This window comes from Aeromonas enteropelogenes (assembly GCF_000819845.1).
Lineage (GTDB): Bacteria > Pseudomonadota > Gammaproteobacteria > Enterobacterales > Aeromonadaceae > Aeromonas > Aeromonas enteropelogenes.
In genome coordinates this window covers 84,426-140,002 of sequence record NZ_CDCG01000026.1, presented here as the reverse complement: position 1 = coordinate 140,002, position 55,577 = coordinate 84,426, and the positions used below count along the sequence as shown (strand labels likewise).

Here is a 55,577-nt window from a genome sequence, read left to right as displayed (position 1 = left end):
CCGGCTGGGGGTGGATCTCGTCGCTGGGGGCCGGGGTCATGGAGGTGGTGAAGTCACCCACAATCTCTTCCAGGATGTCGTCCAGGGTGATCAGACCCTGGATATCGCCATATTCATCGACGATGAGGCCGATCCGCTCCTTGTTGCGCTGGAACTTGGCCAGCTGCACGTTGAGGGGCGTCCCTTCCGGAATGAAATAGATCTCGTCCACTTCCCGCAGCAGGCTCGACTTGTTGAACTGATCCTTGGCCATCAGTCGCAGGGCGTCGCGAGCGTGCAGGAAGCCCACCACGTCGTCGATGTTGTCGCGATAGAGCAGGATCTTGGTGTGGGCGCAGTGGGCCAGCTGGCGCAATATGGTCTTCCAGTCGTCGTTGATGTCGATGGCGTAGATATCGCTTCTGGGCACCATGATGTCCTCGACCAGCATCTTGTCGAGATCCAGGATGCTGAGCAGCATCTCCTGGTGGCGCTGGGGGATCAGGTTGCCCGCCTCGTTGACGATAGTGCGCAGCTCCTCGGTATTGAGGGAGTCATCCTTGTTCGGATTGATCTTCAGCATCTTGAGCAGGCCGCTGGTGATGCCGTTGATCATCCAGACGAAGGGCGAGAGGGGCACCATCAATCCCTTGAGCACCCAGGAGGCGGGATAGGCGATCTTCTCAGGGAACATGGCCGCCAGGGTCTTGGGGGTGACCTCGCCGAAGACCAGTACCACCAGGGTCAGGCCGAAGGTGGCGACGGCTACTCCGAGATCGCCAAACAGGCGGATACAGACGATGGTGGCGATGGCGGAGGCGAGAATATTGACCAGGTTGTTGCCGATCAGGATCAGCCCCAGCAGGCGATCGGGTCGGGACAGCAGTTGCTCGACACGGCGTGCTGCCTTGTGTTTGGTCTGTGCCAGATGCCGCAGCTTGTAGCGGTTGATGGACATCAGACCGGTTTCGGAACTGGAGAAGAAGGCGGATAGAAGGATCAAGAAAACGAGAACAATCAGCAATGTGCTCGTTGAGATGCTGTCCAAGAAGGGCTCCTGTGGATGGTGTCGCTAAAGGGGAAAACGGGTCAGCTCAACAGCACTTCTTTGACGAAGCGGCTGCCGAAGTAGGCCAGGGTCAGGATGACGCTGCCAATCAGGCTCAGGGTGATCACCTTGCGGCCGCGCCAGCCATAGGTGTGATGGCCCCACAGCAGCAGTACATAGACGCACCAGGCCAGGATGGAGAGCACGGCCTTGTGGGACTTGCCTTGGGCGAACATGTCCTCAAGGAAGAAGAGGCCGGAGGCGATGGAAAGAGTGAGCAGCAACACACCCGCAGAGATGAGCTGGAACAGGCGCTTCTCGACCGTCATCAGGGGCGGCATGGCCGGCAGCTGGCTGATTTTTCTCGATTTCAGCTGCTTGTCCAGACAGGCGAGCTGCAGTGCAAACAGGCAGGCGATCATCAATACCGAATAGGCCATCAGGGCGAGGCCGATGTGCAGCAACAGCTGGGGATGGGCCTCCAGATGGGTGATGTAGCGACCGGGAATGAGGGCGCTGGCGGCCAGCAGCAGGGCCGAGAAGCTGTAGACCACCGGCAGCAGGATCCAGCCGTTGAAGCGGCGGGTGACGCAGGTCATGAAGCAGCTGATGATGAGACTGACCAGCGAGGCCACGTTGAGCATGCTCAGGTTCTGGCCGGAACTCAGTAGCACTTCCGAGCCGAGAGCGCTAGCGTGAGTCATCAGGGCCAGTCCGATGCAGGCGAACAGGGGGCGCTGTCCCACCGGCTTGGCGCTCAGTAACAGATGCAGGGAGGCGACGATGGCCAGCAGATAGAACGCCAGGGCCAGAACAGAGATCACGATCATAACCAGGTCGTTGTTGCACAAGCATTTAGGGATATAAGAGGGGCAGTATACCTTGCACAAGATATGCTCGCCAGTTGTGCTGCCGCCGATCTGCCCATATATAAAGAGGAAGGCGCTTACTGCGACAGTGCGGTGAATAATCGTTCTCGCGCCAGCTCTGGGTTATAATGCCCCCCATTTGTTACGCCAAGAACCGGAATGCGTCATGTTTGAGAATTTGACAGAACGACTCTCGCGCACCTTGCGCAATGTCAGTGGCCGTGGTCGCCTGACCGAAGAGAACATCAAGGATACCCTGCGCGAAGTCCGCATGGCGCTGCTCGAGGCGGACGTCGCCCTGCCGGTGGTGCGTGATTTCGTCGCCCGCGTCAAGGAGCGTGCGGTTGGCCAGGAAGTGGCCAAGTCCCTGAGTCCGGGCCAGGCCTTCATCAAGATTGTCCACGGCGAACTGGTCACCGTGATGGGGGAGGCCAACGAACAGCTCAACCTGGCTGCTCAGCCACCGGCCATCATCCTGATGGCGGGTCTGCAGGGTGCCGGTAAGACCACCACGGTTGGCAAACTGGCCAAGCTGCTCAAGGAACGCAACAAGAAGAAGGTGCTGGTAGTCAGTGCCGACGTCTACCGTCCCGCGGCCATCAAGCAGCTGGAAACACTGGCCGGCGACATCGGCGTCGACTTCTTCCCGAGCGATGCCAGCCAGAAGCCGGTCGATATCGCCAACGCGGCCATCGATCAGGCGCGCAAGAAGTTCTATGACGTGGTGATCGTCGATACTGCCGGTCGTTTGCACGTCGATGGCGAGATGATGGAGGAGATCAAGCACCTCCACGCCACCATCAAGCCGGTAGAGACTCTGTTCGTGGTCGACGCCATGACAGGTCAGGATGCCGCCAACACCGCCAAGGCGTTCAACGAGGCGCTGCCGCTGACCGGCGTGATCCTCACCAAGGCGGACGGTGACGCCCGTGGTGGTGCCGCCCTGTCGGTGCGCCACATCACCGGCAAGCCGGTCAAGTTCATCGGTATGGGCGAGAAGACCGACGCGCTGGAGCCGTTCCACCCGGATCGCCTCGCCTCCCGCATCCTCGGCATGGGTGACGTGCTGTCACTCATCGAAGAGGTGGAGCGCAACGTCGACAAGGAGAAGGCCGCCAAGCTGGCCAGCAAGGTCAAGAGTGGCAAGGGCTTCGATCTGGAAGACTTCCGCGAGCAGCTGGCCCAGATGCGCAACATGGGTGGCATGATGGGGATGCTCGACAAGCTGCCCGGCATGTCCGGCCTGCCTGATAACGTCAAGGATCAGATGGATGACAAGCTGACCGTGCGGATGGAAGCCATCATCAGCTCCATGACCCCCAAGGAGCGCGCCCATCCCGATCTCATCAAGGGCTCCCGCAAGCGCCGCATTGCCGCGGGTTCCGGCATGCAGGTGCAGGACGTGAACAAGCTGCTCAAGCAATTCACCGAGATGCAGCGCATGATGAAGAAGATGTCCGGCAAGGGCGGCATGCGCAAGATGATGAGCCAGATGAAGAATATGCTGCCTCCGGGCTTCGGTGGCGGCCGCGGCCCGTTTTGATCATCCATGCCGTATTGAGAGAGGGTCTGCCAGCGGCAGGCCTTTTTCATTACTGCCCTGCGCAAAAAATGGCTGGCTTGGTTGCAATTATTACGAATCCAAGTAGAATTATGCGGCTTATTTTAAGCTAGGGTCCGCGTGTTTGCGGGCCTTGTTCATTAGATGTTAATGAGGACGATATGGTAACCATTCGTTTACAACGTGGTGGCGCGAAAAAGCGTCCGTTCTACCAGGTAGTAGTTGCTGACAGCCGTAACGCCCGCGACGGTCGTTTCATCGAGCGCGTTGGTTTCTTCAACCCGGTTGCTTCTGGTAACGCTGAAAAGCTGAACCTGGACCTGGCTCGTATCGAGCATTGGGTTGCTACTGGTGCCGCTGTTTCTGAGCGCGTTGCCAAGCTGATCAAAGACGCTGCCAAAGCTGCTTAATCAGCCAGACGGTAAGGAGTTAAGGTGGAAAAACCTGTAGTTCTGGGCACCCTGGGTACCGTTTACGGCATCAAGGGTTGGCTTAAAGTGAACTCCTTCACCGATGTTGCCGAAGCGATTTTCGATTACAACCCCTGGCTGATCAATCAGAACGGGGCGTGGCGTGAAATTCGGGTTTCGTCCTGGAAACGTCACAACAAGGGTCTGATCTGCAAACTCGATGGTATCGACGTGCGCGAGGAAGCCCTGGCATTGACCAATGTTGAGATTGGCGTACCCGCCGATCTGTTGCCTGCGTTGCCCGAGGGCGAGTTCTACTGGCGTGACCTGATTGGTTGCTCCGTAGTGACCACCAAGGGATACGACATGGGCAAGGTGACCGAATTGATGGAAACCGGCTCCAACGATGTGTTGGTGGTTGAGGCCAATGTAAAAGATGCCTTTGGTGCAAAGGAGCGGTTGATTCCGTTCCTGGAAGAGCAGGTGATCAAGAATATTGATCTGACTGCTCGAACAATCGAAGTTGATTGGGATCCTGGTTTCTAGTTTCCCGCGGTAACACGAGTGCCGGAGGTTTCTTATGTGGATTGGGGTGATTAGCCTCTTCCCTGAAATGTTCCGAGCCATTACCGAGCACGGGGTAACGGGTCGGGCCGTCAAGAGTGGCCTGCTGCAGATTGAGTGCTGGAACCCCCGGGACTTTACCCACGACAAGCACCGTACGGTCGATGATCGTCCTTATGGTGGTGGGCCCGGCATGTTAATGATGGTTCAGCCGCTGCGTGACGCGATTCATGCAGCCAAGCAAGCGGCGGGAGACGGGGCGAAAGTCATCTATCTCTCTCCTCAGGGACGCAAGCTGACTCAAGCGGGCGTAACCGAGTTGGCGACGAATCAGAAACTGATTCTGGTAGCCGGTCGATACGAAGGTATCGATGAACGCGTGATACAAACCGAAGTCGACGAAGAGTGGTCTATCGGGGATTACGTGTTAAGTGGTGGCGAGTTGCCTGCCATGACCCTGATCGATGCGGTTTCGCGTCTGGTCCCTGGGGTTTTGGGTGATCAGGCCAGTGCCGAGCAGGACTCCTTTACGGATGGCTTGCTGGATCATCCCCACTATACTCGGCCGGAGGTGTTGGATGGGCTGGCGGTGCCCGAGGCGCTGACAAGCGGCAATCACGAAGTGATTCGGCGCTGGCGTCTCAAGCAATCGCTCGGACGAACCTGGCAAAGAAGGCCGGAACTTATTAACAACCTAGCTCTGACTGACGAGCAAGAATCACTTCTTGCCGAGTATGTCCGCGAAGTGCGTGACAGCGTTAAGTAGAGTTTTCAGTTTATCCTAGGTAAGGAAAGACAATGAGCAAGATTATTCAGCAGCTTGAACAAGAGCAAATGCGTACCGACATCCCGGCTTTTGCCCAGGGCGACACCGTACGTGTTCAAGTTCGTGTTAAAGAAGGTGGTAAAGAGCGTCTGCAGGCTTTCGAAGGCATCGTGATTGCCAAGCGTAACCGCGGTCTGCACTCTGCTTTCACCGTTCGCAAGATCTCCAACGGCGAAGGTGTTGAGCGTGTATTCCAGACTCACTCTCCGCTGATCCACAGTGTAGAACTGAAGCGTCGTGGTGATGTTCGCCGCGCCAAACTGTACTACCTGCGCAACCTGTCCGGTAAAGCTGCTCGTATCAAAGAGAAGCTCAACTAATTCGATTCGAATTGGTGTCGATATGTCGGCGAAAAGCTCGACAGGTAGTGAAAAGGCTCGCCAATGGCGAGCCTTTTTTGTTTCTGCGTCTGAACTGGCGAGGGAGCCTTACTGGTTCACCCGCACCACAGAGTTATCCCGCCCGAAGGGGCCTGGCACATAGCCATCGGCCTCCCAGTCGTTGTCATAGAGGGTCTCCCCCTCAGGGGTGATGAGCTGGTAGCAATATTCGAAATAACCGGGCCCGTCGGTGGGCAGGTTGAGGGTGGTCTTGAACTCGCCGCTCTTCATCTTTTTCAGATCGATAGGCTGCCACTGGGTGAACTCGCCCAGCAGGCGAACCTGCTCGGCGCCGGCGGCCGCCTCTTTCTCCACGGCAAAGGTGACTTTGACTTCGGGTTTTGATTTGAGGAATTGCTTGATGAGTGGCATGACGCCTCCTTGTCAGTGAGTATAAAAATTGGCTCCCGCCTATTTTTATACCAGCTTATGACAAGGATGTTGATACGGCAGGTTAAACCGGCAGGGCGAAATGGCGTTGCAGCAGGCCGTGGGTAAAGTTGATCTTGAGATAGAAGCCCCGTGGCAGCGTCATGATGGGCTGACCATCACGGCCGATGGCCCGGGTCAGCGCCTTGTTGTTGGCCGCCTTGGGTCGCAGTTGCATCACCTGGCCGTGGCGAGCACTGATCTGCTCCACTTCTCCCAGCACTATCATGTCCATCAGCTCTTCCCAATCCTGACGCAGCAGTCGATCTTCCTCTTCGTTCGGGCTCCACATCAGCGGCATACCGACTCTGCGCTCCCCGATAGGGATCTCCCTGCTACCTTCCACCGGGATCCAGAGTACCCGTGACAATTTGTTGCGCACGTTCGACTCCTCCCAGCGCTGGCCGGTGACACCGATCAACGGGGCAACGCAGATGAAGGTGGTTTCCAGCGGTTTGCCCTGAGGATCGATGGGGATCGTCTTGAGCTCGATCCCGAGATCCGGGAAGTCCTGCTCCGGCTTGCTGCCGGCACTGGCACCCAGCTGCCATTCGATCAGCTGGCCGACCCAGCCCTTGTCCCGGCGCAGATCCCCGGGAACGGCTATGCCCGCCTGTGCTGCCAGCTGGGCCAGCGTGAACCCTGCCATGGCATAGGCGCGGGCCAGCAACTCCTGCTCGGACTGGGGATTGGTCGGCATACTTGGTTCCATCTTGTTCGTTCTCTCCTCGCCAGCCTGGATCCAGAGAAGGATCGCTGTTTTTATAGCCGATCCTGCATGGAGACGGGCAAATGGGGATAATTTGGCTGTTATCAGCACATCTCAATGATTTTAAAGGGTTTTGGTTATTTTATCGAGGCCAGTAAAGAGTGGCTTTTTAGCTTGAAACAGTTGTCCAAGGGTTTGCGCCTGATGTTGCACACAGTTATCCACAGAAATCTTGGATAAGTGAATGTAACTGGGAAGAGTCGCCGAGATGTTACAAAAAAATGTGAATGCAGCCCCATTTTTACAGGGGAAAGCGGGCAGATAGTGTGCCACTCCTGTGGATAATTTGGTCGTGGTGGATCTTTGAACAGTTGGACTTGTTCACAATCCATGGCGTGGATCCTGCGGGGGCGCCATCGAGGATCCAGAACCACTATTTTACATTTAACTATATGTATAATAATGTTTTTACTTGTTAGCTACGGGATGGGGATATACCGTTGGCATTTTTACTCATCATCAAAAAGTACTGTATATACCCGTTTACTAACAGCTTTATGCACAGTCTGGGTGGGCAACTTGCCGTCGCAGATCCTGGGATTTGTTTATAAGTATGTTTGAAATTGAAAGTTATTCATGAAACGAGGGATTCACTCCTTGTTTGCTGCCACGGGGTGAATGTGGAACAATCTCTTTATAGATTCAGCCTTTATAAGGTGATCACGTGATTGATGGCGACGGATTTCGTCCCAATGTCGGTATCGTGATCTGTAACCGTGACGGACAAGTATTGTGGGCTAAGCGCTATGGGCAGCACTCCTGGCAGTTCCCGCAGGGGGGGGTTGATGATGGTGAATCGCCGGAACAGGCCATGTATCGAGAGCTATATGAGGAGATTGGCCTCAAGCCCGAAGATGTGACCATATTGGCCACCAGTCGTAACTGGCTAAAGTATCGTTTACCCAAGCGTCTCGTCCGTTGGGACAGTTCACCGGTCTGTATTGGCCAAAAACAAAAATGGTTCCTGTTGCAGCTGAATTCGGGCAGGGAGTCCCGGATCCAGTTTGGCTGTCATGGCCATCCCGAATTCGATGATTGGCGCTGGGTCAGCTTCTGGTACCCGGTGCGCCAGGTTGTCTCGTTCAAACGGGAGGTTTATCGTCGGGTCATGAAGGAATTTGCCCCGCTGGCGATGCCGGTCGCGGCAACCCAGGTCAACAAGAAGGATGGGCGGCGCCATCGCGCACGCTAAGGAGCACAGATTAGTTGTTAACGGAACTGAGACGTATCGTCGAGAGCATGGCCGAGGCCAATACCCTCGAGCAAGCCCTGCAGGCCCTGGTCAGCCAGACCCGGCATGCCATGAAGGTGGACTGCTGCTCCGTCTATGTCTCGGAACCCGACATGCGCCGCTACCGGCTGGCGGCCACCGATGGTCTGGCCCCCTCTGCCGTTGGCAAGGTCACTCTGCCCTTCGAGCAGGGCATCGTCGGTCTGGTGGGTCAGCGTGAAGAGCTGATCAACCTGGCCGATGCACCCGCACACCCCAGCTTCAAGTTTCTGCCCGATGTGGCCGAGGAGGCGTTTCGCTCTTTCCTCGGCGCCCCCATCATGCATCAGCGCCAGGTGGTCGGTATCCTGGTGGCCCAGCAAAAAGAGAGTCGCCGTTTCGATGAGGGGGAAGAGTCCTTCATGGTCACCCTGGCGGCCCAGCTGGCGGCGCGCATTGCCCAGGCCCAGGCCAAGGGGTGGTTGCAGAAGACCGACTGGAGCAAGCCCCTGCGCGGCATTGCCGGGGCCAGCGGCATCGCCATGGCCAAGGCCTGGGTGTGGCGGCCCCGCAAGGCGCTCAACTCCATCACCCCGCGCAAGGATGAGGAGCACGGCAAGCAGCTGGCTCGGCTGGAAGAAGCCGTGGAGGAGGTGCGCCACGATCTGGAGAGCCTGGCGCTGCGCTTTCGCGAGAGCTACAGCCAGGACTCGGTGGCGATCTTCGATATCTACCTGCACCTGCTGAACGATCCCGGCTACATCAAGCCGATCCGCAACAAGGTGAGCAAGGAGCACTGGACGGCGGTCTCGGCGGTCAAGATCATCAGCGATCGTCTGATCGAGCAGTTCAAGGGGATGAAGGATCCCTATCTGCAGGAGCGCGCCGCCGATGTGAAGGATATCGCCCTGCGCCTCATCAGCCGACTGGTGCAAAACGAACCGGAACATATCTCCATCGGTGAACCCGTGGTGCTGGTCGCCGATGAGGTGACCGCCACCATACTGGCCGAAGTCCCGCGCGAGTTTCTGAGCGGCGTGGTCTCCCTCAAGGGGGGCACCAACTCCCACGCGGCCATCTTGGCTCGTGCCATGGGGGTGGCGGCCATCATGGGGGTGGATCTGCCGCTCGGCGACATCGGTGGCCGCATGCTGGTGGTCGACGGCTACAGCGGCGATCTCTTCATTGAGCCCAACCAGGTGATCCTCACCGAGTATCGCCAACTGCTCAATGAGGAGCGGGCCCTCGATACCCTGGTGCGCAGTGTCGACAACCAGCCGTCGGAAACCGCCGATGGCACCCCCGTCTCCCTGCTGCTCAACGCCGGCCTCAGCGCCGATACCGAGATAGCCCTCAATCATCTGGCGGACGGGGTCGGTCTCTATCGCACCGAGATCCCCTTCATGCTGCAGGACAGCTTCCCGTCAGAGTGGGAGCAGACCGCCCGCTATCGCGGCATCCTGGAGACTTACCGTAATCGCCCCGTCTGCATGCGGACCCTGGACGTAGGGGGTGACAAGCAGCTGCCCTATTTCCCCATCGTCGAGGAGAACCCCTTCCTTGGCTGGCGAGGGATCCGGCTTACCCTGGATCACCCCGAGCTGTTCCTGGTGCAGCTCAAGGCGATGCTGCGGGCCAGCGAAGGGCTCGACAATCTGGCCATCATGCTGCCGATGATCAGCAGCGTGAACGAGATCAAGGCCTCCCGCCGCCTGCTGGATCAGGCCTGGCGGGAAGTGTCGGAAGAGGCTGCCGGCCGGGGAGCCGAGATCCGCTACCCCAGTCTCGGGGTGATGATAGAGGTGCCCTCCGCCCTCTATATCCTGCCGGAGATGGCCCCCCTCATCGACTTCTGGTCGGTGGGCAGCAACGACCTGACCCAGTACCTGCTGGCGGTGGATCGCAACAACGCCCGGGTTGCCAGCATCTATGACGCCTTCCATCCGGCGGTGATCCGCGCTCTGCAACTGCTGTCCGATGCCTCTCGCCGCTACCACAAGCCGGTCTCGGTCTGTGGCGAACTGGCCGGGGATCCGGTCGGCGTGCTCCTGCTGCTGGCCATGGGCTATCGCCGCTTCAGCATGAACACCCATAACATCGCCCGCATCAAGTACGTGCTGCGCCAGTCCCGGCTGGATGAGCTGATCACGCTGCTGGCAGACGGCCTCAAGCACGACAATCCCCACATGCTGCGCGGCCTGTTTGCCCGCTATCTGGAAGAACATGGGCTGGGCGGCTTGTTGCGGGCCGGCCACAAGGTCAAACAGACTGATTGATAATCATGCCTTGTCCCTGCTGACGAATGATCGGAAAATGCGGCTTTTCTTTTTGACTGGGGCCGCTTATGCAGCACGACGGATATTGGGTTTTCTCGCAGATTGATCCCGTAGCATTCAGTTTGGGACCACTATCGGTACGCTGGTATGGTCTCATGTACCTGTTTGGCTTCGCGTTTGCCATGTGGCTGGCGGGGCGCCGCGCCGCCCAACCGGGCAGTGGCTGGACCCGTGACGAGGTCTCCGATCTGCTGTTTTACGGCTTCCTCGGGGTGATCCTGGGTGGCCGAGTCGGCTATGTCCTGTTCTACAACTTCGATCTCTTCCTCGCGGATCCGACCTATCTGTTCAAGATCTGGACCGGTGGCATGTCGTTCCACGGCGGCCTCATCGGCGTCATCACCGCCATGATCTGGTTTGCCCACAAGACCAGGCGCCACTTCTTCACCGTGGCCGATTTCGTGGCGCCACTCATTCCGTTTGGTCTCGGGGTTGGCCGCATCGGCAACTTCCTCAATGGCGAGCTGTGGGGCCGGATCACCGATGTGCCCTGGGCCATCATCTTTCCCGAGGCGGGCCCGGAGCCGCGCCATCCGTCCCAGCTCTACCAGTTCGCCCTGGAAGGGGTGGTGCTGTTCATCATCCTCAACCTGTTCTGGCGCAAGCATCCGCCGCGCGGTGCCATCTCCGGCATGTTCCTGCTGTTCTACGGCCTGTTCCGCTTCCTGGTGGAGTTTGTGCGCCAACCGGACAGCCAGCTGGGTCTCTACTTCAACGAGATCAGCATGGGCCAGATCCTGTCCACCCCGATGATCCTCATCGGAGCCCTGATGATTTGGGCCGCCTACAAGCGCCCGCAGTTGTTTGGTAATGCCGTGAAGGAGGCAAAATAATGAGAGCGTATCTCGACCTGATGCAGAAGATCCTGGATGAGGGCACCGTCAAGTCCGACCGTACCGGCACCGGCACCGTCTCCCTGTTCGGCCATCAGATGCGCTTCAACCTGGCCGAAGGCTTCCCGCTGGTGACCACCAAGAAGTGCCACCTGCGCTCCATCATTCACGAGCTGCTCTGGTTCCTCAACGGCGACACCAATACCGCCTATCTGAAAGAAAATGGCGTCAGTATCTGGGACGAGTGGGCCGACGAGAACGGCGATCTGGGCCCGGTCTACGGCGCCCAGTGGCGCTCCTGGCCGACCGCCGACGGTGGCGTGGTGGATCAGATCCAGAAGGCGGTGGACGACATCAAGCACAATCCGGATTCCCGTCGCATCATCGTCTCCGCCTGGAACGTGGGCGAGCTGGACAAGATGGCGCTGGCTCCCTGTCATGCCTTCTTCCAGTTCTATGTGGCGGACGGCAAACTCTCCTGCCAGCTCTACCAGCGCAGCTGCGATGTCTTCCTCGGCCTGCCGTTCAACATCGCCAGCTACGCTCTGCTGACCCACATGATGGCCCAGCAGTGTGGTCTGGAAGTGGGCGACTTCGTCTGGACCGGCGGCGACGTGCACCTCTACTCCAATCACATGGAGCAGACCGCGCTGCAGCTCACCCGCGAGCCGCGCCCGCTGCCGACCCTGGTGATCAAGCGCAAGCCGGACTCCATCTTCGACTACCAGTTCGAGGACTTCGAGATCCAGGGTTACGATCCCCATCCAGGCATCAAGGCGCCCGTCGCCATCTGATCCCGGCCCGAACCTTGTCGATGCCAGTCAGTGAATGCTGACTGGCATTTTTCTTTGGCCGGACGGCCCTCTTTGCACCGTTTGGTCGCGCTATTCCTGCGCATGGTGGAAGGAGGCTCCGGCCTCAGTGGGTGTGGCCGTTGTTCTCCGGCTCGGGCTTGTGCTGCCAGATGGCCCCCAGCAGCAGCTTGAGCAGCAGCCCGGGCGGGTTGTCCAGCAGCTTGCCCGACTCCAGCAACAGCTGGCCATCGGCGCGAAAGCCGAGGCTGGCATCTATGGCCTCATCCTCAGTGACCACCTGGATCAGCCCATGCAGGGCGCCCCGCTCCCCCGGCTGACAATGCAGTCGCAGCTCGCGGGGCTCTCCCAGCAGGGTGAAGGCGCGACTCAGGGGAGGGGAATCTTCATAGTCCGGCCAGCTGAAGAACTGGTACTGCTCGGCGAGCGTGCCCGCCTGCTGGCAAAACTGGTCGAACAGCTGGGCAATGGCCTGGTACTCCTGATCAAGCTGTCTGGCTTGTTCCTCAATCCTTTTCATCCCTTGCTCCTTGTATATCCACTTGATCGGAAATGGTTTTTCTGACCCTGTGACAGGCATTTTCTAGATATGGAACCAAATGCCGGAAAGGTCTGTGAGCCGGATCCAAGTTTCAGTCTGAAAACGTTATCTTGTTGAAAATGGTCGTTTTTTTGCCCACCCGCTCACATTTGAAACGATTGTCGCTGATTAATATGGCACCGCCTGGCAACGACCGGGTGCTCGACTATCGAGACTAACTACAGCGGGAATTATAAAAATCATGGATATGAAAAAGACCAAGGTGGCGCTGGCAACAGCCTCACTGATCGTGCTTTTGTCTGGCTGTAATGACAACGGCTCTACCACCCCTGATGTGCCTATCAACCCCGAGATCCCTACCAACCCGGATGTGACCGTCCCTCCCGGCACCGAGGACGGACCTGTCGCCCGTCTGCCCAAGGTGCAGGCCCCCGCCGAATTGCTGATGGCGGGTGACAATCAGGTGGTCATCGCCCTGGTGGATACCCAGACCAGTGCCGCCCGCGGGGTGGATGGCCCCTTCGCCAGTCATAGTCTTCATCTCTGGAACAACGAAGCGTGTTCTGCCACTGCCGATAGTGGTCTGAATGGCGGTTGGGATGACAAGATCAATACGCCGACGGCAGCCGACAGCTTTGGCCCTGCCTGGGTGATCCCGCTGGCCAAGGTGGAAGGGTGTATCAACTTTATCGCCCGGGATGGTTCCCTCGGCAACCTGACCGGCGCCGACATGAAGGTAGTCTTCAGCGATCATCCGGATCGCACCGTGGCCATCGTTGCCGGCAAGAACGCGATCTTCGATAGCCGGGCCGAGGCTTTCACCGCCGCCTTCGGCGTTGCCGGAGCCAGCGCCCACCTGATCGACGGCAACACATTGATCTGGCAGGGGGGCAAGGACAAGCCCCATGTCCGCCTCTACTACACAGAGTCGGGCACCATCGAGGCCAATGCCGACGGGGTATTCGACTTCCCCTATATCAGCCTGACCCCGACCAGCCTAACGGCGGAGCAGCAGGCCAGGTATCCGCATCTCAAAGATGCCGCCGCCTTTGCCCTGCCGTCAGGAAAAGATCTCAAGCCCCTGCTCAAGGGGGAGCTGGTGGCCATCGGCACCGATGCCGATGGCATACTGCAGGGAGCAACCCTGGTGCAGAGCGCCGGCGCCCTTGATGCTCTCTATAGCGATGCGGCGAGCAAGCTCGACTATGGCGCCATCGTTGAGGGGGGCAATGTCACCTTCCGGCTGTGGGCGCCGACCGCCAGATCGGTCAAGCTGGCGCTGTTTGACGAGCAGCACAACTCCCTTGGCGAGCGCGCCATGATCCTGGACGAAGCCAGCGGCAGCTGGAGCGTGCAGGGGGGCAGCGAGCTGGTAGGCAAGTTCTACCGTTACGACATCCAGGTCTATCACCCGGTCAGCCGCAAGCTGGAATCCTATCAGGTGACCGACCCCTACTCCCTGAGCCTGGCGATGAACTCCGAGTTCAGCCAGGTGGTGGATCTCGACGATCCGGCCCTCAAGCCGGCCGGCTGGGACGAGCTCAAGGCCCCCCACAGCCAGCAGAACCCGGCTGACATCACCATCTACGAGGCCCATGTCCGCGATCTGACCGGCAACGACGACTCGACCCCGGCGGAGCACCGCGGCAAGTTCCTCGGCCTGACCGATACCGACACGGTACCGGTCAGGCACCTGCAATCCCTGGCGCAGAGCGGCGTCAGCCACCTGCACCTGCTGCCGGTGTTCGACATTGCGACCATCAACGAGGACCCGGCCAAGGTGGCCAATATCGGCGATGACTTCAGCAAGCTGTGTCAGGTCAACCCCGAGGTGCAGAATTCAGCCTTTGGCGCTTACTGTGGCGGCGGCCAGACCATAGCCTCCGTGCTGGAAACCCTGGATCCGCGTGGCGAACAGGCACAGTCGCTCTACGGCTATCTGCGCGGCGTCGACTCCTTCAACTGGGGTTATGATCCTTATCACTACACGGCGCCGGAAGGCTCCTATGCCACCAACGCCGAGGGCAGCCAGCGCATCCTGGAGTTCCGCGAAATGGTCAAGGCCATCAAGCAGAACATCGGCATGAACGTGGTGATGGACGTGGTCTACAACCACACCAACGAGGCTGGCCTGGGTCCCAAGTCGGTGCTCGACAAGATAGTGCCCTGGTACTATCAGCGTCTCAATCCGGAGACCGGCTCGGTCGAGAATTCCACCTGCTGCTCCAACACGGCGCCGGAACACGCCATGTTCGCCAAGCTGGTGGATGACTCCCTGGTGACCTGGGCTCGCGACTACAAGATCGATGCCTTCCGCTTCGACCTGATGGGCCACCACCCGAAAGATCAGATAGTGCAGGCGCTGGCGGCGGTGAAGAAGGTCAACCCCGAGATCTACTTCTACGGCGAGGGGTGGAACTTCGGCGAGGTGCAGGATGACAAGCGCTTCGTGCAGGCGACCCAGAAGCACCTGGCTGGGACCGGCATCGGATCCTTCTCGGATCGGTTGCGGGATGCGGTGCGCGGCGGCAGCCCGTTCGACGGTGGCGATACCATTCGCAAGACCCAGGGCTTTGGCAACGGCGCCTTTGTGGATCCCAACGAGCTGGATGGCGTCGAGCTGGCCACGGCTTTGCATCAGGCCGATCTGGTGCGTCTCGGCATGGCCGGCAATCTCAAGGAGTTCGTGCTGACCGACAAGAATGGCATCCCGATGAAGGGGGCCGAGATCGACTATAACGGTCAGCCTGCCGGCTATGCCCAGGATCCGACCGAGATCCAGAACTATGTCTCCAAGCATGACAACCAGACCCTGTTCGACAACCTGATCTACAAGGCGCCGGCAGGAGCCGATCTGGTGCGGATGCAGGGGGTATCGCTGGCTACCGCCATGCTGGGGCAGGGCATTCCCTTCACCCACGCCGGCGTCGAGTTGCTGCGCTCCAAGTCCATGGAGCGGGACAGCTACGACTCGGGGGACTGGTACAACCGGGTCGATTACACCCTGGCTGACAACAACTTTGACAAGGGATTGCCGCGCAAGGATAAGGATGGCGACAACTATCCGCTGATCGATCAGGTGCTCGGCCAGCATGCCAAGCCGAGCGGTGCCGACATGGCGACCATGGTGGGTTTCTACCAGGAGCTGGCCAGGCTGCGTCAATCTTCTCGCCTGCTGCGTCTGGGCAGTGGGGCCGAAGTGATCAAGCGGGTCGATTTTCGCAATACCGGACCGGATCAGGTGCCCGGCCTCATCGTGATGACGGTGGATGACGGCATGGCCGCCGGTGCGGATCTGGATCCGGCCATCGACGGTCTGGTGGTGATGCTCAACGCCACCAACCAGAGTCAGAGTATCGGTGATTTCCGCGACGGGGCGGATCAGCCCATCGATCTCGCCGGTCTGGTGCTGAGCCCGGCTCACGACAGCAGTGACAGCATAGCCCGCGGAGCCGCGGTGTCCGGTGGCCAGTTGACGCTGGGTGCCTGGTCTGCCGCCGTGTTCGTCAAGCCCCAGAGCGGGGCCCAGGGCACGGGGCTGCCAGTCGGCAAGAAGACGGACCTCAGTACGCTGCCACCCTTTGGCATGACCAATGTCTTCGTGCGTGGCTTCCTCGGCCAGTGGGATCCCGTCAACCAGCTGACCTTCAGTGGCAACTATGTGTATGAGTTGACCATGCCGGTTGCCGAGGCGCAGCTGGGTGAGACGACCCTGAAGATTGCGGATGCCAGCTGGGGAGCGCTCAATTACGGCAAGTGTGAGGCCACCGATGTGCTGGCGACGGCGGCACCGCTTACCCTGTGCAAGGGAGGGGATGATATCGGCATGACGCTGGACAAGGCGGGCAGCTACCGGTTTGTCCTGAATGCCATGGACAAGGAGCATCCGACCCTGAGCGTCAGCGTGACCGAGTCCGCGGGGTAAGCAGACCCATAGAGCCCGGGGGATGGCTCGGCGTCCCCGGGTTGAATTCCACCTCGCCAAGGGTGGGATAATCCCGAGAGAGTAAGCAAAGCGCGACTGCCGACCGGCAGGCGCGCTTTTTCTATGTCGTCGTCCGATAAATGGGCAAAGAAAAGCCGCCCTGTCGGGGGGCGGCTTGTGGATGTGGCGATTAATGCCTTGACGGGATCAGCGCTTGCGCAGCAGACGCAGGGCGTTGGCGGTGACCAGCGCGGTGGCGCCAGTGTCGGCCAGCACCGCGATCCAGAGCCCGGTGATGCCGAGCAGGCTGGTGACCAGGAAGATGGCCTTGAGCCCGAGCGACAGGGCGATATTCTGGTGGATGATGGCCAGCGCCGCACGGGAGAGGCGGATCATGGCGGCGATGCCACCGAGCTGGTTGTGAGTCAGCGCGGCGTCGGCGGTCTCCAGCGCCACGTCGGTACCGCCCCCCATGGCGATGCCGATGCTGGCGCGCTTCATGGCGGGAGCATCGTTGATGCCATCTCCTATCATGGCGACCTTCTGTCGGGTGGCCTGCTTGGCTATTTCCTGCACCTTGTCTTCCGGCAGCAGACCGGCGCGCCAGTCCATGCCGAGCTCGCCGGCAATGGCCTCGGCGGCGCGCGGGTTGTCCCCGGTCAACATGATGCCCTGCAGCCCCAGTACCCTGAGCTCCTGCAGCGCCGCCGCCGCATCCGGCCTGATCTGATCCCGCAGGGCCAGCAGGGCAACCGGTGTGGTCGCATCGTCACGGGTCTGGCAGAGCACCACCACCGTCTTGCCCTGCTGCTCCAGCGTGGTGATCCTTTCGTTCTGCTCGCGGCTCAGGGTGGCCACCCGGCTCGGTGCCAGCAGTTGCCAGAGGGTGCCGTCGATGCGCCCTTCGACCCCCATGCCTGGCAGGGCGCGCAGATCCCGGGCTGCCGCCAGAGCCAGCGCCTGTTCACTGGCCGCCGTCACCACGGCCTTGGCCAGCGGATGATGGGACCCCTGTTCGATGGCCGCCGCCAGCGCCAGCAGCTCGCTCTCGGCCTGGCCATTGAGGCTCACCAGCTCGGTCAGTTGCGGCTTGCCCAGGGTCAGGGTGCCGGTCTTGTCGAAGGAGACGGTATCGATATGGGCCAGCCGCTCCAGCGCCGCCCCACCCTTGATCAGGGCCCCTTGCCGGGTCGCGGCTGCCAGGGCGGAGGTGACTGCCGCCGGGGTGGAGATCACCAGGGCGCAGGGGCAACCGATGAGCAGCAGTGCCAGCCCGCGATAGACCCACTCGTCCCAGGGCTGGCCATAGGCGAGGGGAGGGATGATCACTACCAGCAGGGCGACCAGCATGATGGCCGGGGTGTACCAGCGGCTGAAGCGGTCGATGAAGCGCTCGATGGGGGCGCGCTGGCTCTCTGCCTCCTCGATGAGGTGCAGAATGCGGTCGATGGCGTTGTTGCCCGGTTCCGAAACCACCTCAAGACGCACGACCCGATCTGCCGCCAGACTACCGGCGGGCACTTTTTCCCCCTTGCTGCGCTCCACCGGAATGGATTCACCGGTCAGGGCGCTTTCGTCGAAGGTGCCAAGGTCGTCGAGCAATCTGGCATCCGCGGGCAAACGGGCTCCGGGAGAAATTTCGATGATGTCGCCGGGGCGAAGATCTTCGGCCGCCACCTCTTCCCGGATTTCACCTTGTGGCTGACCCTGTAAACCGGTGCGGATGCGCACAGCCTTGTCGGGCACCAGCGCCATCAGGGCTGTGACCCCCGCACGGGCGCGGGCTGCGGCGTAGGACTCCAGGTGCTCGCCCAGCATAAACAGCAGCAGCACCATGGCGGCTTCGGCGGTTTCGCCGAGGAACAGGGCGCCAACGGCGGCGACCGTCATCAGGGTCTCGATGGCGAAGGGGGAGCCGCTCCTGGTCAGTGACCAGGCCTTGCGGGAGATGGGCCACAGGCCCCACAGGGTGGCCAGGGTAAAGAGGGGCTGGCCGAATTCGTCCGGCAGCAGGGCTGCTACCAGCATCAGGCTGGCCAGCGACAGGGGTTGCCAATATTTGCCGAGCAGGGTCATCAGGGGGCCGCGGCTCTTCTCCTCTTGTTGCCTGGCCTGGGTGGCATCCCTGAGCTGGAAACCGGCGGCCAGCACGGCGGCGGTGACGGGATCGGGGGAGAGGCCGGGGGCCAGATCCACCACCAGTTTTTCGGTGGCAAAGAGTACGCGGGCCTGCTGCACCCCCTCGACCCGACCGACGGCTGTCTCTATCTTGCGGGCACAGCTGGGGCAGTCCATCCCCAGTATCTGCCAGCTGTGGCGCTGGCTGTCGCCGGCGGGGGCCGCCAGCGGCTCGCCCGAGTCGGTAGCCTCGCCGTGTTCATGATGCTCATGGTTATGCTCATGGGATGAGGGCTGGCTACAGCAACCCTGGCCGTGACAGCTCCCTTGAGGAGGTTCGGCCTCGTCCGGTGACTCGCCGGTCGGGTGCGCCTGATGCTCGTGGGCGGTCTTGCCGGAGCAACTACTGGCCGGCACCGCGTTGTCGCAGCAGTGGCTGTCGTGCCTATGTTCAGATTGGCCACTGGCCGCCTTGCTGACGGCCTTGATGGGAGAGGTAGCATGCTGATAGCTGCAGCAGGATTTGCTCATACAGGGTTCCTCTTGGCGGGAGCTCGCCCCTGCGGGCTCCTTGATGACTGGATTCAGTGTAAACCTTGGTGTTATGTCCAAGGTCAATCCCCCTTTATTCTTCAGTCAGTTTCTGGCGGCAGTTTGCCGGCCCGGTGCCTAGGCAAGAGTTCCCGATATCCCTGATGTTGGCGGGTGTTTGTCGGGCCTTCGCCCGCCTATACTGGCGATCCGGATAGTTACAACACCCATAAAGGACATAACACATGAGCCGTTCAGTCACTCTGCAAGGCAACCCCGTCGCCGTCGCTGGTCACTTCCCGGTTGCCGGTGAGCAGGCCAAGCCCTTCTCCCTGGTGGCCAAGGATCTCTCCGATGTGACCCTGGCGAACTTCGCCGGTCAGCGCAAGATCCTGAACATCTTCCCGAGCGTTGACACCCCGACCTGTGCCACTTCAGTGCGCAAGTTCAACGAGCAGGCCAGCGCCCTGGACAATACCGTGGTGCTCTGCATCTCCGCCGATCTGCCGTTCGCCCAGTCCCGCTTCTGCGGCGCCGAAGGGCTGGACAAGGTGGTAACCCTCTCCACCCTGCGTGGTGCCGCCTTTATGGAAGATTACGGCGTGGCCTTCTCCTCCGGCCCGCTGGTGGGGCTGACTGCCCGCGCCATCGTGGTGCTGGATGCGGACAACAAGGTGCTGCACAGCGAGCTGGTGGCCGAGGTCGCTGACGAGCCGAACTACGCCGCTGCCCTGGCCGCCCTGTAATTCGACGTTCGTTCTGATGGCCCGACGGCCTGCCCTGTCTGCTGCCAGGGCAGGCCGTTATTTTTATGGCCGGCTGCGGCGCTAGGGCGCCTGCACGGCGACCTTTCTTTTACTTCTCCCTTTGCGCTGGCTAGACTTCGCCTCCCACTTCTTCAACGACGTAGCGCCATGACTTTTCGCGAACTTGCCCTTCATCCTGCTCTGCTGGCCGCCCTGCCCGAACAGCTGCACACCCCGACCCGCATTCAGCAGCTGACCATTCCGGCAGCGCTGGCGGGGCGGGATCTGCTGGCGCTGGCCCGTACCGGCAGCGGCAAGACCCTGGCGTTCGGCCTGCCGCTGTTGCAGCGGCTGGATCCCGCCGCCCGCCAGGTGCAGGGGTTGGTGCTGGTGCCGACTCGCGAGCTGGCCACCCAGGTGAGCGTTGCGCTGGCAGGCCTTGCCGGGGCACTTGGCGTGCGCATGGTGACATTGTGCGGCGGAGTGGCGCAGGAGCTGCAACAGAGCGAACTGGCGCAGGGGCCGCAACTGCTGGTGGCGACGCCGGGGCGGCTGCGGGATCTGCTCAACCAGCAGCTGTTGGAGCTCGATGGCTTGCGTACCCTGGTGCTGGACGAGGCGGATCGCCTGCTGGAGATGGGCTTTTGGCCCGATATCCGGATGATCCTGGGGTTGACTCCTGCCACTCGCCAGACCCTGCTCTTCTCTGCCACCCTGCCCGCCGAGCTGGATGGGCTGGCCAGCGGCCTGTTGACGGATCCGCTGCGAGTCGAAGCGGATCCGCTCAACAGCGTGGCGAGCGATTTCGAAGAGCGGCTCTATCTGGTCAACAAGAGCAGCAAGGTGCCGGCGCTCATCAAGCTGCTCGGGGAGGAGGCGTGGCCTCAGGTGCTGGTGTTTATCAGCGCGCGGGACGATGCGGACGGGGTTGCCCGCAAGCTTGCCAAGGCGGGCATCGCGGTGGCTGCCCTCCATGGCGAGAAGGAGCATGCGCAGCGAGAACAGGCGCTGGCAGATTTCAAGGCAGGCAAGGTGCGGGTGCTGGTGGCCACCGATCTGATGGCGCGCGGCATCCATGTGGAGGCGCTGCCCGTGGTGATCAACCTGGATCTGCCCGCCAGCGCCCCCGTCTATGTGCATCGCATCGGCCGCACTGCCCGGGCCGGGCGCAGCGGTCTGGCCATCTCGCTCACCTGCCACGGCGAAGCCGAAACCCTGACTGCGATCCGAACCCTCACCGGGCGTGAGCTGCCACTGGCCGAGCTCGGCGATTTCCCGGTGACCGACAAGCCCGCGAGCGGCGAGGGCAAGCGGGCACCGCGGGACAAGCAGGCCAATCGCCGTACCCAGGCCAAGCGCAGCATCAAGCAGTTCAGGGGCAAGCCCCCGCGCGGCTGAGGTTCAGCGGGCCAGCGGGTAGGTAAACAGGGCCAAGTGGGCGAAGTTCAGTAGAAAGTGGACGACGATGGCGACGCTCAGACGCCCGCTGAAATGGAACGCCAGCCCGTAACAGGCCCCCGCCAGGGCGGCAAACAGTACCAGCAGTGGGCCACCGGCCAGGTGCGCCGCCCCGAACAGCAGGCTGGCCACCAGAATGCCCAGCCAGAGCCGGCCGCGCCGGGCGATCTCCTGCTGGATCACGCCGCGAAACAGCACCTCTTCCGCTACGCAGGTGAACAGCAGATTGTTGAAGGCAAACAGCCACCACCAGTGAGGCAGCCCCACCTCGGGCCTCAGCGCTCCCAGCTGCCAGGCGCAGATCAACAGCGCCGCCAGCGGCAACAGCAGCAGGGCGAGCACACGCCAGCGGATAGCGCCGCCCGGGCCCAGCAAGCCGGGCCAGGCCAGCAGCAGGCCGAAGAAGACCAGCGGCTTGTCCAGATTGAGATACATGTTGAACGGCACACTGTCCGGCCCGGCAAGTACCTGATCCAGCACCTTGAGATTGTGAAAGCCTGGAATGAGGTGCAGCATCAGGGCGATGGCCCACAGCAGCACCAGCCCTTGCGCACCACATCGCCAGGGGGTGGGCAGAGTCGGGGTGCGCCAGGCTAGCAGCAATCCTGCCAGGCTTGCCAGCAGGGCGACGGGGGTGATGCGTTCCAGCCAGAGCGCCAGCAGCAGGGAGATGCCGAGCAGGATCAGGCCGGGCAAGCGTTGGCGGGCCAGACAGAGCAGCACGGCCAGCGCCAGCGCAGCCCAGATGAGGGAATCGGGTAGGGGCAAAATTGAATCTCCTTGGCAGCGGAAGGTCGCACCTTAACAACGGGGTCTCCCGTGACACAAGGCTCAATAAGCTGGTCGGATCCCCACCCGTCACGGCCGCGCCAACATAAAAAAAGCCGGAGCATGGGCTCCGGCTTTTGGCATTCAGGGACGTATCAACGGCCGGATTCGGCGATCACGCGGGCGATGATGTCGGCACGGGCGTTGGCGTCCAGCTCGCCCAGGGCGATGAGGCCGGCCTTGAAGATCACGTTCTTCGGCAGGCTCACGTCATCCAGGGTGGTGATGGCTTCGACGTGCAGACCGTTCAGGCGGCTGGCATCGCGCGGGCTCAGGTTGACCTGGGTGTTGAGCACCTGTTTGCCCTTCTTCTTGGGCTGGGCGGGTTTCTTCGGTTGATCCAGCTCGTCTTCCGGCAGTTCGTCATCAAAATCGTAAATAGACATAGTCAATCCTGTTGGTTAGGCAAAGGGCATGCTTGCCCGAAATGGGGTGATCAGCCCATATCCTCGTTGCGGATAAAGGCGCGCCAGGAGACCAGCACCTGGGCAAAATCTTCCAGCCCGCACATGGCCAGCTGTTCATCATCGTAGTAGGCGAGATCGTCGAGATCCTCGTCCAGCTCGATATTGAGGGCGTTGGCTTTCACCTCGGCCTCTTCGTGGGTCAGCAGCAGGGAGTAGTCGCCGCCAAGCAGCCGGTACTCGGTGCGGGTGCGGTTGGAGAGCTGATCGATAATGGCGAACAGCTCGTCGATCTTCTCTTCATCCTTGCCCACTTCGTCGATCAGCCACTGACCGATGGCCTCGTGGCCCATGGAGAACCGGGCGCGATAGCCACCGAACGGGTCGCGGCGAAATTCATAATCCATAGCAGAGTCCATATCTCGGAGGGATGGGCCGGCCCGGGCAGAGGTGAAAGCACCAAATTCCTGCTCCATGGCGGGGCACACATCGGGTAAAGTGGCCTATTCTAGCGATCCCCCTCTCGCTTGTCTTGATGATGTGGCATCTTTGCCTTCCCGTCGCGGGTTGGCGGACCACCAGTCGTCCCTTGTCCGGAGATGTTATGCAGCTAAATGACACACTCGCGCAGCAGATTGTCAGTCGGGCGATGAAGATCCTTTCGTTCTCGGTCAACGTGATGGATGAACACGGACTCATCATTGCCTCAGGTAATCCGGAGCGGCTCCATCAGCGTCACGAGGGGGCCGTGCTGGCGCTGGCCGAGAACCGGGTGGTGGAGATCAGCGAAGCCACCGCCCGCGAGTTGAAAGGGGTGCGCCCCGGCATCAACCTGCCCATCGCCTATCAGGGGGAGCTGCTGGGGGTCATCGGCATCTCTGGCGATCCGGACATCGTTCGCGCTTACGCCGAGCTGGTGCGGATGACCGCCGAACTCATTCTGGAGCAGGCCGCGCTCACCGAGCAGCTGCAGTGGGACAAGCGCCACAAGGAGGAGCTGGTGCTGCAGTTGATCCGGGGGGAGGGCAAGGTCGACCAGCTGTTACAGGCGGCCCGTTTCCTCGGACTGGATCTGGCCCAGCCCAGAGTGGTAGCTGTGCTGGCGCTGGAGGAGGCGGATCCGGCCCGCTTGCGGGAGCTGGTCCATCAGCTGGAACATCCGGAGCGGGACAATCTGGTGGCCATCCATGGGCTGGACGAGATAGTAGTGCTCAAACCGGCCCAGATCGTGGACGAGGTGTGGCAGTCGGAGCAGGAGCGGGGCCGCATCAAGCAGCTGCTGGCACGCATTCCCCACTTCAAGGTGCGCATCGCGGTGGGTGATTACTTCGCCGGGATTGACGGGCTGGCACGCTCCTACCAGACGGCGCGGGACACCTTGCGCCGCGGCATGCGCCAGGCCCCCCGCAAGCAGGTCTACTTCTTCGAGGATTATCGGCTGCCGGTGCTGCTCGGCAGTCTGGCGGACTCCTGGCAGGCGGATCAGCTGCGCGCCCCCCTGCAGAAGCTGGCGCGAGAGGATGCAAAGGGAACGCTACTGAAAACCCTGCGCCAATATTTCTTGCAGGATTGTGATCTTCATCGCTGTGCCGAAATCCTGTTCATCCACCCCAATACGCTGCGCTATCGCATTGGCAAGATAGAGCAGATAACCGGCTTGAATTTCAACAAGTTAGACGACAAGTTTCTGCTCTATCTCGGGCTCAATCTCGACAACTGATTTGTTTGATGTGACAAATAAATCCTTTTCCAATAGCTAATATTTGTCTTTTTGAACAAAGCTTTCCGGTTTCGGATCACCATAATGGCCACCATTCACTCACATGCAAGGTGTCCGTCATGATCCCGGTTACAGCCCTTGGCGCCATCGCGGCGCTATCCATCGCCATCTTCCTCATCCTGAAGAAGGTTCCTCCCGCTTACGGCATGATCGTCGGCGCCCTGGCCGGTGGCCTGATCGGTGGTGCCGACCTGAGCCAGACCGTCGCTCTGATGATCGGCGGCGCCCAAGGGATCACCACCGCCGTGATGCGGATCCTGGCGGCCGGTGTGCTGGCGGGCGTGCTGATCGAATCGGGTGCGGCCACCACCATCGCCGAAACCATCGTCAAAAAACTCGGTGAAACCCGCGCCCTGCTGGCACTGGCGCTGGCCACCATGATCCTGACTGCGGTCGGCGTCTTCGTGGACGTGGCGGTCATCACGGTTGCCCCGATTGCCCTGGCCATCGCCCGCCGTGCCGACCTCTCCAAGGCGGCCATCCTGCTGGCGATGATCGGTGGTGGCAAGGCGGGCAACGTCATGTCCCCCAACCCCAACGCCATCGCGGCGGCCGATGCCTTCCATCTGCCCCTCACCTCCGTCATGGCTGCCGGCATCATCCCGGGCCTGTTCGGCCTGGTGATGGCCTACTGGCTCGCCAAGCGTTTGAACAACAAGGGCAGCAAGGTTGCCGCCGACGAAGTGGTGAGCTTTGACGGGGTCAAGTTGCCCGGTTTTGCCGCCGCCATCAGTGCCCCTCTGGTTGCCATCCTGCTGCTCGCCCTGCGCCCGGTGGCCGGTATCGTGGTGGATCCGCTGATTGCCCTGCCCCTCGGTGGCCTGGTCGGCGCCCTGATGATGGGCAAGTTCACCAAGGTGAACCAGTTTGCAGTCTCGGGTCTGGCCCGCATGGCGCCGGTGGCCATCATGCTGCTGGGGACAGGTACCCTGGCCGGCATCATCGCCAACTCCGGCCTGAAGGATGTGCTGATCAGCGGCCTGACCGCCTCCGGTCTGCCCTCCTACCTGCTGGCTCCCATCTCCGGTGCCCTGATGTCGCTGGCGACCGCCTCGACCACCGCCGGTACCGTGGTGGCCTCCAACGTCTTCAGCTCCACCCTGCTTGAGCTGGGTGTCAGCGGTCTGGCAGGCGCCGCCATGATCCACGCCGGTGCCACCGTGTTTGACCACATGCCGCACGGCTCCTTCTTCCATGCGACCGGTGGCAGCGTCCACATGGGGGTGAGCGAGCGTCTCAAGCTGATCCCTTACGAAACTGCCGTCGGTCTGACCATTGCTACCGTCTCCACCCTGATGTTTGGCGTGTTTGGCCTCGCCTAAGGAATTGATATGAAAATTGTGATCGCCCCCGATTCATTCAAGGAGAGCCTGAGCGCCATGGCGGTGGCCGATGCCATCGAGGCGGGTTTCAAGCAGGTGCTGCCAGAGGCCACCTACGTCAAATTGCCGATGGCCGATGGCGGCGAGGGCACGGTGCAATCCCTGGTGGATGCCACCGGGGGCCGCATCCTGCCGGTCGAGGTGACCGCACCGCTCGGCAACCGGGTGCAGGGTTTCCTCGGCCTGCTGGGGGACGGCAAGCGCGCCGTCATCGAGATGGCGGCCGCCTCCGGCCTGCACCTGGTGGAGCCGGAGCGACGCAATCCGCTGCTGACCTCGAGCTTTGGTACCGGCGAGCTGATCCTGGCTGCGCTGGAGATGGGGGTGAGCCACCTCATCCTCGGCATCGGTGGCAGCGCCACCAATGATGGCGGTGCCGGCATGATCCAGGCGCTCGGCGGCAAGCTCTTGAAAGCGGATGGCACCCCTATTGCCCTGGGCGGCGCCGGTCTGAAGGATCTGGCCAGCATCGACCTGAGCAAGCTGGACTCGCGTCTGGCCGGGTTGACCATAGAGGTGGCCTGCGATGTGAACAACCCACTGTGCGGGCCCAAGGGGGCTTCCGCCGTGTTTGGTCCGCAGAAGGGGGCCACGCCGGCGATGGTGGCGCAGCTGGATGCCAACCTCTCCCACTATGCCGACTGCATCGAGCAGGCCCTCGGCAAGCAGGTGAAGGAGATCCCGGGGGCGGGCGCCGCCGGTGGCATGGGGGCCGCGCTGGTCGGCCTGCTCGGCGCCGAGCTCAAGCCCGGCATCCAGATCGTCATCGAGGCGCTCAAGCTGGCCGACGCGGTGGCCGATGCGGATCTCGTCATCACCGGCGAGGGACGGATCGACAGCCAGACCATCCACGGCAAAACTCCCATCGGGGTGGCCCGTTGCGCCAAGCAGTTTGGCAAGCCGGTGATCGGGATCTCCGGTTGTCTCACCGACGACTGTGGTGTGGTGCATGAGCACGGGCTGGACGCGGTGTTTGCCGTGGTCAATCGCGCCATGTCCCTGCCGGAAGCCCTGGCGACCGCCAGCATCAATCTCGAGCTGACCGCTCGCAACGTGGCGGCCCTCTACCGCTTGCCGCGCTGATACTCCCGGGCCGATGCGCATGCATCGGCCCGACCTCGCCCCGTCAGGACGCCGCTCTCGGCTATCGAGATCATCGGGCGCCCTTGGCACCTCTTGGCCGATCCCCTGCGATCGGCATTTTTTATGGCGGTTCGTGGCGGGATGGCGCAGTTTTGATAGGCGCTCCCGCCCCTTTGCGGCATAGTTGTTCACAACAACGACAAGGAGAGAGCCATGATCCTGCTGACCCTGGGGGTGGCGCTGTTCACCCTCATCCATCTCTATCCCTGTTACGGCGCGGAGCACCGACACCATCTGCGCGAACGGCTGGGGGAGAACCGCTACAAGGGGCTCTTCTCCCTGCTGGTGTTTATCGCCATCGCCTTCATCATCGCCGGATGGCGCATGGCCAGCCCCTTGCCCCTCTACTTTCTGCCCGCCTGGGGGCCGCTGGCCATGATGGGGATGATGCCCATCGCCCTGATCCTGTTTTTTTCCGGCCAGGGACAAAACCATTTCCGGCGTTGGTTGGTGCATCCCCAACTGCTGGGCACCCTGATCTGGGCGCTGGCCCACCTGCTGGTCAACAGCGAGGCCCGCTCCCTGGTGCTGTTTGGCGGCATCGGCCTCTGGGCCCTGGTCAGCATCGTCTGGATTTCATGGCGTGACTGGCAACAAGCGCCCCGTCCCGCCGCCAACTGGAAGGCGACCGGGATCAGCACGGGGGCCGGGCTGGTGGCGACGGCCCTGCTAATCTTCTGGGGACACGGCTGGCTGACCGGTATTGCGCTCCGCTGAGGGTGAACCGGAATGAATGTCAGACAACCCCCAAGGAGGTGCGATGATGAAATGGAGTGTTTTGTTGCTGCTGGTGAGCGGGATGGCTTCCGCCACCTGCCCGGATTATTTCAACGTGGAGATGCGGGAGCTTAATAGCACCCAACGCCATAACCTCTGCCAGTTGACCGAAGGCAAGGTGGTGCTGGTGGTCAACACAGCCTCTTACTGTGGCTATAGCGGCCAGTTTCGCGATCTGGAGAAGCTCTACCAGAACTACAAGGACAAGGGGCTGATTATTCTGGGGTTCCCCTCCAACGATTTCAGGCAGGAGGATGCCAGCGAGGGCAAGACCGCCGAGGTGTGCCGCCGCGACTATGGCGTTACCTTCCCCATGTTCAACCGAGTCGCGGTGCGGGGCTCCGATGCGGTGCCCCTGTATCGGGGGCTGACCGAGGCGGCCGACGGGGATGCGCCGAACTGGAATTTTCACAAGTATCTGCTGGGGCGCGACGGCAAGCTTATTGGCAGTTATGGCGCCAACCAGAATCCGGCCAGGGATCCCCTCAGGCGTCAGCTGGAGCAGGCGCTGGGGAACTGAACCTACCCCTTGGCGGGCGGCTCTGGAATAATGGGCCCCTGCCTCCTCCAACTGGTTATCCCGTGCTGCAACGTCTTCCGCAAATGGTGATCTTCGATGCGCTGGTGCGCGAGCAGGGCATCTCTGCCGCCGCCCGGCGCCTTGGCGTCTCCAAATCCCATATCAGCAAGCAGCTGGCGCTGCTGGAAACCGCTCTCGGTGCCCAGCTGGTGCAGCGCACCACCCGTCGTTTCGCCCTGACCGAGCTGGGTCAGGAGTATGCCCGCCATTGCCACGCCCTGGTGGCGGTCGGGCAGGAAGCGGAGTCGATGATCGCCGAGCGGCGCGGCAAGGTGAGCGGTGTGCTCCACCTCGGCGTCGGTCAGTCGTTCGGCCGGCTGCACGTCATCCCCCATCTGAAGGCGTTTCAGGATCGCTACCCTGAGCTGGAGCTGGAGGTTTCCCTGTTTGACCACAGAACCAATCTGGTTGATGAGGGGCTGGATCTCTGGATCACCACCTATGAGGACAAGCCGGAGGGACTGGTGGGCCAGCGCCTGACCGACATCGGCTTCGTGCTGGCGGCCTCGCCGGACTATCTCTTGAGCCACGGCACGCCGCTGCATCCCAGGGATCTGGCCCAGCACAACTGCATCACCTATCAGAGCCGTGAGCGGCGCTATCACCAGTGGTCGTTCCGTCAGGGCAAGGAACGCCAGACGGTGCAGGTGGCAGGCAACTATCGGGTCGATATGGCGGAGGCGGTGCGGGACGCGGCGCTGGCCGGACTCGGCATCGCCTATATCGCCAACTACTTGTTGGACAAGGAGTTGCAGTCCGGCCAGCTGATCCCCCTGTTGCCAGAATGGCGACCGAACCAGCAGATGGCGGTCCACGCGGTTTATGCCAGACGCGAGCACCTGGATCCCAAGATCCGCCTCTTCATCGATTTCCTCAAGGAGTGCTTCGGCCAGCAACCCTATTGGGAGCAGCGGCTGGCCCCCTGGCTCGGGGGCAAATTGTCCGGCACCGAGGAATAATCGTTTCCATATAAAAACACTGGCTTTCTCGTGATACTAAAATCGAGCCAAATCAGCCAGTTGCCGCAACCGGTATCGTGAAAACGTTTTTTCTAACAGAGCTGTAACCAAGCGGACTTGCAGTGGCGGGGTTGTGGGCGCAGAATCCGCGGCCATCTTTTTGACCACCTGATGGAGTCCCTATGATTGCCCTGCTCGGCATACTGAGTATTCTGGCCCTGGCCGTGCTCTGCTCTGATAATCGCCGCCGTATCCCATTGCGAACAGTGGGCCTCGCCCTCGCCCTGCAAGTCATGTTTGCCGCCCTGGTGCTCTGGTTGCCTGCCGGCCAGCATGTGCTGAACGGGGTCAGCGAGAGTGTCAGCAGTGTGATCAACTATGGTCAGGAAGGGATCGCCTTCGTGTTTGGCGATCTGGCCAGATTCAAGCTGGGCTTTATCTTCGCCTTCAACGTGCTGCCGATCATCATCTTCTTCTCCGCTGTGATCGCCATCCTCTACCACATCGGCGTGATGCCGCGTGTCATCGGCCTGCTGGGCGGCGTGCTGCAAAAGCTGCTGGGTACCGGCCGCGCCGAGAGCCTCTCCGCTACCGCCAACATCTTTGTCGGCATGGTGGAAGCGCCGCTGGTAGTCAAACCCTATCTCTCCAGGATGTCCGACTCCCAGTTCTTCGCGGTGATGAGCTGCGGCCTCGCCTCCGTGGCTGGCGGCACCCTGGTGGGCTACGCCAGTATCGGGGTTGAGCTGAAATACCTGATCGCAGCCGCCTTCATGTCCGCGCCGGCCGGTCTGGCCATGGCCAAGATCCTGGTGCCGCCTGCGGCCGATGAGCAGGATCACCATCAGGATGTCGAACTGCCCCGCGCCACCAACGTCATCGAGGCGGCGGCCGACGGTGCCATGGGCGGTCTCAATATCGCGGTCGCGGTCGGTGCCACCTTGCTGGCCTTCGTCGGTGTCATCGCCATGCTCAACGGTTTGCTGGGCTGGGCCGGTGATCTGGTGGGGCTTGATCTGAGCTTCCAAATCATCCTGGGCTGGTTGTTTGCCCCCGTCTCCTGGCTGATCGGTGTGCCCTGGGATCAGGCCCAGGCCGCTGGTGCCCTGATCGGCACCAAGATAGTGGTCAACGAGTTCGTCGCCTTCATCGCCCTGGTCCAGGATCAAAGCCTGAGCGAGTCGAGCAAGGCCATCGTTACCTTTGCCCTGTGCGGTTTCGCCAACATCTCCTCCATGGCGATCCTGATCGGTGGTCTGGGCTCCATGGTGCCGGAGCGCAAGGCCTTCATCGCCCGTTACGGCATGCGAGCCATCATGTCCGGCGTGCTGGCCAACCTGATGAGTGCCTCCTTGGCCGGCCTGTTCCTCTCCCTGTAAGAGCAGGTTTCAATACGGGGATCAGCAGGGGCGCCACCAGGCGCCCCTGTTTTCATCCGGCGAAAAAAAGCCCCGGCCATGGCCGGGGCTTTCTGTGCGCTCGTGTCAGTCGACGTAGAAGGTCTGCTGGAAACTGAGGGTCTGTTGCTGCCCTGCGCCCATGATCTTCAGGGTGAACTGGTAGGTATCTTCGTTGCGGTAGGGGAGAGTCGCCAGATAGTAGATGGCGTTACCCTCTTTCACTTCCTGAAAGCTCAGGGTGCGGATGGTGCCGGTGAGGTTTTTCGCCTCGCCCGTGATGCCCACCGCCTGGGCTTTCCCCTGCTTGTCCAGAACCGAAATGTTGATGATGCCGTTGTAGCGGCTGCGCTCCAGCCCGTAGGTCTTGGCCACCTCGGGAGTGAGGAAGCTGGAGTTGAAGGCGCTGTAGTGCACCTGCCAGGGGCCCAGCTCCTTCATCTGTTCTGCCTTGAGCGGCAGTGTCATCAGCAGTGCCAGCAGGCAGCTTATCCAGGCTGTTTTCATGGTGTCGTCCCTCTCGTGTTCACTGTTGGCTCAAGTTCAAGTATCCAGCAAGGCGCTCACTTCCGGTGGCAATTGTTTGGGGGAATCGATGGCCACCGTCTTGTGGCGACCCAGTTCCCCCCGCACTATGTTCACCTGCCCCTTGGCCACCCTGAACTGCTTGGCCAGAAACTTGATCAAATGACTGTTGGCCTGGCCATCCACCGGCGGTGCCGTGATGGCCACTTTCAACTCTTCTCCGTGCAACCCGACGATCTGATCCCGACTCGCCTTGGGCTGGATCACCAGATGCAGTACCAGTTCATCCCCTTGTTGCTGGACGGCTGGCATCAAATCATCCACCACAGCTGACCGAACAGGTCACCCAGCAGGTAGTTGATGGCCTGCAGCCCGATGAAGGCGACCAGCACGGAGAGATCCAGCCCGCCCAGGGCCGGCAGCACGCGGCGAATCGGGGCCAGGAAGGGTTCGGTCAGCTGGTGCATCACGTATTCGATAGGGTTGCGACCCTGGCTGACCCAGCTCAGGATGGCACGGATCAGCAGGATCCAGAAGATCATCGAACCCGCCTTCTTCAGCACGGTCAGGGCGGCAAACAGGCTGATGCTGAGCCAGTCGGCCAGCAGCACGTTCATGCTTTTGAGCAGGGCCAGCTTGAGGAAAGCCACTGCCAGCGCCAGCAGCACGGAGGCCATATCGATGCCGCCAAAGCCCGGAATGATGCGACGCAGCGGCACCACCAGCGGGTTGGTCAGCTTGACCACCATCTGGCTCATGGGGTTGTAGAAGTCGGCACGGGCCCACTGCAGCCAGACCCGCAGCAGCACCACCATCAGGTAGAGATCGAAAACGGTATTAATCAGAAAGTAAGCGGTGTTCATCTGGGCTCCTGTTAGAAAAGGGTTTCCATTTCGGCGGCGCGAGCAACGGCCGCCTGCATGGCTTGGGCAGTCAGCGGCATCAGCCCCTGTTGCTGGAATGTCTTGATGGCCTCGGCTGTGGTGCCGCCCTTGCTGGTCACCTGTTCACGCAGGGTGGCGAGCGCGAGTGCCGGATTCTGTTCCACCATGGCGGCTGCGCCAAGGGCGGTCTGCTGCACCAACAGACGGGCCTGCTCAGGGCGAAAGCCCATGGCTTCGGCCTCTTCGGCGATGGCCTGCATGAACAGGAAGAAGTAGGCGGGGGCGCTGCCAGCGGCGGCGATGACGCCGTTGATGCCGGACTCCTGCTCGACCCAGAGGGTCTTGCCGACGGCCTGCATCATCTGTTCGGCAAAGTCGCGATCCTCCTGGTCAACCGTATCGGGGGCGTAGAGGCCCGTCATGCCGAGCCCCAGCAGGGCAGGGGTGTTGGGCATGGTGCGGATGATGCGTGCATGGCCACCGGCCATCTCGCCAAGGCGCGCCACCTTGATGCCGGCGGCGATGGAGATGAGCAGCTTGCCGGACAAAGATCCCAGCTCACCGACCAGCGTCCCCAGCATGTCGGCCATCAGCTGCGGTTTGACCGCCAGCACGATGACCTCGGCATGGCGGGCGGCGTCGGCATTGTTCTGGGTGACATGGATGCCGTAGTCGCTGGCAAGGGCCTCCAGCTTGGGCAGGCTGGGATTGGCAGCGGTGATCTTCTCTGCCGGATAACCCGCCTTGACCAGACCGGCAATGATACTGCGGCTCATGTTGCCTGCGCCGATGAAGGCGATGGTTTTATGCTGCATCAAACGCTCCTGTTGATGAGATGGTTGCAAGAGGGAACGCTGCGGCCCCTTCATGCTTATGAGTAGTCACGTGCGCCGAAGATGGCGGTGCCGACTCGCACCATGGTGCTGCCGTGGGCGATCGCCAGCTCGAGATCTTCCGTCATCCCCATCGAGAGGGTGTCGACGCTCGGGTATTGTCGCGCAAGCTCGGTGAACAGAGCCTGCATGCGAGTCATCTGGGCGGCCAGCACGGCCTCGTCACTGGTGTGCTCCGGGATGGCCATCAGGCCTCTGAGCACCAGTCGTTCGCATTGGGCAACCCGTTCGGCCAGCTGGAAAATCTCTTGTTCAGACGTTCCGGATTTGCTGCTCTCTCCGCTAATATTGATTTGCAGACAAACATTTAGCGGTGCCATCGTGGCCGGGCGCTGATTGTTAAGACGCTCGATCAGCTTGTCCCTGTCGACACTTTGTACCCAGTCGAACCGTTCGGCCACCAGCCTGGATTTGTTTGATTGCAAAGGGCCGATAAAGTGCCACTCTATGTCGGCATAGCCCTCTTGCTGGCGCAGGGTATCGATCTTGGTCGCCGCTTCCTGGGCGTAGGACTCACCAAAACGGCGTTGACCCGCGGCATGAGCCGCCATGATCGCCTCAATGGGTTTGGTCTTGCTGACGGCAAGCAAGGGAATGCTTTCTGCATTGCGGCCTGCCCGCCCGGCGGCCTGGGCAATGCGCTCCTTTACCTGAAGCAGGTGCTGGGCAATCTGGTTCATATTTCGTAAGTGATCTTGTGATGGGAGAATGACAAATCTATGGATATCACAGAGTTATTGGCTTTCAGTGTAAAGCATAAAGCCTCGGATCTACACCTGTCGGCCGGGGTTCCCCCGATGATCAGGGTTGACGGGGAGGTTCGCAAGATCAATTTGCCCGCCCTGGAGCACAGGGAAGTTCACGCCCTCATCTACGACATCATGAACGACCACCAGCGCAAGGAGCTGGAGGAAAATTTCGAGGTCGACTTCTCGTTCGAGGTGCCCAATCTGGCGCGTTTCCGGGTCAACGCCTTCCAGCAGGCGCGTGGATCCGGCGCCGTGTTTCGTACCATCCCCAGTACGGTACTGAGCCTGGAAGATCTCGATGCCCCCGAGATATTTCGCAAGATTGCCGAATTCCCACGGGGTCTGGTGCTGGTGACGGGCCCGACCGGCTCGGGCAAATCCACCACTCTGGCGGCCATGGTCAACTACATCAACGAGAACTTCCATCACCACATCCTCACCATCGAGGATCCCATCGAATTCGTGCACGAGAACAAGCGCTGTCTGGTCAACCAGCGGGAAGTGCACCGCGATACCAAGAGTTTCAGCGCCGCCCTGCGTTCGGCCCTGCGTGAAGACCCGGACATCATTCTGGTGGGCGAGATGCGGGACCTCGAGACCATCCGACTCGCCATGACCGCGGCCGAAACCGGTCACTTGGTGTTCGGCACCCTGCACACCTCGTCGGCGGCCAAGACCATAGACCGTATCATCGACGTCTTCCCCGGCGCGGAGAAGGACATGGTGCGCTCCATGCTGTCCGAATCCCTGCGGGCTGTCATCTCCCAGACCTTGCTCAAGCGGATCGGCGGCGGCCGGGTTGCGGCCCACGAGATCATGATGGGCATTCCGGCGGTGCGAAACCTCATTCGGGAAGACAAGATCGCCCAGCTCTACTCGGTGATCCAGACCGGGATGACCCACGGTATGCAGACCATGGATCAGAGCCTCAAACAGCTGGTCAGCCGGGGTGTGGTGGCGTCCCTCGATGCCAAGGCCAAGGCCGTCGACCCCAACAGCGTATAACAACAACGAATCCAGGGAAGGAGACATCATGAATCTGGATCAGATGCTGGCCGAACTGGTCAGCCGCAAGGGCTCGGATCTGTTTGTGACGGTGGGCTCGCCTCCCACCCTCAAGGTCAATGGTCACCTGGTGGCGCTGGGCAACGAGCCCCTCGACAAGAAGGAGGCGCTGACCCTGGTCAGGGAGACCCTCAGCTCGGACCATTTTGAACGCTACATCCGCACCAAGGAGGCCAACTACGCCATCCATCGTGAGGAGCTGGGCCGTTTTCGGGTCAGCGCCTTCTGGCAGCAGGAATTGCCTGGCATGGTGCTGCGCCGCATCGAGACTCGCATTCCCACCTTCGATGATCTGAGCCTGCCTCCCATATTGCAGGACGTGGCGATGGCCAAGCGGGGGCTGGTGCTGTTCGTCGGGGCCACGGGGGCGGGCAAGTCCACCACCCAGGCGGCCATGATTGGCTATCGCAACCAGCATGCGGATGGGCACATACTGACGGTGGAAGATCCGGTGGAGTTCGTGCACCAGCACGGCCGCAGCCTGGTGACCCAGCGCGAGGTGGGGATAGACACCGAATCGTTCGACGTGGCGCTGAAGAGCTCTCTGCGCCAGGCGCCAGATGTGATCCTGATCGGCGAAATCCGCAGCCAGGAGACCATGGAGTTTGCCCTGCAGTTTGCCGAGACTGGCCACCTCTGTCTGGCAACCCTGCACGCCAACAATGCCAACCAGGCGCTGGATCGCATCCTGCATCTGGTTCCCCAGGAGAAACATCGCCAGTTCCTGTTCGATCTCTCGTTCAACCTGCGTGGCATCGTTGCCCAGCAACTGGTGCCCAGCATCGACGGGCGGCGACGTTTTGCCGCCTTCGAGATCCTGCTCAACACCCCGCTCATCACCGACATCATCCGCAAGGGAGAGATGCACCGGCTCAAGGAAGTGATGACCAAATCCTCAGAGCTTGGCATGCAGACCTTCGATCAGGCGCTGTTTGCCCTGTTCTGTGCCGGCCAGATTGGCTACAGTGAGGCCCTCGCTCATGCCGACTCGGCCAATGACCTGCGACTGCTGATCAAGCTTTCGGGTCATGAACAGCTGGGATCCGGCATGCTGGACAATGTGACGCTAGACGAATAACGGGACCGCCCGGGGCGGGCGGTTCCTCGCCATAGAGGATCCTTATGCTGATTGTGGTATCTCCGGCCAAGACGCTGGATTACGAGTCACCCCTGGTGACGTCCCGTTTCACCCAACCCGAACTGCTGGATCACTCCGCCGAGCTGATTGCCCGGGCCCGCCAGCTGAGCCCGGATCAGATCGCCAGCCTGATGAAGATCAGCGACAAGCTGGCTGGTCTGAATGCCGCCCGTTTCGCCGAGTGGCAGCCGGCGTTTACCCCGGACAATGCCCGTCAGGCCCTGCTGGCCTTCAAGGGTGATGTCTACACCGGGCTTGCGGTGGAAGATTTCAGTGACGAGGATTTCGAGTTTGCCCAGCAACATCTGCGCATGCTGTCCGGCCTTTACGGTGTGCTGCGCCCGCTCGATCTGATGATGGCCTACCGGCTGGAGATGGGGATTCGCCTCGATAATCCGCGCGGCAAGGATCTCTACCAGTTCTGGGGCGACATCATCACCGAACACCTGAACAAGGCGCTGGCAGCCCAAGGGGATGAGGTACTGGTGAACCTGGCTTCCGACGAGTATTTCAAATCCGTGCGTCCCAAGGCCCTGAAGGGGCGGATTGTTACTCCGGTATTCAAGGACGAGAAAAACGGTCAGTTCAAGATCATCAGTTTCTACGCCAAAAAGGCGCGGGGCATGATGGCTCGCCACATCATCAAAAACAAACTGACCAGTGTGGAACAGCTGACCGGTTTCAACGCCGATGGCTACTACTTCGTGCCGGAAGAGTCAGATGCCGCCACCCTGATGTTTAAACGTGCAGAAAATTAATTACAAAAAGAGGGAACCAATCTTCCTAGTGATGGGTCTGATTATATGAATCCTCTGTTGTAAGCACTTTTTATTCGCCGACGTTTGATACGTCGGCTTTTTTATTGTCTATCAATTGCTTTCGGTGAACCCATGTGGTTCAGATAGACTCAAGAAAGGGTGTTGTCGTCACAAGCTGGAGGTGGATGATGGAACAGAAAAATGCCATTCGGCAGGTGGCCGTCCCTTGGGCGCCCTCCCGCCAGCTACCACCCGGCCTGGTTGTCGCCGAGCTGCATCAGGATCTCTGGAGCGACTCCCTGACCATCATGCTGGGACGGGCTCGCAGCATAGATCTGCCGCCCCAGTTGCTGTGCCGGGTTCACTTTCGCCATATCTACGCCCTGCGGGTGATGGAGGATTGCGATCTGGCGGAGGGGAAGGATAGTCATGCCATCGAGGAGCAGATCCAGATCATCACACCGTCCCGTTTTGCCAGCTGGTTTCATCAGGAATCCGATGGCTTGCATTTGGACGAGGACTTGCAGCACTACCGCATTTCGACCTGGGACTACTGCGCCGATGTGCTGACCTCCTCGGCGCCCGAGCTCTCTTTTCTTGCCCAGAGCGAATGATGGAAGTGTGCTACTAGAGGCGAAGGAGATCCTTCGCCTCATTTTTTGTGTCGACTGACCACAGTAGTGGGGGGCTTGGCACAAAAAAAGCGCCTCAAAGGAGGCGCGGGGGAAAAAGACAGATTGGAAGCGTCACATGGGTGCTACTTGAATCGGCGATGAGCCATGCCAATCAAGTATGGGTTCATATTGCCAGGGGCTATCTGAAGTAGTGCTGAGATGATTCTTCATCCTCTGTTCATATTCTCGGCAACTATTTCCGGCCGCCGTGCCAGTTGCCAGCCAATGCTTTCGGGTATCCTGCCAGCCTGTTTCCATCTTCAGCCCGAGTCTCCATCAGCGCGGTTTTGTCAGGGGAGCAACTCGAATGTTCCCGCCGTCTGTTCCAAAGCCAGTAACCAGCGTTTGATCGGGATGCCGCCGGCATAGCCGGTCAGATCGCCGCTGCGTCCGATCACCCGGTGGCATGGGACTATGATGCTGAGGGGATTACGGCCATTGGCGGCGCCGACCGCCCGTACCGCCCTGGGATTGCCGATGGCGGTGGCGATATCGAGGTAACTGACGGTGTCGCCGTAGGGTATGTCGCACAGTGCCTGCCACACCGCTTGCTGAAACGGTGTCCCCCTGGCCGCGAGCGGTAGATCGAACTGCCGCAGGCGACCTGCAAAGTAGGCGGCAAACTGCTCTTTGTAGGGGGCGAGTGCGGTATCGTCCCGTTGCCACTCTGGCTGTGGCATGACGGGGCGTTCGCCCTGGATGAACTCCACATGGCGCAGGCCATCATCGTCGATGGCGATGAGCAGGGGGCCGCGGGCGCTTTCGCAAAAACTGTATCTCATCTTCTTTCGCTCTCGCTGTGAAGGGGGGCATCACTCCAGTACCGGCTTGCCACGGGCAGACTTGATCTCCCCTTTGCGTTTCTTGGCATCGACCCGCTTGCGCTGGGAGCTGCGGGTCGGCTTGGTGGCATGGCGAGTCTTGGGGCGCCAGGCTGCTTTTTTCAGCAGTTCCACCAGGCGGTGCATCGCCTCCTTGCGGTTCATGTCCTGGCTGCGATGGGTCTCGACCCGGATCAGGATGAAGCCATCGTGGATCCGGCTGTCGCTCAGTTTGTCGAGCCCCTCTATGTAGAGGGGCGGCAGGCTCGGTGAGTGGCGGTAATCGAAGCGCAGCCAGACGGCGGAGTCGGTCTTGTTGACGTGTTGTCCGCCGGCTCCCTGGGCCCGCATGGTCTGGAATTGCAGCTCATGCCAGGGGAGGGTGACGCTATTGGAAATCACTAACATGCTGTGGTGCTCTTGTTTGGTGCAGGCGTGCAGGTCGCTGCACCTTGGTGCCTCATTATGGGGCGCGCAGATCGGTTACGGGGGCGGCTCAGGTCAAGGGGACTGCAATTAGACGCTATCTACATGAGATAACACAGTAAAAATTATTGGCACAAGAATTGATTGCTGGTTCATGACACACCATGGATTGGGAGCAACCAGATGAAGCTGATTACTGCGATTATCAAACCATTCAAGTTGGACGATGTCCGTGAGGCGATTGCCAACCTGGGGGTGGAAGGGTTGACCGTGTCCGAGGTCAAGGGATTTGGCCGTCAGAAGGGACACACAGAATTATACCGGGGAGCCGAATATCAGGTCGACTTCCTGCCCAAGGTCAAGCTGGAGATCGCGACCGCCGACGACAACGTGGAAGGGGTGATCGAAGCCATCTGCAAGGCGGCTTATACCGGCAAGATCGGTGACGGCAAAATTTTTGTCTACGACCTGCTGCAAGCTGTACGCATCCGGACCGGCGAAGGGGATGAAGAGGCGCTGTAATACTCCGCAGGATGGTAAAGGCTGGCCCCTGACCATCAGCGGATGACGTATGGCTTCGTCATGAGGCCGCGCCGACCGCCTGTCTCGCTATCAACAATAAGGCCGGATGGCATGCCATCCGGCCTTATTGTCATGCCCGCTATTCGGTGAGAGGTCTCACGCTCAGCACGGGGGCCGCATCTATTTCATCGGCATTCATCATCGACGAGATGCGCTGCAGGGAGGAGAGCAGCAGAGTCTGCTCCCAGGGCTCCAGTGCCTGAAAACGCTGGATGAAGCACTCCTGCAGCGGTCTGGGGGCCTGGTTCAGCAGGGCCCGACCGGCGTCGGTCAGAGTGGCATGTACCTTGCGCTTGTCAGTTTCGCTGCGAATGCGTTGCACCAGCTGGCGGCTTTCCAGTCGATCCATGATGGTGGTGGCCGTCGCCTGGCTCATGTTGGTGTGATTGGCCAGTTGGCGCATGGAGATCTGGCCAAGTTCGTCAATCCCTTTGAGCAGCAGCAGTTGTGGTGACGTGAGACCCGCCTCCTTGATCAAGCGCTTGGAGTGCATGTCGATGGCACGAATGATCTGGCGCAGCGCTATCAGCACTTCATCATGTTTTTCCATGGGGAACCGGGTCGTCAGGAGGATTTAAGGGGGCAAATTCTGCTCTTGCCAGAGGAAAACGTCAATATGGTTACGACTCTAATGGTTTATGTTCAAAGTATTTTTGTGTTAGTTTAGCCCCCTCTTTGCAGAATTAGCGCTGACATTTGAGGAGTGAAGATGACCAATGAACTGGATATCAAGACCCTGGTAAGCGGGTTGAAAGTGGTGCGTGTACGCTATGAACTGCCGGATACATCGGCTTTTGTACGCTACCAGCCCGCCTACGACGAAGACCCCAACAATCTGAAGGTCCATCACTATGATGGTGAGCTTCCCCTCTCTTGTAGTGAGACAGGTACTTTCAACCTAAAGGAGTTGGTCAACGAGTTGCGCTATGCCTATGTGCTGGTTCATCTCTTCCCCGACGAGAGTGCCATGAACTTCTACCTGACTGGCCTGGATACCGGTCTGGCGCAGCTGGAGTTCATCGGCGGCTCCTATGACTTCAACCGTCTCTGGATCACCAGTGGTATCTCCAACCTCGGCGTGCCCATGGCCATCTTCCTTGGCAAGCGTCATGCAGTGAATGGCCAACCGTCGGTCTCCCTGGTGGATCATCGTGAACAGGCGGCCGGCAAGCTGGTCTATCGCGCCATCGGCGGCGCCGGCGAGCACGTTGGCGAAGACTTTTTCAACCACGACTAAGGAGGCTGGATGCGAGCAAGCAAAGGGCTGTTGAAAGGCCTCAATCCCACCATGGCCATGACGGCGCTCACCGTCATCACCCTGTTTCTGTTGTTCGGGGTCTTTGTTCCCGATACGGCCGCAGCCTGGTTTACCGGCGCCAAGGACCAGATCATTGCCGGGTTCAAGTGGTACTACATTCTGGTGGTCGCCCTGTTCCTGTTCTTCGCTGTCTATCTGATGTTCAGCCGTTTTGGCAACATCCGGCTGGGTGACGACGACCAGGTACCGGAGTTCGGCTACTTTGCCTGGTTTTCCATGCTGTTCAGTGCAGGCATGGGGATTGGACTGGTGTTCTGGAGCATCGCCGAGCCCATGTATCACCTGCAGGACAACCCCTTCATCACCGAGGGAATGACTCCCGAGGCGGCTCAGGTCGCCATGCGCCTCACCTTCTTCCACTGGGGCCTGCACCCCTGGGCCATCTATGTGATCGTCGGTCTGTCGCTGGCCTTCTTCAGCTACCGCCGCAAGTTGCCGCTGGCGATCCGTTCCGTGCTCTATCCCATTCTCGGTGATCGCATCTACGGTTTCTGGGGCCATGCCGCCGACGTGCTGGCGGTATTCGGCACAGTGTTCGGGGTGGCGACTTCCCTTGGTCTTGGCGTCTCCCAGATGAATACCGGCCTCAACCAGATGTTCGGGATGGAAATCTCTCAGGCCAATCAGCTGTGGCTGATCGGCGGCATCAGCCTGGTGGCCACCCTGTCGGCCGTCTCCGGTGTGGGGCGCGGGGTCAAGTTGCTCTCCGAGCTCAACATCTGGCTGAGTGTTTTCATTCTCGGCCTCTTCCTGGTGCTGGGCCCGACCACCTATATTCTCAACGCCTATGTGCAGAATATCGGTGACTACCTGCAGAACATCATTCAGCTGAGCTTCTGGACCAACACCGAAGCCAATGGCACCTCGGCCTGGCAGTCGAGCTGGACCGCCTTCTACTGGGGGTGGTGGATCGCCTGGGCACCGTTTGTCGGCATGTTCATCGCCCGCATCTCCAAGGGCCGAACCATTCGCGAGTTCGTACTCGGTGTCTTGCTGGTGCCCTCCCTGCTCGGCATGCTGTGGCTCACCGTGTTTGGTGGCACCGCCATGAATCTGGAGCTGTTTGGCGATGGTGGCGTGCTGGCGGCCGTCAATCAGGACGTGACCCTGGCGCTCTACAAGACGGTAGATCTATTGCACTGGGAGACCTTCGGCTGGATTGCCAAGGGGGTGCTGACCTTGCTGATCTGCACCTACTTCATCACCTCCAGTGACTCGGGCACCCTGGTCATCACAACTCTGCTCTCCATCGGGGATCAGGATCCTCCCGTGATGCACCGCGCCATCTGGGGGTTGGGCGAGGGCTTGGTAGCCGCCATCCTGCTGGTTTCGGGCGGGTTGGCTGCCCTGCAGGCGGCCAGCATCATAGCCGCGCTGCCGTTCTCGGTGATCATGCTGGCCATGTGCTATTCGCTGATGCTGGGGCTCAAGCAGGAGAGTCAGCGCCAGTTCGAGTATCGCCAAAACCTCAAGCGCCACGATGGCTCAACCCATATGAGCCTGCTGGACCGGATTGGCCCTGCCTGACGGGCGGACATGACAAAGGGGGCTCAGGCCCCCTTTGCATCGACAGCGGCCGTACCGACGATGTTTTCCCTGTGGGAAATTACCGTCGGTACGGCCGCTTTTTATTGGGTGGTTGTGGCCGGAAGCCTTACTCCTCGATAAAGGTCCACTCATCCTTGACCCGGCTGATGGCGTCGGTACGCCGCTTGGCCAGCTGGGCTCTGATCTCCTCTCCCTTGAAGCCTGCCGCAACAATCTCTTTCACCGGCACGGCTTGCGCGGCGGCCAGCGCCTCGGCCACATAATCCGGCTCGGCATAGACCCGCTCCTCGAAGCCGGTGCGACCGTGAAAATCGGCGCGGCAGGCATCGAGCAACTGGGCGAAACGTTCCGGTCTGCGCCAGGCGTCGGCCTTGTCGAACACCTTGAGCAGGGTGGCGGGTTTGAGTTCAAACGCGATATGGATGTGGGTGTGCAGATCGCTCACCAGCAGCGCCAGATCCCGGCACTCGTTGGGGACCCGAAAGCGCTGGCAGAAGTCGCGGATGAGGGGTAGCCCCTTCTGGCCATGGCCGTGATGGCTCGGCCAGAACTCCTTGGGCGTCAGCCCCTTGCCAAAGTCGTGGCAGAGGGCGGCGAAGCGCACTGTCAGTTCGGGGGAGAGGCGACAGGCCTGTGCCAGCACCATCATGGTGTGGATGCCGGTGTCGATCTCCGGGTGCCACTTGGCGGGGGCGGGCACCCCGAACAGGGCGTCAAGCTCGGGGAACAGCGCCTTGAGGGCGCCGCACTCGCGCAATACCTCGAAAAACACCTGCGGTGTCGGGCCCAGCAACACCTTCTCCAGCTCCTTCCAGACCCGCTCCGGGGTGAGATGAGCCAGCTCGCCTGCGGCCGTCATCTCGCTCATCAGGGCCAGGGTCTCGGGGGCAATCACGAATCCCTGGGCGTGGAAGCGGGCGGCAAATCGGGCCACCCGCAGGATGCGCAGGGGATCTTCGGCAAAGGCGGGGGAGACGTGGCGCAGCAGCCGATTTTCCAGATCCCGGATACCGCCGTAGGGATCGTGGAGCTGGCCCTCTTCATCTTCGGCGATGGCATTGATGGTGAGATCCCGGCGCAGCAGATCCTGCTCCAGGGTCACGTCGGGGGCCGCATGGCAGACGAAGCCGGTGTAGCCCTGGCCCTGCTTGCGCTCGGTCCGGGCCAGAGCGTACTCCTGCTGGGTCTTGGGGTGGAGAAACACGGGGAAGTCGCGACCAACCTGGGTAAAACCCAGCGCCAGCATCTGTTCCACGGTGGCGCCCACCACCAGATGATCCCTGTCGCCCTGCGCCAGTCCCAGCAGCCGATCCCGTACTGCCCCCCCAACCAGATAAGTCTGCAAACCCTGTACCTCTTCAGCAATGATGGGGCCGAGTATATCGTCTTTGCGGCGGCTTTGCTGCCGGGGGCGAGGGAGGGAAAAAATCCCTCTGCGGCGCTTTGACTTCATCTGGGGGAGGCCTTACCCTGCCGCACACATGAGCGCTCGCCATACCCTCCGTCGCCTGTTGCAGGGCATGTCGGTATATGGTGAACCGAAGGAGCCGGAGAGTTCCTTTTCATATCAGATACATGAGAACAATGTGAACCAATCAACCTTCGCTAGCCGGGTGCTGGACTGGTACCAGCTCCACGGCCGCAAGACCCTGCCCTGGCAGCAGGAGAAGACCCCCTATCGGGTCTGGGTCTCCGAAATCATGCTGCAGCAGACCCAGGTCGCCACTGTGATCCCCTATTACCAGCGCTTTATGGCGCGCTTTCCCGATGTGGTAGCGTTGGCAGATGCCCCCGTAGACGAAGTGCTGCACCACTGGACCGGTCTTGGCTACTACGCCAGGGCCCGCAATCTGCACAAGGCGGCCCGGCAGATCCGCGATCAGCATCAGGGGGTCTTCCCGGAGCAGTTTGACGAGGTGGTGGCCCTGCCGGGCATTGGTCGATCCACCGCTGGCGCCGTGCTCTCCCTCTCCCTCGGGCAGCCCCACGCCATTCTCGATGGCAACGTGAAACGGGTGCTCACCCGCTGGCTTGCCCTGCCGGGCTGGCCTGGCCAGAAACAAGTGGAAAACGAGCTGTGGGAGATAGCGACCCGCCTCACCCCGAGGTTGGGGGTGGCCCAATACAACCAGGCCATGATGGACATGGGGGCCACCATCTGTACCCGCAGCAAGCCCGCTTGCGAGCGCTGTCCGGTGCGGGATGATTGCCAGGGGCTGTCGCAGGGCAAGCCCACCGACTACCCCAACAGCAAGCCCAAGAAGAGCATTCCGGCGCGCACCGGCATCATGCTGCTGATCCGCCACGGTGATGAGTTGCTGCTGGAAAAACGTCCGCCACAGGGGATCTGGGGCGGACTTTATTGCTTCCCCCAGGTGGCATCGCTGGCCGAGGTCGACGGGGTGTTGCAGGGGCTGGGCCTCAATGGCAGCAGTTATCGGGAGCTGGAGGGTTTTCGCCACACATTCAGCCACTTCCATCTCGATATACAGCCGCTGCTGATAGAGACGGACAAGGCGCCGGCCCTGCGTCTCATGGAAGCGGATAACCGACTCTGGTATAACTTACGCCATCCTGCACAGGTGGGGCTGGCAGCCGCCACGGCCCGCCTGCTCGCCTATCCGGACTTACAACCACAGAGGTCAACATGAGCCGTACCGTATTTTGCCAACGTCTGAAGAAAGAGGCGCCGGGTCTCGATTTCCAACTCTACCCGGGCGAGCTCGGCAAGCGGATTTTCGACAACATCAGCAAGGAAGCCTGGGCCGAATGGCAGAAGAAGCAGGTGATGCTGATCAACGAGAAGAAGCTCAACATGATGAATCTCGAGCATCGCCAGTTGCTGGAGAAAGAGATGGTCAGCTACCTGTTTGACGCAGGTGAAGTCCAGATCGACGGTTATACCCCTCCCAGCCAGTGAGCTGAGAGAGCGTAAAACGGTTATACCCTCCTGGTACAAGCCAATTAAGTGACGGGCGGCCCGGCCGCCCGGTTTGAGGATCCTATGGGCCGAATTCTTTGGCTGCTGTGTGCCTTGCTGTTTCTCTCTGCCTGCTCATCCTCTCCCAAGCCCAGCGGGAGCGACGATGATGATCTGGTCAACGGCAAGGACATTCGCGGTTTTGAACACATGATCAGCGCGCTTTCCCATAACGTGAACGAGATATGGGGGCGGGAGGCGCTGTTTGCGGGCAAGTTTGACTACGTCAAATACACGGATCAGTACAAGAGCCGGGCTCACATCGACTTTTCCACCGGTCACATCATGGTGGAGACGGTCTCCGGGATTGAGCCCCGTGCCCACCTGCGCCGTGCCATCATCGAAACCCTGCTGACGCCGGACGATCCGGCGGAAGTGGATCTCTACTCGGATCGGGAGATCATGCCCGGTGGCGAGCCGTTTCTTTATGGGCAGGTGCTGGACAACCAGGGGCAACCGATCCGCTCCACTTGGCGGGCCGAGCGCTATGCCGACTATCTGCTCAACACGGCGATGAAGAAACGCACCCTGGGGATCCGCAACATCTTCTTCATCGATATCCCCATGGTGGCCAACCATGAGGATAAACGTGGCTACAAGTATGCCAGCATCATCCGGGAGGCATCCCGCAAGTACGGTGTTGCCGAGAGCCTGATCTACGCGGTGATCAAGACGGAGAGCAGCTTCAACCCCTATGCGGTGAGCCATGCCAACGCCTATGGCCTGATGCAGGTGATCCCGGCCACCGCTGGACGCGATGTCTATGTGCGGGTCAAGGGCAAGAGCGGTCAGCCGACCCGGGAAGACCTGTTCAATCCCGCCTACAACATAGACGTGGGGACGGCCTATCTGCACCTGCTGCAGACAGTCTATCTGGCGGATATCCAGGATCCCCAGTCCCGTCGCTATGCGGTGATCTCCGCCTACAACGGTGGCGCCGGTGGTGTGCTCAACACCTTCTCCAGCGATCGCAAGGCGGCGCCGGGGCGGATCAACCAGCTCTCCCCCGAGGCTGTCTATCAGGTACTGACCGAGCAGCATCCCAAGGCGGAGGCGCGCCGTTACCTCTACAAGGTCAATCAGGCCGAAAAGGGGTTCAAACGATCCTTTGCCAGGCAGGCGGGATAACCGGCAATAACGACAAAGGGCGCTTGATATCAAGCGCCCTTGTTGGTTCTGACTGGCATGGTGTTGCCATTATTTACCGATGAAGCCACCTTTGGCCTGGTGAGCCGCGCCCACCTTCTCCAATGATTCCACTTCTACCTCGGTCTTGTTCCAGCTGTGGTCCACTTCACCGCGGATGCGGATCAGATCGTCCGGACCCACTTCGACGCCACGCCATACGTCCTGATCCACTTCGACTTCTACCTCGCCGCTGGCATCGCGGAACAGGTAGTTTTCGTCGCCCAGATGTTTGACCAGCTTGCCTTCCAGAGTGGCCCAGCTGTCATCAGCCAAGTCTTTCAGTTGCGCGACGGAAACCTTGTTCTGCTCCTGGGGGCCGGTGTAGGCCGCCATGGCGAAAGAAGAGACAGACATCAGGGCCACCAGTCCGATTACGCTTGCTTTGTTCATTTTTATGCTCCTGTCGTTGGTATGGGGCCATTTTGGCGAGGCAGGCGTGAAACAAGCGTGAAAGAACGGCACTTTTTGCCGACGAATGAGAGCGCAATCGATTTAATCGCACAGCTCGGCGTGTTCAACTTCATTTGAATCTGTAATCTGTCGTCTGGTTAGTAAGGGGCTGGTTCGACGCATTCCCGACGTCGTTGCGGCTTGAGGACGAGTTGCAGGCTCTGCCTGCTCAATCAATGAGAATAACAATATGAAAAAATGGCTTGTTTGTTTATTGGGGTTACTGGCGCTGACCGCTCAGGCGGTGGAGCGCCCGAGCTTTTCCCGGATCGTGATGTTTGGTGACAGCCTCTCGGACACCGGCAAGATGTACAAGAAGATGAAGGGGTATCTCCCCTCCAGCCCTCCCTATTACGAGGGGCGTTTCAGCAATGGCCCGGTCTGGTTGGAACGGTTGCGAGACGAACACTTCCCCGGGCTTCAGCTGGCTAACGAGGCTGAAGGTGGGGCGACGGCGGTGGCCTACAACAAGCTGGGCTGGCTCAACTTCTGGGCCTGGGATCCCAAGTATCAGGTGATCAACAACCTCGACTACGAGATCGATCAGTTCCTGGCGAAGGACAGCTTGCGTCCCGACGATCTGGTGGTGATCTGGGTGGGGGCCAACGACTATCTGGCCTATGGCTGGAATCAGGAGAAAGATGCCGATCGGGTGATCGAGACCATTCGCCTGGCATCCAACCGACTGGTGCTCAACGGGGCGCAGCAGATCCTGCTGTTCAACATCCCGGATCTGGGCAGAACTCCATCCGCCAACAGCATGAAGGTAGTGGATCAGGTGCGCCACGTAGCCAGCTATCACAACCAGCGGCTGCTCAATCTCTCGCGCGAACTGGCCCCCCTTGGCATCGTCAAGATGTTCGAAGTGGACAAGCAGTTTGACGAGATGGTTGGTGATCCCCAGAAATTCGGGCTGAGCGACATCGAGCACGCCTGCTATGGCGGCGGGTATCTGTGGAAGCCCTTCTCCGATGCGAGCGAGGCGCCAGCCTTGAGCGTCCCAGAGCGTCTGGCAGTGGCCGGCAACCCGATCCTGGCCCAGGCTGTTGTGAGCCCGCAAGCGGCCCGCAGTGCGGCAGCCCGGAACTGCGATGAACACATGTTCTGGGATCAGGTGCACCCGACTGCGACGGTGCACAAGGCGATGGGGGAGCGGGTCGCCGCTTTCATCGAACAGCATTACGAGTTTATTCGTCGCTGATCTGCGATCTGTAAACACCGATGCGGGGCCAACATTATGTTGGCCCCGCATTTTTATGGTCCTCTTTCCTTTGCCGCTTACATGTCACAACTTTGTCTAAAAATCAGACGCTTGTGCTGTGTTTGTGAGCATTTCTGGGTTATGGTGTTTTTTGTTAATTGGTATCAAGCACTTGAAAATGGACTAACGTTAATATGCTGCGATCGCAGTCGATGTGGTCGTGCCCATAAGATGGGGTGGTATCAAACAACCCCTCCTACATAAAGTTGCAGAGGCTAAAACATGAAAAAGTCATTGATTACCTTGTTGGTTACCGGCTTGCTCGCGGCCAATGCCCAGGCAGCAGGCCAAGACAACACCTGGTATGGCGGTGCCAAGCTGGGTTGGTCCAACTTCTACGGCATTGATGAAAGCAACAATTTTACCCTTGGCGATGAAACCAACGATGCACTGGGTGCCGGTGCTTTTGCCGGTTATCAGGTCAACCAGAATCTGGGTATCGAGCTGGGTTATGACTACTTGGGCAAATACAAGTATGACGCTACCACTGCCGCCGGTACTGCCTTCGGCGATAGCGTGAAGTCCCAGTTGGCTCAGCTGACCCTGAAGCTGGGTTTCCCGGTCACCGAGAGCCTGGATCTCTACGGTCGTATCGGTGGTGGTTATGGTTGGGCTGACAGCGAACGTTTCGACAGTGACAGCCGCTTCGTCGTCGTCGGTGCCCTGGGTGCCGAGTACGCTTTCAACCGTGACTGGGCCGCACGCCTCGAATATCAATACTCAACACCTTATGGCAGCCGTGAAGACACGGGCGTGCGCATGGACAACGGCCTGCTCTCGCTGGGGGCCGTTTATCGCTTCGGTCAGGTCGCTCCCGTGGTTGCTGCACCAGCTCCCGAGCCGGCTCCCGAGCCCGTGATGGTCGAGAAGCAGTTCACCCTGAGCTCCGATGTGCTGTTTGACTTCAATAAAGCTACTCTGAAGCCGGAAGCGGGCCAGGCGCTGGACTCCCTCTATAGCCAGATTGAAGAGGCCCGACCCAAGGATGGGGTGGCGACCGTGATCGGTTACACCGACCGTATCGGCTCGGATGCCTATAACCAGAAGCTCTCCGAGCAGCGTGCCCAGAGCGTAGCCAACTACCTGGTCGGCAAGGGTATTCCCGCCTCCAAAGTCAATGTGGAAGGTCGTGGCGAGTCCTCACCGGTTACCGGGGACAGCTGCGTCAGCAAGTCCAAGCGTGAGCTGATCGTCTGCCTGGCACCGGATCGTCGTGTGGAAGTGAAGGTGGAAGGGGTGGCCGAGGTTCAGGAGTAATTTCCTGATCCTGACCCGAACTAGTGGGGCTGCGTGAGCAGCCTCATATTGAATAGCCAAAAGCCAGTCAATTCAATTGACTGGCTTTTTTGTTGATGGTGACGAGTATATGGCAAGACATCAGGACGGGAGCGGCATCACCCGGTTGCGGCCCAGATCCTTGGCCTTGTAGAGCATCTTGTCGGTGCGTTCGACCAGGCTGTCGACACCCTCCTGACCATTGTGCTCCGCCACCCCGAATGAGGCGGTGATGTGGTCGATGCGACGGCCAGATTTGCGGTCCAGTACCGACATACGCTCGATGGCGCGCCGGATGCTTTCCGCCATCTGCCTGCTGAGTGCCAGATTGCGATGGGGCACCAGCAGGGCAAACTCCTCGCCGCCGAGGCGATAGGCCGTCACCCCCTCCTTGCAGGCATCGCGCAGCCGCTTGCTGAAAGCCCGCAGCACCTGATCCCCCAGCAAGTGGCCATACTCGTCATTGAAGTTCTTGAACCTGTCGATATCGGCCAGGATCAGCGAGAAGGGGTGCTTGCTGCGAATCAATCCTTCCAGTTCGAAATCGAAGGCGCGCCGGTTGAGCAGGTTGGTGAGGGCGTCCTCGTTGGCCAGTTTTCGAGTTTCGTTGAGCGCCTCGCGCAGCTCCTTGATCTCTTTCTCGGCATTGCTGAGCTGGTTGCGAAAGTGCATGGTGGACATGCGCACATCGCGGGATTCGCGCACAAGATCCCGCAGGATCCCCATGGTGTCCTCCAGACTCAGCCCCTCGTCGTCGATCTTGCTCAGCTTGTCGAAGCTCTTGTCGAGCATCTCCTGAAACAGGCCGGTATCCGAGATGGCATCCTGCATTGAATGACCCAGCTCGTTGGCCATGGCGGCGAGGCTGAGTTTCATCGCCTCCATCTGCTGTTCATCCTGGGCGGCAAGGTGCTGGTGATAGAGGCGCTCGCAGGTGGTCAGCGAGCAGGTGCCCTGTAGCTTGATGGCCTGATCGATGGCCTGGTTGAGCTCGGGCATGCTGGCCGACACATAGTTGTACCAGAGATGATAATTGTCAGGTGTGGTGGGGATTTGGTACTTGATCATCAGGGGAACCGCCTGTTTGAGATAGGCGGCTGACTGGGCAAAGGTGTCCTTACTCATGAGTTCTGTGTCTCACATACCGGCAAACTGAGGAGAGTATGACAGAGAGAGTGGCCAAAAGGCAGCCGATGGATGCCATTCGCCCCCCCCTCCGATATAATGGCACCGTTACCACCAATCCTAAGGCCTGCTTATGTCTCAAAAAGATCCTTTCCTCGAACGCGAGGCCGAAAAATACGAGAATCCCATCGCCAGCCGAGAGCTGATTCTTGACCTCATCAAGGGCCATGAAAAGCCCATGTCCCGTGAAGAGTTGGCCAAGGTCCTCAAGCTGACCGATGAAGAGCCGTTGGAAGCCTTGCGTCGTCGCCTGCGCGCCATGGAGCGCGACGGGCAACTGGTATTCACCCGCAACCAATGTTACGCCCTGCCGGATCGTCTGAATCTGGTCAAAGGCTATGTGCTCGGCCACAAGGATGGCTTCGGTTTTCTGCGTCCGGAAGGTGGTGGCCCGGATCTGTTCCTGAATAACCGCGAGATGCAACGCCTGATGCACGGCGACTACGCCTTGGTGCAGCCGACCGAGATTGACCGCAAGGGCCGTCAGGAGGCGCGTCTGGTGCGCCTGCTCAAGGCCCGCGAGGCGGACATCGTCGGCCGTTACTTCGTCGAGAACGGTGTCGGTTTCGTGGTACCCGACGACAGCCGCATCGGCCAGGACATCATCATCCCGGAAGGAGAGAACAAGGGCGCGCGTCAGAGTCAGGTCGTGGTTGTGCGCATCAACCAGCGCGCCACCGCCCGTTTCAACGCGGTCGGCACCGTGCTGGAAGTGCTGGGTGAGAACATGGCCCCCGGCATGGAGATCGAGATTGCCCTGCGTACCCACGGCATTCCCCACACCTGGCCAGAAGAGGTGACCAAAGAGGTTGCCGGTCTGGGTGAAGAGGTGCCGGAGAAGGCCAAAGAGGGGCGCATCGACCTGCGCGCCCTGCCGCTGGTCACCATCGACGGGGAAGATGCCCGCGACTTCGATGACGCCGTCTTCTGTGAAGCCAAGCGCGGCGGCGGCTGGCGCCTGTGGGTCGCCATTGCCGACGTGTCCGCCTACGTGAAGCCGGGCACGGCCCTCGATACCGAGGCCTACCAGCGCGGCAACTCGGTCTACTTCCCCGAGTTCGTGGTGCCCATGCTGCCGGAGGTGCTCTCCAACGGCCTCTGCTCGCTCAACCCGCAGGTTGACCGCCTCTGCATGGTGTGCGAGATGACCATCTCCGCCGCCGGCCGCATGTCCGGCTACAAGTTCTACGAAGCGGTGATGAACTCCCACGCCCGCATGACCTACACCAAGGTGGCGGCGATCCTGGATGGCGATCCCAAGCTGCGCCAGCAGTACGAGCCGCTGGTGGGCCACATCGAGGAGCTCAACAACCTCTACAAGGCGCTCAAGCATGCCCGCCATCAGCGCGGTGCGGTGGAGTTCGAGAGCGAAGAGACCCGCTTCATCTTCAACGCCCAGCGCAAGATCGACCGCATCGTGCCGCTGGTACGCAACGACGCCCACAAGATCATCGAAGAGTGCATGATCCAGGCGAACGTGGCCGCCGCCCGCTACATCGAGAAGAACGAGGCCGCCGCCCTGTTCCGGGTGCATGACCGCCCGGGCGAGGAGCGCCTGACCGGCTTCCGCGACTTCCTGGCCGAGCTGGGCCTGGAGCTCAAGGGGGGCCTGGAGCCCGAGCCGAAAGACTTTGCCGAGTTGGCTGCCAAGTTCGAGGGGCGTCCGGATGCGGAACTGCTCTCCACCATGCTGCTGCGCTCCATGCGCCAGGCCATCTATCAGGCCGACAACATCGGTCACTTCGGTCTGGCCTTGAAGTCCTACGCTCACTTCACCTCGCCGATCCGTCGCTACCCCGACCTCATCCTGCACCGGGCGATCAAGTACCAGACCGCCAAGGAGCAGCAGGGCAACCTGCGCCACAAGTGGACCCCGAGCGGTGGCTATCACTACCAGCTGGACGAAGTGGATCCGATGGGCGAGCACTGCTCCATGACCGAGCGCCGGGCCGACGACGCCACCCGCGACGTGGCCGACTGGCTCAAGTGCGAGTACATGCTGGATCACGTGGGTGACGAGTTTGACGGCGTCATCGCCAGCGTCACCGGCTTTGGCTTCTTCGTGCGTCTGGCCGAGATCCACATCGACGGTCTGGTGCACGTCAGTACCCTCACCAACGACTACTACCAGTTTGACCCGCTGCACCAGCAACTGATCGGCGAGAACTTCCGCCGCCGCTACCGTCTGGGTGATAAGGTGCGGGTCAAGGTGATGGGCGTGAATCTGGACGATCGCAAGATCGACTTCGTGATGGTGGAAGAGCCACTCAAGGCAACCGGCAAGAACGCGAAAGAAATGGCGCGCAAGCAGGCCGAGATCAAGAAAGAGAAGGCCAAGAGCGCACAGCGTCACGAAAAACGTAAAGAGGGAAAGGAGCACGGTAAATCCGCCAAGGGCGGCCGTGCCAAACCCAGCAACAGACGACCGAGCAAAAAAGCTCGCGACAAGGCCAAGGGGTAAGCCCTCGGCCTATGGCTTGGGTCCGGTGACCCGGGCTGAGGCCGTAAGGGGCTGATGGCCCCGCGTTATCTTCGCCAGAGCTCGGGTTATCACTGCAAAAGCCTGCGACTCTTGAGATGAAAAAAATCCGAACCCTGTTACCGGGGTTCGGATTTTTTATGGTCAGCGAAAAGGAAGGGGCTTAGCCCTTTGGCGGAGAGCGGCCGAGCGCCGTGCCTATGGCGAGGGGCATACTCCCTGCGCGATGGTCACTTTATTGGTCGCTACGCGACGCTCAGAAAGGTGGGTGTCCCATTTTTCAAGGTATCACCTGCACATGATGATTCGTTCCTGAGTACCTTGGCGGAGATCGCATCTGCTATAGGTAAGTTGTCACCATACTCTGGCGGTTCAGTCGGTGGTGTATTAGGTGGAGTGTCTGATGTTATCTAGTAAATTTAAAACCATCATTCGATGGGCTTCCATTATAACTGTGAGTCTCGGTTACTATGTTTGGCTTGCCCTTGCTTCCTTGTCATTTGGTCATATTTCAGAGAAAGAAAGTGTTCTGCTTTCTGGGCCAATCACTTTGGAACAACACAGAGCAATAATGGGCAGTGTTATGGATGCTACCAATACAGTCTACACTGCTGCTATTTGGGGGTTTTTGGTATGTGTCAGTCTTATATTGCTAATTTTTAGCAAGGTTCGTTAAAGCTAGATGGGCGACATATTATCACCCATCTCCCCCCAGGGCATCCACATGAATGCTCGTTAATTAGCCGCCGAGGCAAATCCAGCCAATAAAACCCGCTCTAAAAATGCCGGATTCATCATGTAGCGTTTCTGTTTCATCGGAATGCTTATCTTCGTTTCTTCTACTCGTAGCATGTTGAGAACCATATGCCGTGCTCAGAAAGATGGGTGTCCCATTCTTCACCGTAAACACAAAAGCAAAATCAAACCAAAACCGCCAAGCGTTGCGAATCCGTCTTAAAGAGTTTGTTATGTTTATTTTTTGCAAGGAACTTCATCAAAAACAAATGTCCACCCAAAGGTATATGACGGCTGTAGATAAGCGACCAAAACATTACCTGTCGGTAAGAAAAGGACTCCTTGTGAGTTTTTGAATTCATCTCCAGTACACCTATGATGAGCACTAAAATCAGCATTAACAGCGACCATTTTTGCGAACTCACTTTTATGCATAGTTAACACCCCCGAGCTACCGATTAGTAGCCCAAGCCCTAAAATGAACAAAATGCCGCCAAAGACATCTTTAACTAGACTACCGAAACCACGATAGTTACTGACCAGAACTCGCCATACCCAAATGTTGGCGTATACGAAGACAAAAGCAAATGCGGCTAATGAGCAAATCAATACAACATTTTTGAAGAAATAAACAACCGTAAGAAGTGAAATACTCCAAGGAAGGTGGCTTGCTGAGACGCCAAAAATCGCATTTACTTCATTTGATGCCCATATATACGATAACGAAGAGTATATTGCCACTAGTAATCCAGCAGTAATAACAACCCATTTTTTTGATTGCAGTGAATCAAATAATGGGTTATCAGTTGCCAACATTGCAAACATACTGAACGGAACTACGAGTGTTAAGCACAATGCTCCAAAAATAACTGAGGAAGGCAATCCCCAAATAAGGCTAGTTGCTAAGAAAACATACGAACAAACCAATGCCAACATAAAATAGGCGACTTTCTTTCGAGTTCCCTGATACCATTTCATAAAATTTTCTATCACTAAACTTTCCCTATAAACATAACGCCCTGTTAAGGGGTGAGCAACGCAATACCGAAGCCACCGCACACCACCTTAATCACTAAAATCAACGCATAATAAAAATGCCACGCGTTGTGAATCCCTCTTGAACAGTTTGTTAGTTTTAAATTATTGATAAGCACTAAGCCAACTTAATATATCTTGATAATCTTTGAGGGATATGTCCCAGCAACTGCTCGCTTGGCTTTGAGCAAAATCGATAGCACCTTGGGTGAAAGCGGAAGTAGTAACTAGTATTACTTTATTTGGTCCGCCTATTGTATTTTTCACACCATGAAGAGCTCGAACAACCTCCACACCAACTTTATTGTCTGGTGCATACCTTTTACATTCAATGAAATATTTTGTATCAATACCTAAAGCATGTCTCTGTACTGCAATAATGTCCTTTCCACCATCTCTTGTACTTTTTGTAAGAGTTACTTCAAAGCCACTATGTTTAAAGATTTCGGCAATAACTTGCTCAAACTCTCTAGGCTCGATTTGGTGAAGGTGCTGAGGGTTGTCTCTCAAGAATCTGACAAGGTCTGGGATATTGGAGCGAATTAAATTTATATCGGTGATAATTCTATCATCACCTGGTAGCCAGATTTTTGGTTCCGGTAAAATATAAATGGGCGATTCGTCTAGGTAAGTGAAATATGGTTCACCGTTACAGTCAGCGCCACTTGAATTGTTGATTACGTAACTGAGGAAGTCGACAGGGTACTCCGTAACATCAAAATCCAATGAAATATCATTACCGCATCTCGTACAATCAAACTGATACAGCAATTGATAATCATTTTGCTGCCCCATACCATTTTCACTGTAGCTACTATCGTAGCAATCGACTTCGAAATCATTAACAGGAACCTTGTAAACTGAACCACATTCATCACAAGAAGCTTCAATTACCCCATCAAAAATCCACATACTTTGATTAACCTCATTTTAAAACTAACAGTGATTAGATGGAAGGCGGTACTAATCCGTTAGCAGAGCATTCCATATAACTCCGTAACATCTTTATCGCC

At 59.5% G+C, this 55,577-nt stretch carries 55 protein-coding genes and 1 pseudogene (1 of these 56 only partly in view); 33 read left to right on the top strand and 23 right to left on the bottom strand.

Annotated elements, in window-relative coordinates; translation table 11 throughout:
* Together BN1123_RS09600 and BN1123_RS09595 are read right to left on the bottom strand one after the other, a co-directional pair.
* Positions 1-1,027, bottom strand: partial view of an HlyC/CorC family transporter gene (locus BN1123_RS09600; protein ID WP_042026673.1) — the 5' portion only. The gene continues 254 nt to the left of window position 1, outside the view; the window shows 1,027 of its 1,281 coding nt (coding positions 1-1,027); it begins with the start codon at positions 1,025-1,027; its stop codon lies beyond the left edge, outside the window.
* A 41-nt stretch (positions 1,028-1,068) separates the two neighbouring features.
* Positions 1,069-1,857, bottom strand: coding sequence for a cytochrome C assembly family protein (locus BN1123_RS09595; RefSeq protein WP_042026762.1), 789 nt, complete (start codon positions 1,855-1,857; stop codon positions 1,069-1,071).
* A gap of 205 nt (positions 1,858-2,062) precedes the next feature.
* On the opposite strand from BN1123_RS09595, the gene ffh reads away from it, so the two are divergent.
* The 5 genes from ffh (at position 2,063) to rplS (ending at position 5,577) form a co-directional block, all read left to right on the top strand.
* Complete coding sequence (gene ffh, locus BN1123_RS09590) at positions 2,063-3,439, top strand: signal recognition particle protein (protein ID WP_042026672.1); 1,377 nt, start codon at positions 2,063-2,065, stop codon at positions 3,437-3,439.
* A gap of 179 nt (positions 3,440-3,618) precedes the next feature.
* Positions 3,619-3,867: a 30S ribosomal protein S16 gene (rpsP, locus tag BN1123_RS09585; RefSeq protein WP_042026671.1), complete on the top strand. Its 249-nt coding sequence runs from the start codon at positions 3,619-3,621 to the stop codon at positions 3,865-3,867.
* A 24-nt stretch (positions 3,868-3,891) separates the two neighbouring features.
* Complete coding sequence (rimM, locus tag BN1123_RS09580) at positions 3,892-4,413, top strand: ribosome maturation factor RimM (RefSeq protein ID WP_042026670.1); 522 nt, start codon at positions 3,892-3,894, stop codon at positions 4,411-4,413.
* 34 nt (positions 4,414-4,447) lie between these two features.
* Entirely contained in the window at positions 4,448-5,197 is a 750-nt protein-coding gene (gene trmD, locus BN1123_RS09575; protein ID WP_005308699.1) for a tRNA (guanosine(37)-N1)-methyltransferase TrmD, read from the top strand.
* A gap of 32 nt (positions 5,198-5,229) precedes the next feature.
* Complete coding sequence (gene rplS, locus BN1123_RS09570) at positions 5,230-5,577, top strand: 50S ribosomal protein L19 (protein ID WP_005308701.1); 348 nt, start codon at positions 5,230-5,232, stop codon at positions 5,575-5,577.
* A gap of 108 nt (positions 5,578-5,685) precedes the next feature.
* On the opposite strand, the gene BN1123_RS09565 is transcribed toward rplS, so the two are convergent.
* Positions 5,686-6,009 (bottom strand): isoamylase early set domain-containing protein, encoded by a 324-nt coding sequence (locus BN1123_RS09565; protein WP_026456581.1) that lies wholly within the window; start codon positions 6,007-6,009, stop codon positions 5,686-5,688.
* Positions 6,010-6,091: 82 nt separating this feature from the next.
* Positions 6,092-6,766, bottom strand: coding sequence for a DNA mismatch repair endonuclease MutH (gene mutH, locus BN1123_RS09560; RefSeq protein WP_042026669.1), 675 nt, complete (start codon positions 6,764-6,766; stop codon positions 6,092-6,094).
* Positions 6,767-7,499: 733 nt separating this feature from the next.
* Between mutH and rppH the strand changes: the two genes are divergently transcribed.
* The 4 genes from rppH (at position 7,500) to thyA (ending at position 12,008) form a co-directional block, all read left to right on the top strand.
* Positions 7,500-8,027 carry an RNA pyrophosphohydrolase gene (gene rppH / locus BN1123_RS09555; RefSeq protein WP_042070448.1) on the top strand — a complete coding sequence of 176 codons (528 nt, stop codon included), beginning with the start codon at positions 7,500-7,502 and terminating at the stop codon, positions 8,025-8,027.
* A gap of 14 nt (positions 8,028-8,041) precedes the next feature.
* Positions 8,042-10,321 (top strand): phosphoenolpyruvate--protein phosphotransferase, encoded by a 2,280-nt coding sequence (gene ptsP, locus BN1123_RS09550; protein WP_042026668.1) that lies wholly within the window; start codon positions 8,042-8,044, stop codon positions 10,319-10,321.
* A gap of 68 nt (positions 10,322-10,389) precedes the next feature.
* Complete coding sequence (gene lgt, locus BN1123_RS09545; RefSeq protein ID WP_026457733.1) at positions 10,390-11,214, top strand: prolipoprotein diacylglyceryl transferase; 825 nt, start codon at positions 10,390-10,392, stop codon at positions 11,212-11,214.
* Entirely contained in the window at positions 11,214-12,008 is a 795-nt protein-coding gene (gene thyA, locus BN1123_RS09540; RefSeq protein WP_026457734.1) for a thymidylate synthase, read from the top strand. Before lgt ends, thyA begins: the two co-directional genes overlap by 1 nt.
* Positions 12,009-12,132: 124 nt before the next feature.
* On the opposite strand, the gene BN1123_RS09535 is transcribed toward thyA, so the two are convergent.
* Positions 12,133-12,546 carry a hypothetical protein gene (locus tag BN1123_RS09535; RefSeq protein WP_042026667.1) on the bottom strand — a complete coding sequence of 138 codons (414 nt, stop codon included), beginning with the start codon at positions 12,544-12,546 and terminating at the stop codon, positions 12,133-12,135.
* 262 nt (positions 12,547-12,808) lie between these two features.
* Here BN1123_RS09535 and pulA point away from each other — a divergent pair, with 262 nt between their 5' ends.
* The gene (gene pulA / locus BN1123_RS09530; RefSeq protein ID WP_224212323.1) at positions 12,809-16,492 is read left to right on the top strand and encodes a pullulanase-type alpha-1,6-glucosidase; all 3,684 of its coding nucleotides are present in this window, start codon (positions 12,809-12,811) and stop codon (positions 16,490-16,492) included.
* 207 nt (positions 16,493-16,699) lie between these two features.
* Here pulA and BN1123_RS09525 read toward each other — a convergent pair whose 3' ends face one another.
* Positions 16,700-19,141, bottom strand: a complete 2,442-nt coding sequence (locus BN1123_RS09525) for a zinc/cadmium/mercury/lead-transporting ATPase (RefSeq protein WP_042026666.1) — start codon at positions 19,139-19,141, stop codon at positions 16,700-16,702.
* 245 nt (positions 19,142-19,386) lie between these two features.
* Between BN1123_RS09525 and tpx the strand changes: the two genes are divergently transcribed.
* Together tpx and BN1123_RS09515 are read left to right on the top strand one after the other, a co-directional pair.
* Positions 19,387-19,887 (top strand): thiol peroxidase, encoded by a 501-nt coding sequence (gene tpx, locus BN1123_RS09520; protein WP_026458391.1) that lies wholly within the window; start codon positions 19,387-19,389, stop codon positions 19,885-19,887.
* Positions 19,888-20,055: 168 nt separating this feature from the next.
* On the top strand, positions 20,056-21,285 hold the full coding sequence (locus BN1123_RS09515; protein ID WP_042026665.1) for a DEAD/DEAH box helicase: 1,230 nt from the start codon (positions 20,056-20,058) through the stop codon (positions 21,283-21,285).
* A gap of 3 nt (positions 21,286-21,288) precedes the next feature.
* Here the strand turns inward: BN1123_RS09515 and BN1123_RS09510 are convergent, their stop codons facing one another.
* The 3 genes from BN1123_RS09510 to BN1123_RS09500 all read right to left on the bottom strand — a co-directional run bounded on the left by BN1123_RS09510 (position 21,289) and on the right by BN1123_RS09500 (position 22,984).
* Positions 21,289-22,116, bottom strand: coding sequence for a CPBP family intramembrane glutamic endopeptidase (locus BN1123_RS09510; protein ID WP_042026664.1), 828 nt, complete (start codon positions 22,114-22,116; stop codon positions 21,289-21,291).
* Between the two features lie 152 nt (positions 22,117-22,268).
* The gene (locus tag BN1123_RS09505; RefSeq protein ID WP_026457862.1) at positions 22,269-22,559 is read right to left on the bottom strand and encodes a hypothetical protein; all 291 of its coding nucleotides are present in this window, start codon (positions 22,557-22,559) and stop codon (positions 22,269-22,271) included.
* 50 nt (positions 22,560-22,609) lie between these two features.
* A complete protein-coding gene (locus BN1123_RS09500; RefSeq protein ID WP_026457863.1) occupies positions 22,610-22,984 on the bottom strand; it encodes a YacL family protein in 375 nt (124 codons plus the stop codon).
* A 197-nt stretch (positions 22,985-23,181) separates the two neighbouring features.
* Here BN1123_RS09500 and BN1123_RS09495 point away from each other — a divergent pair, with 197 nt between their 5' ends.
* The 7 genes from BN1123_RS09495 to BN1123_RS09465 all read left to right on the top strand — a co-directional run bounded on the left by BN1123_RS09495 (position 23,182) and on the right by BN1123_RS09465 (position 30,577).
* Positions 23,182-24,297, top strand: a complete 1,116-nt coding sequence (locus BN1123_RS09495; RefSeq protein WP_042026663.1) for a sugar diacid recognition domain-containing protein — start codon at positions 23,182-23,184, stop codon at positions 24,295-24,297.
* Between the two features lie 119 nt (positions 24,298-24,416).
* The gene (locus BN1123_RS09490; protein ID WP_042026662.1) at positions 24,417-25,679 is read left to right on the top strand and encodes a GntP family permease; all 1,263 of its coding nucleotides are present in this window, start codon (positions 24,417-24,419) and stop codon (positions 25,677-25,679) included.
* A gap of 9 nt (positions 25,680-25,688) precedes the next feature.
* A complete protein-coding gene (locus BN1123_RS09485; protein WP_042026661.1) occupies positions 25,689-26,822 on the top strand; it encodes a glycerate kinase in 1,134 nt (377 codons plus the stop codon).
* Positions 26,823-27,035: 213 nt separating this feature from the next.
* Entirely contained in the window at positions 27,036-27,599 is a 564-nt protein-coding gene (locus BN1123_RS09480; RefSeq protein WP_042026659.1) for an NnrU family protein, read from the top strand.
* Between the two features lie 46 nt (positions 27,600-27,645).
* The gene (locus BN1123_RS09475; RefSeq protein ID WP_042026758.1) at positions 27,646-28,179 is read left to right on the top strand and encodes a glutathione peroxidase; all 534 of its coding nucleotides are present in this window, start codon (positions 27,646-27,648) and stop codon (positions 28,177-28,179) included.
* A gap of 83 nt (positions 28,180-28,262) precedes the next feature.
* Positions 28,263-29,198 (top strand): LysR family transcriptional regulator, encoded by a 936-nt coding sequence (locus BN1123_RS09470; protein ID WP_026457679.1) that lies wholly within the window; start codon positions 28,263-28,265, stop codon positions 29,196-29,198.
* Between the two features lie 182 nt (positions 29,199-29,380).
* Positions 29,381-30,577: a NupC/NupG family nucleoside CNT transporter gene (locus BN1123_RS09465; protein ID WP_042026657.1), complete on the top strand. Its 1,197-nt coding sequence runs from the start codon at positions 29,381-29,383 to the stop codon at positions 30,575-30,577.
* Between the two features lie 105 nt (positions 30,578-30,682).
* On the opposite strand, the gene BN1123_RS09460 is transcribed toward BN1123_RS09465, so the two are convergent.
* From BN1123_RS09460 to BN1123_RS09440, 5 genes are read right to left on the bottom strand one after another with little or no spacing between them, the layout of a single operon-like run.
* A complete protein-coding gene (locus tag BN1123_RS09460; RefSeq protein ID WP_026457681.1) occupies positions 30,683-31,102 on the bottom strand; it encodes a DUF4426 domain-containing protein in 420 nt (139 codons plus the stop codon).
* A gap of 36 nt (positions 31,103-31,138) precedes the next feature.
* A complete protein-coding gene (yggU, locus tag BN1123_RS09455; RefSeq protein ID WP_042026655.1) occupies positions 31,139-31,432 on the bottom strand; it encodes a DUF167 family protein YggU in 294 nt (97 codons plus the stop codon).
* Positions 31,432-31,983 carry a YggT family protein gene (locus BN1123_RS09450; protein ID WP_026457844.1) on the bottom strand — a complete coding sequence of 184 codons (552 nt, stop codon included), beginning with the start codon at positions 31,981-31,983 and terminating at the stop codon, positions 31,432-31,434. Before BN1123_RS09450 ends, yggU begins: the two co-directional genes overlap by 1 nt.
* 11 nt (positions 31,984-31,994) lie before the next feature.
* On the bottom strand, positions 31,995-32,819 hold the full coding sequence (gene proC, locus BN1123_RS09445) for a pyrroline-5-carboxylate reductase (protein ID WP_042026654.1): 825 nt from the start codon (positions 32,817-32,819) through the stop codon (positions 31,995-31,997).
* Between the two features lie 56 nt (positions 32,820-32,875).
* Positions 32,876-33,577: a YggS family pyridoxal phosphate-dependent enzyme gene (locus BN1123_RS09440; protein ID WP_042026653.1), complete on the bottom strand. Its 702-nt coding sequence runs from the start codon at positions 33,575-33,577 to the stop codon at positions 32,876-32,878.
* A 39-nt stretch (positions 33,578-33,616) separates the two neighbouring features.
* On the opposite strand from BN1123_RS09440, the gene tapT reads away from it, so the two are divergent.
* The 4 genes from tapT (at position 33,617) to BN1123_RS09420 (ending at position 37,221) form a co-directional block, all read left to right on the top strand.
* The gene (gene tapT / locus BN1123_RS09435; RefSeq protein WP_026457847.1) at positions 33,617-34,651 is read left to right on the top strand and encodes a type IVa pilus ATPase TapT; all 1,035 of its coding nucleotides are present in this window, start codon (positions 33,617-33,619) and stop codon (positions 34,649-34,651) included.
* Between the two features lie 28 nt (positions 34,652-34,679).
* Positions 34,680-35,789: a type IVa pilus ATPase TapU gene (tapU, locus tag BN1123_RS09430; RefSeq protein WP_042026652.1), complete on the top strand. Its 1,110-nt coding sequence runs from the start codon at positions 34,680-34,682 to the stop codon at positions 35,787-35,789.
* A 44-nt stretch (positions 35,790-35,833) separates the two neighbouring features.
* The gene (gene yaaA, locus BN1123_RS09425) at positions 35,834-36,607 is read left to right on the top strand and encodes a peroxide stress protein YaaA (protein ID WP_042026651.1); all 774 of its coding nucleotides are present in this window, start codon (positions 35,834-35,836) and stop codon (positions 36,605-36,607) included.
* Positions 36,608-36,795: 188 nt separating this feature from the next.
* Positions 36,796-37,221, top strand: a complete 426-nt coding sequence (locus BN1123_RS09420) for a hypothetical protein (RefSeq protein ID WP_042026650.1) — start codon at positions 36,796-36,798, stop codon at positions 37,219-37,221.
* A 350-nt stretch (positions 37,222-37,571) separates the two neighbouring features.
* On the opposite strand, the gene BN1123_RS09415 is transcribed toward BN1123_RS09420, so the two are convergent.
* Complete coding sequence (locus BN1123_RS09415) at positions 37,572-38,063, bottom strand: methylated-DNA--[protein]-cysteine S-methyltransferase (RefSeq protein WP_042026649.1); 492 nt, start codon at positions 38,061-38,063, stop codon at positions 37,572-37,574.
* Between the two features lie 30 nt (positions 38,064-38,093).
* Complete coding sequence (arfB, locus tag BN1123_RS09410) at positions 38,094-38,510, bottom strand: alternative ribosome rescue aminoacyl-tRNA hydrolase ArfB (protein WP_026456194.1); 417 nt, start codon at positions 38,508-38,510, stop codon at positions 38,094-38,096.
* A gap of 201 nt (positions 38,511-38,711) precedes the next feature.
* On the opposite strand from arfB, the gene glnK reads away from it, so the two are divergent.
* Positions 38,712-39,050, top strand: a complete 339-nt coding sequence (gene glnK, locus BN1123_RS09405) for a P-II family nitrogen regulator (protein WP_026456195.1) — start codon at positions 38,712-38,714, stop codon at positions 39,048-39,050.
* 139 nt (positions 39,051-39,189) lie between these two features.
* On the opposite strand, the gene BN1123_RS09400 is transcribed toward glnK, so the two are convergent.
* Complete coding sequence (locus tag BN1123_RS09400; protein ID WP_026456196.1) at positions 39,190-39,660, bottom strand: MarR family winged helix-turn-helix transcriptional regulator; 471 nt, start codon at positions 39,658-39,660, stop codon at positions 39,190-39,192.
* A gap of 159 nt (positions 39,661-39,819) precedes the next feature.
* Here BN1123_RS09400 and BN1123_RS09395 point away from each other — a divergent pair, with 159 nt between their 5' ends.
* On the top strand, positions 39,820-40,347 hold the full coding sequence (locus tag BN1123_RS09395) for a hypothetical protein (protein ID WP_042026648.1): 528 nt from the start codon (positions 39,820-39,822) through the stop codon (positions 40,345-40,347).
* A 9-nt stretch (positions 40,348-40,356) separates the two neighbouring features.
* Positions 40,357-41,955 carry a BCCT family transporter gene (locus tag BN1123_RS09390; RefSeq protein ID WP_042026647.1) on the top strand — a complete coding sequence of 533 codons (1,599 nt, stop codon included), beginning with the start codon at positions 40,357-40,359 and terminating at the stop codon, positions 41,953-41,955.
* Positions 41,956-42,082: 127 nt separating this feature from the next.
* Here BN1123_RS09390 and BN1123_RS09385 read toward each other — a convergent pair whose 3' ends face one another.
* Positions 42,083-43,321 carry a multifunctional CCA addition/repair protein gene (locus BN1123_RS09385; RefSeq protein ID WP_042026756.1) on the bottom strand — a complete coding sequence of 413 codons (1,239 nt, stop codon included), beginning with the start codon at positions 43,319-43,321 and terminating at the stop codon, positions 42,083-42,085.
* A gap of 241 nt (positions 43,322-43,562) precedes the next feature.
* Between BN1123_RS09385 and mutY the strand changes: the two genes are divergently transcribed.
* The 3 genes from mutY (at position 43,563) to mltC (ending at position 46,084) form a co-directional block, all read left to right on the top strand.
* Positions 43,563-44,627, top strand: coding sequence for an A/G-specific adenine glycosylase (gene mutY, locus BN1123_RS09380; RefSeq protein ID WP_026456200.1), 1,065 nt, complete (start codon positions 43,563-43,565; stop codon positions 44,625-44,627).
* A complete protein-coding gene (locus tag BN1123_RS09375) occupies positions 44,624-44,896 on the top strand; it encodes an oxidative damage protection protein (RefSeq protein WP_042026645.1) in 273 nt (90 codons plus the stop codon). The genes mutY and BN1123_RS09375 overlap by 4 nt, the downstream gene beginning before the upstream one ends.
* Positions 44,897-44,980: 84 nt before the next feature.
* Positions 44,981-46,084, top strand: a complete 1,104-nt coding sequence (gene mltC / locus BN1123_RS09370) for a membrane-bound lytic murein transglycosylase MltC (protein WP_026456201.1) — start codon at positions 44,981-44,983, stop codon at positions 46,082-46,084.
* 69 nt (positions 46,085-46,153) lie between these two features.
* Here the strand turns inward: mltC and BN1123_RS09365 are convergent, their stop codons facing one another.
* A complete protein-coding gene (locus tag BN1123_RS09365; RefSeq protein ID WP_042026643.1) occupies positions 46,154-46,534 on the bottom strand; it encodes a YgiW/YdeI family stress tolerance OB fold protein in 381 nt (126 codons plus the stop codon).
* 250 nt (positions 46,535-46,784) lie between these two features.
* Here BN1123_RS09365 and BN1123_RS09360 point away from each other — a divergent pair, with 250 nt between their 5' ends.
* Entirely contained in the window at positions 46,785-47,795 is a 1,011-nt protein-coding gene (locus BN1123_RS09360; protein ID WP_026456202.1) for an SGNH/GDSL hydrolase family protein, read from the top strand.
* Between the two features lie 282 nt (positions 47,796-48,077).
* Complete coding sequence (gene ompA / locus BN1123_RS09355) at positions 48,078-49,112, top strand: porin OmpA (RefSeq protein WP_042026642.1); 1,035 nt, start codon at positions 48,078-48,080, stop codon at positions 49,110-49,112.
* A 120-nt stretch (positions 49,113-49,232) separates the two neighbouring features.
* On the opposite strand, the gene BN1123_RS09350 is transcribed toward ompA, so the two are convergent.
* Complete coding sequence (locus BN1123_RS09350; protein WP_042026641.1) at positions 49,233-50,255, bottom strand: GGDEF domain-containing protein; 1,023 nt, start codon at positions 50,253-50,255, stop codon at positions 49,233-49,235.
* Positions 50,256-50,388: 133 nt separating this feature from the next.
* Between BN1123_RS09350 and rnr the strand changes: the two genes are divergently transcribed.
* Both rnr and BN1123_RS20895 read left to right on the top strand, forming a co-directional pair.
* Positions 50,389-52,776 (top strand): ribonuclease R, encoded by a 2,388-nt coding sequence (gene rnr / locus BN1123_RS09345; RefSeq protein WP_042026639.1) that lies wholly within the window; start codon positions 50,389-50,391, stop codon positions 52,774-52,776.
* Positions 52,777-53,197: 421 nt separating this feature from the next.
* Positions 53,198-53,470 carry a hypothetical protein gene (locus BN1123_RS20895; RefSeq protein ID WP_082037517.1) on the top strand — a complete coding sequence of 91 codons (273 nt, stop codon included), beginning with the start codon at positions 53,198-53,200 and terminating at the stop codon, positions 53,468-53,470.
* A gap of 59 nt (positions 53,471-53,529) precedes the next feature.
* On the opposite strand, the pseudogene BN1123_RS21825 reads toward BN1123_RS20895, so the two are convergent.
* The 3 genes and pseudogenes from BN1123_RS21825 to BN1123_RS20885 form a co-directional block, all read right to left on the bottom strand.
* Positions 53,530-53,664, bottom strand: a pseudogene (locus BN1123_RS21825) (ISAs1 family transposase); the annotation flags it as partial.
* A gap of 102 nt (positions 53,665-53,766) precedes the next feature.
* Positions 53,767-54,507 carry a hypothetical protein gene (locus BN1123_RS21340; protein ID WP_156130482.1) on the bottom strand — a complete coding sequence of 247 codons (741 nt, stop codon included), beginning with the start codon at positions 54,505-54,507 and terminating at the stop codon, positions 53,767-53,769.
* Positions 54,508-54,669: 162 nt separating this feature from the next.
* Entirely contained in the window at positions 54,670-55,476 is an 807-nt protein-coding gene (locus tag BN1123_RS20885) for a restriction endonuclease (RefSeq protein ID WP_082037515.1), read from the bottom strand.
* Positions 55,477-55,577 lie beyond the last annotated feature (101 nt).

Coding starts and splice junctions, on each gene's coding strand:
- BN1123_RS09595 (WP_042026762.1), bottom strand. CDS start 1,857: ATGATCGTGATCTCTGTTCTGGCCCTGGCGTTCTATCTGCTGGCCATC.
- ffh (WP_042026672.1), top strand. CDS start 2,063: ATGTTTGAGAATTTGACAGAACGACTCTCGCGCACCTTGCGCAATGTC.
- rpsP (WP_042026671.1), top strand. CDS start 3,619: ATGGTAACCATTCGTTTACAACGTGGTGGCGCGAAAAAGCGTCCGTTC.
- trmD (WP_005308699.1), top strand. CDS start 4,448: ATGTGGATTGGGGTGATTAGCCTCTTCCCTGAAATGTTCCGAGCCATT.
- rplS (WP_005308701.1), top strand. CDS start 5,230: ATGAGCAAGATTATTCAGCAGCTTGAACAAGAGCAAATGCGTACCGAC.
- BN1123_RS09565 (WP_026456581.1), bottom strand. CDS start 6,009: ATGCCACTCATCAAGCAATTCCTCAAATCAAAACCCGAAGTCAAAGTC.
- mutH (WP_042026669.1), bottom strand. CDS start 6,766: ATGCCGACCAATCCCCAGTCCGAGCAGGAGTTGCTGGCCCGCGCCTAT.
- lgt (WP_026457733.1), top strand. CDS start 10,390: ATGCAGCACGACGGATATTGGGTTTTCTCGCAGATTGATCCCGTAGCA.
- thyA (WP_026457734.1), top strand. CDS start 11,214: ATGAGAGCGTATCTCGACCTGATGCAGAAGATCCTGGATGAGGGCACC.
- BN1123_RS09535 (WP_042026667.1), bottom strand. CDS start 12,546: ATGAAAAGGATTGAGGAACAAGCCAGACAGCTTGATCAGGAGTACCAG.
- pulA (WP_224212323.1), top strand. CDS start 12,809: ATGGATATGAAAAAGACCAAGGTGGCGCTGGCAACAGCCTCACTGATC.
- BN1123_RS09525 (WP_042026666.1), bottom strand. CDS start 19,141: ATGAGCAAATCCTGCTGCAGCTATCAGCATGCTACCTCTCCCATCAAG.
- tpx (WP_026458391.1), top strand. CDS start 19,387: ATGAGCCGTTCAGTCACTCTGCAAGGCAACCCCGTCGCCGTCGCTGGT.
- BN1123_RS09515 (WP_042026665.1), top strand. CDS start 20,056: ATGACTTTTCGCGAACTTGCCCTTCATCCTGCTCTGCTGGCCGCCCTG.
- BN1123_RS09505 (WP_026457862.1), bottom strand. CDS start 22,559: ATGTCTATTTACGATTTTGATGACGAACTGCCGGAAGACGAGCTGGAT.
- BN1123_RS09500 (WP_026457863.1), bottom strand. CDS start 22,984: ATGGATTATGAATTTCGCCGCGACCCGTTCGGTGGCTATCGCGCCCGG.
- BN1123_RS09495 (WP_042026663.1), top strand. CDS start 23,182: ATGCAGCTAAATGACACACTCGCGCAGCAGATTGTCAGTCGGGCGATG.
- BN1123_RS09490 (WP_042026662.1), top strand. CDS start 24,417: ATGATCCCGGTTACAGCCCTTGGCGCCATCGCGGCGCTATCCATCGCC.
- BN1123_RS09485 (WP_042026661.1), top strand. CDS start 25,689: ATGAAAATTGTGATCGCCCCCGATTCATTCAAGGAGAGCCTGAGCGCC.
- BN1123_RS09480 (WP_042026659.1), top strand. CDS start 27,036: ATGATCCTGCTGACCCTGGGGGTGGCGCTGTTCACCCTCATCCATCTC.
- BN1123_RS09475 (WP_042026758.1), top strand. CDS start 27,646: ATGAAATGGAGTGTTTTGTTGCTGCTGGTGAGCGGGATGGCTTCCGCC.
- BN1123_RS09470 (WP_026457679.1), top strand. CDS start 28,263: ATGGTGATCTTCGATGCGCTGGTGCGCGAGCAGGGCATCTCTGCCGCC.
- BN1123_RS09465 (WP_042026657.1), top strand. CDS start 29,381: ATGATTGCCCTGCTCGGCATACTGAGTATTCTGGCCCTGGCCGTGCTC.
- BN1123_RS09460 (WP_026457681.1), bottom strand. CDS start 31,102: ATGAAAACAGCCTGGATAAGCTGCCTGCTGGCACTGCTGATGACACTG.
- yggU (WP_042026655.1), bottom strand. CDS start 31,432: ATGCCAGCCGTCCAGCAACAAGGGGATGAACTGGTACTGCATCTGGTG.
- BN1123_RS09450 (WP_026457844.1), bottom strand. CDS start 31,983: ATGAACACCGCTTACTTTCTGATTAATACCGTTTTCGATCTCTACCTG.
- proC (WP_042026654.1), bottom strand. CDS start 32,819: ATGCAGCATAAAACCATCGCCTTCATCGGCGCAGGCAACATGAGCCGC.
- BN1123_RS09440 (WP_042026653.1), bottom strand. CDS start 33,577: ATGAACCAGATTGCCCAGCACCTGCTTCAGGTAAAGGAGCGCATTGCC.
- tapT (WP_026457847.1), top strand. CDS start 33,617: ATGGATATCACAGAGTTATTGGCTTTCAGTGTAAAGCATAAAGCCTCG.
- tapU (WP_042026652.1), top strand. CDS start 34,680: ATGAATCTGGATCAGATGCTGGCCGAACTGGTCAGCCGCAAGGGCTCG.
- yaaA (WP_042026651.1), top strand. CDS start 35,834: ATGCTGATTGTGGTATCTCCGGCCAAGACGCTGGATTACGAGTCACCC.
- BN1123_RS09420 (WP_042026650.1), top strand. CDS start 36,796: ATGGAACAGAAAAATGCCATTCGGCAGGTGGCCGTCCCTTGGGCGCCC.
- BN1123_RS09415 (WP_042026649.1), bottom strand. CDS start 38,063: ATGAGATACAGTTTTTGCGAAAGCGCCCGCGGCCCCCTGCTCATCGCC.
- arfB (WP_026456194.1), bottom strand. CDS start 38,510: ATGTTAGTGATTTCCAATAGCGTCACCCTCCCCTGGCATGAGCTGCAA.
- glnK (WP_026456195.1), top strand. CDS start 38,712: ATGAAGCTGATTACTGCGATTATCAAACCATTCAAGTTGGACGATGTC.
- BN1123_RS09400 (WP_026456196.1), bottom strand. CDS start 39,660: ATGGAAAAACATGATGAAGTGCTGATAGCGCTGCGCCAGATCATTCGT.
- BN1123_RS09395 (WP_042026648.1), top strand. CDS start 39,820: ATGACCAATGAACTGGATATCAAGACCCTGGTAAGCGGGTTGAAAGTG.
- BN1123_RS09390 (WP_042026647.1), top strand. CDS start 40,357: ATGCGAGCAAGCAAAGGGCTGTTGAAAGGCCTCAATCCCACCATGGCC.
- BN1123_RS09375 (WP_042026645.1), top strand. CDS start 44,624: ATGAGCCGTACCGTATTTTGCCAACGTCTGAAGAAAGAGGCGCCGGGT.
- mltC (WP_026456201.1), top strand. CDS start 44,981: ATGGGCCGAATTCTTTGGCTGCTGTGTGCCTTGCTGTTTCTCTCTGCC.
- BN1123_RS09365 (WP_042026643.1), bottom strand. CDS start 46,534: ATGAACAAAGCAAGCGTAATCGGACTGGTGGCCCTGATGTCTGTCTCT.
- BN1123_RS09360 (WP_026456202.1), top strand. CDS start 46,785: ATGAAAAAATGGCTTGTTTGTTTATTGGGGTTACTGGCGCTGACCGCT.
- ompA (WP_042026642.1), top strand. CDS start 48,078: ATGAAAAAGTCATTGATTACCTTGTTGGTTACCGGCTTGCTCGCGGCC.
- BN1123_RS09350 (WP_042026641.1), bottom strand. CDS start 50,255: ATGAGTAAGGACACCTTTGCCCAGTCAGCCGCCTATCTCAAACAGGCG.
- rnr (WP_042026639.1), top strand. CDS start 50,389: ATGTCTCAAAAAGATCCTTTCCTCGAACGCGAGGCCGAAAAATACGAG.
- BN1123_RS20895 (WP_082037517.1), top strand. CDS start 53,198: ATGTTATCTAGTAAATTTAAAACCATCATTCGATGGGCTTCCATTATA.
- BN1123_RS21340 (WP_156130482.1), bottom strand. CDS start 54,507: ATGAAATGGTATCAGGGAACTCGAAAGAAAGTCGCCTATTTTATGTTG.
- BN1123_RS20885 (WP_082037515.1), bottom strand. CDS start 55,476: ATGTGGATTTTTGATGGGGTAATTGAAGCTTCTTGTGATGAATGTGGT.